The organism is Poseidonocella sedimentorum, from assembly GCF_900116005.1.
Taxonomy (GTDB): domain Bacteria; phylum Pseudomonadota; class Alphaproteobacteria; order Rhodobacterales; family Rhodobacteraceae; genus Poseidonocella; species Poseidonocella sedimentorum.
Genome location: NZ_FOYI01000018.1, coordinates 1 through 48,662 on the forward strand (window position 1 = coordinate 1; position 48,662 = coordinate 48,662).

General features: G+C 64.4%; 44 protein-coding genes, 1 tRNA gene and 1 other RNA gene. 26 read left to right on the plus strand and 20 right to left on the minus strand.

Going from position 1 to position 48,662, the window contains the following annotated elements; genetic code table 11:
- Positions 1-202: 202 nt before the first annotated feature.
- The gene (locus BM353_RS15835; RefSeq protein WP_092082059.1) at positions 203-760 is read left to right on the plus strand and encodes a hypothetical protein; all 558 of its coding nucleotides are present in this window, start codon (positions 203-205) and stop codon (positions 758-760) included.
- Entirely contained in the window at positions 757-1,206 is a 450-nt protein-coding gene (locus BM353_RS15840) for a hypothetical protein (RefSeq protein ID WP_092082057.1), read from the plus strand. The genes BM353_RS15835 and BM353_RS15840 overlap by 4 nt, the downstream gene beginning before the upstream one ends.
- Before the next feature lie 449 nt (positions 1,207-1,655).
- Here BM353_RS15840 and BM353_RS15845 read toward each other — a convergent pair.
- From BM353_RS15845 to BM353_RS15855, 3 genes are all read right to left on the minus strand, one after another.
- A tRNA-Ser gene (locus tag BM353_RS15845) sits at positions 1,656-1,745 on the minus strand.
- Between the two features lie 137 nt (positions 1,746-1,882).
- Positions 1,883-2,233, minus strand: a complete 351-nt coding sequence (locus tag BM353_RS15850) for a VOC family protein (RefSeq protein ID WP_245759680.1) — start codon at positions 2,231-2,233, stop codon at positions 1,883-1,885.
- Between the two features lie 56 nt (positions 2,234-2,289).
- Positions 2,290-3,282, minus strand: a complete 993-nt coding sequence (locus tag BM353_RS15855; protein ID WP_245759681.1) for an NAD(P)-dependent alcohol dehydrogenase — start codon at positions 3,280-3,282, stop codon at positions 2,290-2,292.
- Positions 3,283-3,391: 109 nt separating this feature from the next.
- Between BM353_RS15855 and BM353_RS15860 the strand changes: the two genes are divergently transcribed.
- Positions 3,392-4,273 carry a LysR family transcriptional regulator gene (locus BM353_RS15860; protein ID WP_245759682.1) on the plus strand — a complete coding sequence of 294 codons (882 nt, stop codon included), beginning with the start codon at positions 3,392-3,394 and terminating at the stop codon, positions 4,271-4,273.
- Between the two features lie 21 nt (positions 4,274-4,294).
- Here BM353_RS15860 and BM353_RS15865 read toward each other — a convergent pair whose 3' ends face one another.
- Positions 4,295-4,846 carry a DUF305 domain-containing protein gene (locus BM353_RS15865; RefSeq protein ID WP_245759683.1) on the minus strand — a complete coding sequence of 184 codons (552 nt, stop codon included), beginning with the start codon at positions 4,844-4,846 and terminating at the stop codon, positions 4,295-4,297.
- Between the two features lie 100 nt (positions 4,847-4,946).
- Positions 4,947-5,192 (minus strand): hypothetical protein, encoded by a 246-nt coding sequence (locus BM353_RS15870; protein ID WP_092082620.1) that lies wholly within the window; start codon positions 5,190-5,192, stop codon positions 4,947-4,949.
- A 109-nt stretch (positions 5,193-5,301) separates the two neighbouring features.
- Here BM353_RS15870 and BM353_RS15875 point away from each other — a divergent pair, with 109 nt between their 5' ends.
- From BM353_RS15875 to BM353_RS15905, 7 genes are all read left to right on the plus strand, one after another.
- A complete protein-coding gene (locus BM353_RS15875) occupies positions 5,302-6,021 on the plus strand; it encodes a M48 family metallopeptidase (RefSeq protein WP_092082622.1) in 720 nt (239 codons plus the stop codon).
- 189 nt (positions 6,022-6,210) lie between these two features.
- The gene (locus BM353_RS15880) at positions 6,211-7,242 is read left to right on the plus strand and encodes a LacI family DNA-binding transcriptional regulator (RefSeq protein WP_092082624.1); all 1,032 of its coding nucleotides are present in this window, start codon (positions 6,211-6,213) and stop codon (positions 7,240-7,242) included.
- Positions 7,243-7,358: 116 nt separating this feature from the next.
- Complete coding sequence (locus tag BM353_RS15885) at positions 7,359-8,663, plus strand: ABC transporter substrate-binding protein (protein WP_092082626.1); 1,305 nt, start codon at positions 7,359-7,361, stop codon at positions 8,661-8,663.
- Positions 8,664-8,898: 235 nt separating this feature from the next.
- Entirely contained in the window at positions 8,899-9,765 is an 867-nt protein-coding gene (locus tag BM353_RS15890) for a carbohydrate ABC transporter permease (protein ID WP_092082628.1), read from the plus strand.
- A 12-nt stretch (positions 9,766-9,777) separates the two neighbouring features.
- Positions 9,778-10,608: a carbohydrate ABC transporter permease gene (locus BM353_RS15895; protein ID WP_092082630.1), complete on the plus strand. Its 831-nt coding sequence runs from the start codon at positions 9,778-9,780 to the stop codon at positions 10,606-10,608.
- A 12-nt stretch (positions 10,609-10,620) separates the two neighbouring features.
- Positions 10,621-11,625, plus strand: a complete 1,005-nt coding sequence (locus BM353_RS15900; protein WP_092082632.1) for an ABC transporter ATP-binding protein — start codon at positions 10,621-10,623, stop codon at positions 11,623-11,625.
- Between the two features lie 125 nt (positions 11,626-11,750).
- Positions 11,751-13,226 (plus strand): mannitol dehydrogenase family protein, encoded by a 1,476-nt coding sequence (locus BM353_RS15905; RefSeq protein ID WP_092082634.1) that lies wholly within the window; start codon positions 11,751-11,753, stop codon positions 13,224-13,226.
- Between the two features lie 7 nt (positions 13,227-13,233).
- Here the strand turns inward: BM353_RS15905 and truA are convergent, their stop codons facing one another.
- Entirely contained in the window at positions 13,234-14,028 is a 795-nt protein-coding gene (truA, locus tag BM353_RS15910; protein ID WP_092082636.1) for a tRNA pseudouridine(38-40) synthase TruA, read from the minus strand.
- Positions 14,029-14,171: 143 nt separating this feature from the next.
- Here truA and BM353_RS15915 point away from each other — a divergent pair, with 143 nt between their 5' ends.
- Together BM353_RS15915 and BM353_RS15920 are read left to right on the plus strand one after the other, a co-directional pair.
- On the plus strand, positions 14,172-15,587 hold the full coding sequence (locus BM353_RS15915) for a YcjX family GTP-binding protein (protein WP_092082638.1): 1,416 nt from the start codon (positions 14,172-14,174) through the stop codon (positions 15,585-15,587).
- On the plus strand, positions 15,584-16,597 hold the full coding sequence (locus BM353_RS15920) for a YcjF family protein (protein WP_092082640.1): 1,014 nt from the start codon (positions 15,584-15,586) through the stop codon (positions 16,595-16,597). Before BM353_RS15915 ends, BM353_RS15920 begins: the two co-directional genes overlap by 4 nt.
- 32 nt (positions 16,598-16,629) lie before the next feature.
- Here the strand turns inward: BM353_RS15920 and BM353_RS15925 are convergent, their stop codons facing one another.
- From BM353_RS15925 to pepN, 3 genes are all read right to left on the minus strand, one after another.
- Positions 16,630-19,128, minus strand: coding sequence for a penicillin-binding protein 1A (locus BM353_RS15925; RefSeq protein WP_092082642.1), 2,499 nt, complete (start codon positions 19,126-19,128; stop codon positions 16,630-16,632).
- Positions 19,129-19,238: 110 nt separating this feature from the next.
- Positions 19,239-20,105 carry a 1-acyl-sn-glycerol-3-phosphate acyltransferase gene (locus tag BM353_RS15930; RefSeq protein ID WP_092082644.1) on the minus strand — a complete coding sequence of 289 codons (867 nt, stop codon included), beginning with the start codon at positions 20,103-20,105 and terminating at the stop codon, positions 19,239-19,241.
- A 135-nt stretch (positions 20,106-20,240) separates the two neighbouring features.
- Positions 20,241-22,826: an aminopeptidase N gene (pepN, locus tag BM353_RS15935; RefSeq protein WP_092082646.1), complete on the minus strand. Its 2,586-nt coding sequence runs from the start codon at positions 22,824-22,826 to the stop codon at positions 20,241-20,243.
- A gap of 262 nt (positions 22,827-23,088) precedes the next feature.
- On the opposite strand from pepN, the gene BM353_RS15940 reads away from it, so the two are divergent.
- From BM353_RS15940 to BM353_RS15965, 6 genes are all read left to right on the plus strand, one after another.
- On the plus strand, positions 23,089-24,258 hold the full coding sequence (locus BM353_RS15940; RefSeq protein WP_092082648.1) for an ABC transporter substrate-binding protein: 1,170 nt from the start codon (positions 23,089-23,091) through the stop codon (positions 24,256-24,258).
- A gap of 88 nt (positions 24,259-24,346) precedes the next feature.
- Positions 24,347-27,130, plus strand: a complete 2,784-nt coding sequence (locus BM353_RS15945; RefSeq protein ID WP_177220577.1) for a methyl-accepting chemotaxis protein — start codon at positions 24,347-24,349, stop codon at positions 27,128-27,130.
- Positions 27,131-27,272: 142 nt separating this feature from the next.
- Positions 27,273-27,530: a hypothetical protein gene (locus tag BM353_RS17005; protein ID WP_092082652.1), complete on the plus strand. Its 258-nt coding sequence runs from the start codon at positions 27,273-27,275 to the stop codon at positions 27,528-27,530.
- 201 nt (positions 27,531-27,731) lie between these two features.
- Entirely contained in the window at positions 27,732-29,876 is a 2,145-nt protein-coding gene (locus tag BM353_RS15955; RefSeq protein ID WP_092082654.1) for a malate synthase G, read from the plus strand.
- A 68-nt stretch (positions 29,877-29,944) separates the two neighbouring features.
- A complete protein-coding gene (locus BM353_RS15960; RefSeq protein WP_092082656.1) occupies positions 29,945-30,373 on the plus strand; it encodes a GlcG/HbpS family heme-binding protein in 429 nt (142 codons plus the stop codon).
- Between the two features lie 67 nt (positions 30,374-30,440).
- Entirely contained in the window at positions 30,441-31,220 is a 780-nt protein-coding gene (locus BM353_RS15965) for a gamma-glutamyl-gamma-aminobutyrate hydrolase family protein (RefSeq protein ID WP_092082658.1), read from the plus strand.
- 263 nt (positions 31,221-31,483) lie between these two features.
- Here BM353_RS15965 and yghX read toward each other — a convergent pair whose 3' ends face one another.
- A complete protein-coding gene (yghX, locus tag BM353_RS15970) occupies positions 31,484-32,395 on the minus strand; it encodes a YghX family hydrolase (RefSeq protein ID WP_092082660.1) in 912 nt (303 codons plus the stop codon).
- 101 nt (positions 32,396-32,496) lie between these two features.
- Between yghX and BM353_RS15975 the strand changes: the two genes are divergently transcribed.
- Entirely contained in the window at positions 32,497-32,916 is a 420-nt protein-coding gene (locus BM353_RS15975; RefSeq protein ID WP_092082662.1) for a secondary thiamine-phosphate synthase enzyme YjbQ, read from the plus strand.
- On the opposite strand, the gene rnpB is transcribed toward BM353_RS15975, so the two are convergent.
- Both rnpB and trpA read right to left on the minus strand, forming a co-directional pair.
- Positions 32,916-33,312: RNase P RNA component class A (gene rnpB / locus BM353_RS15980), an RNA gene on the minus strand. The genes BM353_RS15975 and rnpB overlap by 1 nt on opposite strands.
- A gap of 120 nt (positions 33,313-33,432) precedes the next feature.
- Positions 33,433-34,224, minus strand: a complete 792-nt coding sequence (gene trpA / locus BM353_RS15985; protein ID WP_092082664.1) for a tryptophan synthase subunit alpha — start codon at positions 34,222-34,224, stop codon at positions 33,433-33,435.
- Positions 34,225-34,440: 216 nt separating this feature from the next.
- Here trpA and rpsF point away from each other — a divergent pair, with 216 nt between their 5' ends.
- The 4 genes from rpsF (at position 34,441) to ychF (ending at position 36,929) form a co-directional block, all read left to right on the plus strand.
- The gene (gene rpsF, locus BM353_RS15990) at positions 34,441-34,794 is read left to right on the plus strand and encodes a 30S ribosomal protein S6 (protein ID WP_092082666.1); all 354 of its coding nucleotides are present in this window, start codon (positions 34,441-34,443) and stop codon (positions 34,792-34,794) included.
- Positions 34,795-34,823: 29 nt separating this feature from the next.
- Positions 34,824-35,051, plus strand: a complete 228-nt coding sequence (rpsR, locus tag BM353_RS15995) for a 30S ribosomal protein S18 (RefSeq protein WP_005608650.1) — start codon at positions 34,824-34,826, stop codon at positions 35,049-35,051.
- 12 nt (positions 35,052-35,063) lie between these two features.
- Positions 35,064-35,696: a 50S ribosomal protein L9 gene (gene rplI, locus BM353_RS16000; RefSeq protein WP_092082667.1), complete on the plus strand. Its 633-nt coding sequence runs from the start codon at positions 35,064-35,066 to the stop codon at positions 35,694-35,696.
- Positions 35,697-35,831: 135 nt separating this feature from the next.
- On the plus strand, positions 35,832-36,929 hold the full coding sequence (gene ychF, locus BM353_RS16005; RefSeq protein ID WP_092082669.1) for a redox-regulated ATPase YchF: 1,098 nt from the start codon (positions 35,832-35,834) through the stop codon (positions 36,927-36,929).
- A 307-nt stretch (positions 36,930-37,236) separates the two neighbouring features.
- Here the strand turns inward: ychF and BM353_RS16010 are convergent, their stop codons facing one another.
- Positions 37,237-38,133, minus strand: coding sequence for a LysR family transcriptional regulator (locus tag BM353_RS16010; protein ID WP_092082671.1), 897 nt, complete (start codon positions 38,131-38,133; stop codon positions 37,237-37,239).
- Between the two features lie 82 nt (positions 38,134-38,215).
- Between BM353_RS16010 and BM353_RS16015 the strand changes: the two genes are divergently transcribed.
- On the plus strand, positions 38,216-39,397 hold the full coding sequence (locus BM353_RS16015) for an MFS transporter (RefSeq protein WP_092082673.1): 1,182 nt from the start codon (positions 38,216-38,218) through the stop codon (positions 39,395-39,397).
- A 94-nt stretch (positions 39,398-39,491) separates the two neighbouring features.
- On the opposite strand, the gene BM353_RS16020 is transcribed toward BM353_RS16015, so the two are convergent.
- From BM353_RS16020 to BM353_RS16050, 7 genes are all read right to left on the minus strand, one after another.
- On the minus strand, positions 39,492-40,562 hold the full coding sequence (locus BM353_RS16020; RefSeq protein ID WP_092082675.1) for an ABC transporter ATP-binding protein: 1,071 nt from the start codon (positions 40,560-40,562) through the stop codon (positions 39,492-39,494).
- Between the two features lie 3 nt (positions 40,563-40,565).
- On the minus strand, positions 40,566-41,552 hold the full coding sequence (locus BM353_RS16025) for a glycoside hydrolase family protein (RefSeq protein ID WP_092082677.1): 987 nt from the start codon (positions 41,550-41,552) through the stop codon (positions 40,566-40,568).
- 3 nt (positions 41,553-41,555) lie between these two features.
- Entirely contained in the window at positions 41,556-42,434 is an 879-nt protein-coding gene (locus tag BM353_RS16030; protein WP_092082679.1) for a carbohydrate ABC transporter permease, read from the minus strand.
- A 1-nt stretch (position 42,435) separates the two neighbouring features.
- Positions 42,436-43,503, minus strand: coding sequence for a carbohydrate ABC transporter permease (locus BM353_RS16035; RefSeq protein WP_092082681.1), 1,068 nt, complete (start codon positions 43,501-43,503; stop codon positions 42,436-42,438).
- Between the two features lie 66 nt (positions 43,504-43,569).
- Positions 43,570-44,829 carry a sugar ABC transporter substrate-binding protein gene (locus BM353_RS16040; protein ID WP_092082683.1) on the minus strand — a complete coding sequence of 420 codons (1,260 nt, stop codon included), beginning with the start codon at positions 44,827-44,829 and terminating at the stop codon, positions 43,570-43,572.
- Positions 44,826-45,917: a LacI family DNA-binding transcriptional regulator gene (locus BM353_RS16045; protein WP_092082685.1), complete on the minus strand. Its 1,092-nt coding sequence runs from the start codon at positions 45,915-45,917 to the stop codon at positions 44,826-44,828. The genes BM353_RS16040 and BM353_RS16045 overlap by 4 nt, the downstream gene beginning before the upstream one ends.
- Positions 45,918-46,285: 368 nt before the next feature.
- Positions 46,286-47,302, minus strand: coding sequence for an NAD-dependent epimerase/dehydratase family protein (locus BM353_RS16050; protein ID WP_218155493.1), 1,017 nt, complete (start codon positions 47,300-47,302; stop codon positions 46,286-46,288).
- Positions 47,303-47,416: 114 nt separating this feature from the next.
- Here BM353_RS16050 and BM353_RS16055 point away from each other — a divergent pair, with 114 nt between their 5' ends.
- Positions 47,417-47,962 (plus strand): TetR/AcrR family transcriptional regulator, encoded by a 546-nt coding sequence (locus BM353_RS16055; RefSeq protein WP_092082689.1) that lies wholly within the window; start codon positions 47,417-47,419, stop codon positions 47,960-47,962.
- Between the two features lie 261 nt (positions 47,963-48,223).
- Positions 48,224-48,529, plus strand: coding sequence for a transposase (locus BM353_RS16060; RefSeq protein WP_092082691.1), 306 nt, complete (start codon positions 48,224-48,226; stop codon positions 48,527-48,529).
- Positions 48,530-48,662 lie beyond the last annotated feature (133 nt).

The window sequence follows — 48,662 nt, forward strand, 5'->3', positions numbered from 1 at the left end:
CCGTGCCCCTTCCGAAGTCGAGAGGGGACACTCCTCTCGACGCTCCCCCCCCCCAACCCAACAAGAATGACCGGACCGGGAAGCAGGGCCTGGCCCTTTCCGCCGTGCGCGCGCCTTGTGACGCGCACGACGGAAGGTCCCGGCCGATAGAATAGAGGGAAGATCGGGCGCGTCGGACATCCACAATTCAAGGACACCGACAATGCTCGACAGCACCCAGACCACCTTCGCGATGACCCCGGCCTGGCAGGACCACATCTCGCCCGGCGACATCGTCTCGTTTCGCTTTCCGCTCGCCGAGGAGGGCCATACCGGGCGTCCGAAGGCGCGGCCCTGCCTCATCCTCGACATCGAGGAGCATGGCGGCAAGCACTATGCGCTGCTTGCCTACGGCACCACCTCCCGCCGGCGTTCCAATGTTGGCTACGAGGTTCATGTCCGCCGCCGGACAGACTTCCTCTCGGCGGGACTGAACGAGCCGACGCGATTCGTAGGCGCGCGCCGGTTGCTTGTGCCGTTGAACCACAGCGGCTTCTCCGTGTGCCGGGCCACCGGCTCCGCCGTCCTCGGACGCCTCAGCGGCGCCCCGTTCAGGGCGATGAATGCCCTGCGCGGTCGCATCCACGCGGAACGCGATATCGCCGCCAGCTATCGGTCCCGGCAGCGCCGGCGGTCCGGTGGAATGCGAGGCCGGGAGGTCGTGGTGGAGCGGCTCACGCGACGACGTGCTGCTCCCATCGGAAAGGTGGTGCAGGGATGACCGGGTTTTTGCCGTTGAGCCTCTTGGAGCAGCAGGTCGGGCTCGTCCGCGGCGTCCTCGAGCGGCGATCCGGAATGGGTCGGCACCTGAGCGACCGGGTGATCCCTCATCTCAGCCCCGGTGCGCAGGATGCGGTGAGGAAGGCCGCCGAGCTCCTCGAAAAGGAAAGCGGCGTCGACGAGACCCTCGCGCATGTCCTCGCTACAGCGATCTCGGAGATCCGCGACGGGATCAAGGCCGGGACATTCGAAGAGAAAACCGCCATCCCGCAGGAGCGCCTGATCGGCTGCGCCGAGGCATTCGATACCCAGCGGCGGCTCACGCCGGAGGCAGAGGCGCTCCAAGCTGCCCTCCCGCCGCTCGAGGTGCTGTGTCGTGCCGTCCGGACGGCCATCGACTTCGCTGACGCCGTGAAGCTGAGCTTGCGGATGCTCGACCAAAAATGATCCGACGGCGCCCACCGGGCGCCGTCCCTTGAGGGGCCGGGAGGCCCCGGCGCCGGGACTGGATCCCCCGGCATTCGGCGCGCCGGTGATGATCAACACTCCTTCGCTGCTACGAAGCTGCCGGCGCGCCACCAACCTCACAGGACAAACCGATGAAATACTGCACCCGCGCCCATGTCTGGCTGCGCCGAAACATCGTGCGCGTCGCGATTGTCGTGCTGTTGATCGTCCACGGCGCTCTGCTGTTCTATCCGGGCCCGTAGGCGAGGTGGGGTGCGCGCTTTTTGGGTCATCGGGATGCGCGGGAAGACCTCGCTACCGACGAAATACCGGCGCGGGCGCAAGAGAATGTGGAGCAAAAAGTGGAGCAAATTTTTCGGGAAATGATCACACTATGCAACCAAATACCTTGTTTTTCTGGCCTTGCGTCGCGCGCAAGGGGCAGAAAGTGGCGGAGACGAAGGGATTCGAACCCTCGAGACGGTTTCCCGCCTACTCCCTTAGCAGGGGAGCGCCTTCGACCACTCGGCCACGTCTCCGACGACGCGTATATCCAAGCCAACTTGGGGATTACAAGGCCATTCTGCATGGCGCGGCAAAAACCTCGGTGGAGCCCTGAGCCGGTTCGGATCGGGGTGGTTGGGACGGACACGCGGCGTCAGGCGCGTCTCTGCGCTCAGTCAGACAGGCACAGTTTGTTGCCGTCCAGATCCCTCACATAGGCGGAGAATTTCGGGCCTCGCTGGTTGGGCGCGCCCTCGCTGGTTCCGCCGAGCTCGAGAGCCAGGGCGTGCATTCGATCGACGTCGTCGCGGGTGCCGACGCAGAAGCCGACCATGGTGCCGTTGCCGTTGGTGGCCGGTTTTTCGTCGAAGGGTTTCGCGACTGCGAAGGCGAAATCCTCGCCGAGCCAGTAGGTCATGCGGTCCGACGGGGACATGGTCTGCAGGCCGGCATTGGCGAAAAGCGCATCGTAGAAGGCTTTGGCGGCGGCCATGTCGTTGGTGCCGACGACGACGTAGTTCATTTTCATAGCAAGGTCTCCGATGGAAACAGGATCTCGGTCGCGAGTGTACCGCAGGGTCAGACGACGACAACATTGCCCCGTTTGTGTCCGGTTTCGACAAAGGTATGCGCCTCCACGAGCTCGGTCAGGGGGTAGATCCGGTCCATGACGGGGGCGAGGCGGTCTTCTTCGATCAGCGTCAGGATCTCCGACAGCATGGCCCGCAGGCGCGAGGGTTTTTCCAGACCGGCGGCGGCAAAGACGGATTTCTTCGTGCCGAAAAGACCGGTCAGCAGGACGGCGGGCAGGCGGCTCAGCGTCAGGACCGGGCAGAGGTAGGCCCCCGTGTTCGCGAGTGCGGGTTTGGCCGCCGAGAAGGTCGCGACGCCAACCGTGTCGAAGATCACGTCGTATCCGGCGCCGGGGCGGAGGGCCTCTTCGCTGGTGTAGTCGATCACGTGGCTGGCCCCGAGCGAGGCGACAAGGCTTGCGTTGCGCGGGCTGGTGGTGGCGCTCACCTCAGCCCCGAGATGGGCGGCGATCTGCACGGCGGCGGTGCCGAGGCTGCCGGATCCGCCGAGGATCAGGACGCGGTCGCCGCGTTTGACGCGGGCGAGGGTCCGCAGGAAATGCCAGGAGGTCAGCACGCCGTCACACAGGACCGCCGCGTCCTCATGGGACAGCGCGTCCGGTTTGGGCATCAAGACGCCGTTTTCATCAAGGCAGATGTGGCTCGCATTGGCGCCGAATTGCAGTCCGGCCTCGCCGAACACCCTGTCGCCTGGCGCGAAGCGGCGGACATTGGCGCCGACCGCGATCACCTCGCCGGACAGGCCCGTGCCGGAGAGCCCGTTGCGCGGGCGGCGCAGGCCAAGGAACGGGCGCGCGAAGAGCGGCTCGCCCCTGCGCATCATCCCGTCGGCGCGCGTCACGGCGGAGGCATCGATGCGGATCAGGATCTCGGTCGGGCCCGGCTCCGGCATCGGCAGCGTGACCGGGGTCAGGATTTCGGGGCGGCCGTAGCGCGGTATGTGCCAGGCCGTACGTGTCGCAGTCATGGTCGCAGTCATCGGGGGACCTCCTTTGGCTTTTGGGCTCGCCGAAGGACGTAACGGTTTTGTTTTGATCCGGGGAGTGACTATAATAGACCGTAGTGGTTCACAAGCGATCCGGGATATCATGGATTGGAAATCTCTTCCCGCCTTTCTGGCGGTTTCGCGCGCGGGCTCGCTTCGGGCGGCGGCCGAGCAACTCGGCGGCACCCATGCGACCTTGCGCCGGCAGGTCGAGGCGCTGGAGGCGCAGCTCGGCACGCAGCTGTTTCGGCGGGGTGCGGACGGGCTGACGCTGACCGCCGCCGGGCGAAGGCTCCTGCCGCAGGCGCTCGAAGCGGAGGCGGCGCTTCTCAAGGGGTTCAACGCGGTTCAGGGGCTTGACCGTGAGGCCGCGGGGCGCATTCGTCTTTCTGCCGATCCGATGACGGCGCATTACCTGCTCGCTCCGGTTCTGGCCGATTTCGCCGCGCTCTACCCCGAGATCGAGATCGAACTGCGCCTTGGCTACGCGCTCGATTCCATCGCGCGCAACGAGACGGATGTCTCGATCCGCCATGTCACCGCGATTGACGACGACGCCGTGGGGCGCAAGCTGTTCCCGCTGTCTATCAGTGTGATGGCCTCGCGCGCCTATATCGACCGCGCCCTGCCATCGGCGGGCCGCAAGGGGCAGGGGCTGAGCTGGATCGGGTATGGCGATGTGCCCGAGTTGGCCGAGATGATCGCGGCCTCGGCCTTTCCCGAGGCGCGGATACGACACTCTGTGCCCGATCCCGAAATGCATCTGCACCTCGCGCGGGCCGGGGCGGGGATGAGCTTCCTCGCGTCCTGGGTCAGCTCGGTCTTCCCCGAGCTGCAACGCGTCCCGGGCACTGAACCAGACCAGCGCCGCGCCACCTGGGTGCTGCTGCACGGTGAGCTGCGCCGGGTCCGCCGGGTGCGGCTCTTCGTGGATTATCTGTGTGATGCGCTCATGGAGCGCCGGGCGGCGTTCGTCGGCGCATAGCGCCCGCGCCTTGCTCGCCGCTCAGTCCCGCTTGTCGCGCTCTGTCCCCGGTGCCGCGTCGCCGTTCTGCTCGATATCGGCGATGTACCGCTTCATCTCGGCGATTTCGCTGCGCTGTGTCTCCGCGATCGCCTCGGACAGGGCCCGAACCCGCGGGTCCGACAGGTTGGCGCGCTCGCTGGTCAGGATCGCGATGGAGTGGTGCGGGATCATCGCCTTCATCCAGGCGATGTCGCCGACCGTATCCTGCGACCGGACGAAATAGACCCCCGCCGCAAAGGCGATCCCCGCGCCGGCAAAGATCGCGATGTTCGCATTCCGGTTCGAATACATGCCGAGCATGAAGGCGAGCATGACCACCGCCATCATCCCGCCCATATAGAGCGCCATCCACATGCGCGTCTGCGAGAGGAAGACGTGATCAAGCGCATAGGTGTTGAGGTACATCAGCCCGTACATCACCACCGTCGATGTGGCGATCATCGCGAAGAACCGCCCGTATTTGCCGCCCTTGCCTTGGCGATCGTGGTGCGCCGGGCGCGATGCCCCCGTGCAATCATCCGGCTGTGCCATTTCCGTATCTCTTCGATCTGTTCACGCAAGACCAACGGGAGGACGGACCACGGGTTCCGCAAAGCGCCGGAAAATATCCGGTCGGCGACAGGGCTGGCGTTCAGCCGGCGGAGGTCGGCGGGGCGAGCTTGTAGACCCCTTCGGGCAGATCGAGCGCCGCGCCGAGGTCACGCAGCTGGGCCATCGACAGGGTGATCTTCTGGACGGTGTCGGTGCGCGGATCATATTGCTCGATCGTGACGCATTCCTCGAACGCGTTGATCGAGATATCTTCCTGAAGCGTCGGCGGGCCTTCGTCGACGAGGGTGATGACGGTTGAGTCGAATTCGTGCTCGATGCTGAACATGGGGTCAGAGTAGGGCATGGCGCCGGGGATGCAATGGGCGATGCGGGGGCACTTGGCGCGGGGGCGGGGACTGCGCTATGTCTGGCGGAGACATTCGAAAGGACGATCCATGCGCATCACTTCCATCTTGCTGGCCGGCGCGCTTCTCTTGTCGGGCTGCGGAGCGGTTACAGTGTCGACACCCTCTGGCGGGACGGGCGGCGGAGAGGCCCCGTCGAGCCCCGTCCGCGCGGTCTCCGCCGAGACCGCGACGCGTAATTTCAGCGCGGTGGTGCGCAGTGTGGAGCCGGTGGCCGAGAGCGAATGCCGCCGCCGCACCAGCGGGGTGAACTGCGATTTCCGCATCCTCGTCGATGACCGCGCCGGGGTGCAGGCCAATGCGTTCCAGACACTGGACGAAAACGGCCGGCCGATCGTCGTCTTTACCGTGCCGCTGATCCTCGCGGCGGAGAACCGCGACGAACTGGCCTTTGTCCTCGGCCATGAGACGGCGCATCACATCGCGGGCCATATCCGCCGCCAGCAGGGCGTGGCAACGCTTGGCGCGGCGGCGCTCGGCGGGATTGCGGCCATGACCGGCGCAAGCTCCAGCGGGGTCGAGGCGGCGCAGCGGCTGGGTGCGCAGGTCGGCGGCCGGATCTACTCCAAGGACTTCGAGCTGGAGGCCGACGCGCTCGGCACGGTCATCACCGATGCCGCGGGCTACGATCCGGTGCGCGGCGCGCTGTTCTTCAACCGTATCCCCGATCCCGGCGATCGGTTCCTCGGCACCCACCCGCCCAACGCGCAGCGCATGGAGATCGTCCGGCGCACGGCCGCGGCGCTCTGAGAGAGGGCGATCCGGGCGCGCGGGGGGCCATCCGCGGCCATGGCCAAATGGGCGGAATAGAAGCAATTTTTCCGGCTCGGTGAAAATTCAGCGCCGTTTTTAGGGTTTGAAAATTGCCGCGCGTCAAACTCTCGTCTAAGATCGCGCTGGTCGCATAAGACGGCGGGGGGAGGGAGCGCTGGCAATCCGATGAGCAATACGAAGATCAGAAACATGGATGAGTTTGCCGCGATGAGCGGCATCTCACGCCCGACGCTTTCGAAGTATTTCAACGACCCGACAAGCGTCCGATCCTCGACGCGCCAGCGGATTGAGAGCGCGCTCGCCGATGTCGATTATCGCCCCAACATGTATGCGATCAACCAGAACCGCCGGATGACCAACAACATCGGCATCGTGGTGCCCTATCTTGCCGACCCGTTCTTCGCCGAGATCGCCCGCGTCATGGAGCAGCACGTGATCGACGCCGGGTTCCGCCCGGTCCTGCTCGGCTCGCACGGGCTGCCAAGCCAGGAGATCGAGAACCTCGACAACCTGCGCCTTGTCAAACCCGCCGGGGTTTTGCTTGCGCCCCTGGGGCGGACCTCCGAACTGGACCGGATCGCGGATTTCTGCGCCGATGTGCCCACCGTGTTCTTCGATGCCAACATCGAGCCGCTGGGCGAGGCGTTTTCCGGCTCCGACAACATGCAGAGCATCGGGCTCATCGTCGATTATCTTTGCCGGACGGGCGAGCCGCCGGTGTTCTTCGAAATGAAGACCCCCTCCAACCCCAACGCCTACAAACGGCGCAATGCCTATGTGGCGGCGATGGAGCGACTGGGGCAGGAGCCCCATCTGGTGCAGGTCGAGGGCGAGGGCTGGGACTTCGAGAATATCGGCTTCACCGGCGCGCAGGCGGTCTTGTCCAGCCGGGGGCTGCCCAGCAACACGCTTTTGTGCAGCAATGATCGGCTTGCGATCGGGTTGCTCGCGGCGGCCTACCAGCTCGGGTTCCGGGTGGGGCAGGGGGAGGGCTGCGCGCTGCGCGTCGCGGGGCACGACGATCATCCCTTCTCGCGCTACACCTGTCCGGCGCTGACCACCGTGTCTCAGGATTACAGCGCAATCGCGACCCGTGCCGCCGAGGTTCTGTTCGGCATTATCGAGTCGGGGCACCGCCCTGATCAGAAGCTGGAAAGCCATTTCGAAGGCCGACTTATCATGCGGGGCTCCGCTTAAGTCACTGACTTAAATCCGAAAAATTAAAAAAATTAACGCGCGTAAAAAATAAATTGACGCACGGCAAGGGCGTGCGCTAGGTTTACCGGGCAACATCCAAATACGGGAGGATACGGATGTACTTTACGCACGCATGTCGCGCAGCGACGGCGCTTACGCTGTTGGCAACAACCGCAGCTTACGCAGACACCATCACCATCGCGACGGTCAACAACGGTGACATGATCCGCATGCAGGGTCTCACCGATGACTTCACCGTCAAGACCGGTCATGAGGTCGAGTGGGTCACGCTTGAAGAGAACGTTCTTCGCCAGCGTGTCACCCAGGATATCGCCACCAAGGGCGGCCAGTTCGACATCATGACCATCGGCATGTACGAGGCGCCGATCTGGGGTGCCAACGGCTGGCTCGTGCCGCTGGATGATCTCAGCGCGGAATACAACGCCGACGACATCCTGCCGGCCATGCGCAACGGCTTGTCGCATGACGGCACCATGTACGCCGCGCCGTTCTATGGCGAATCCTCGATGGTCTTCTATCGCACCGATCTCATGGAGCAGGCCGGGCTGGAAATGCCCGAAGCGCCCACGTGGGAATTCATCCGCGAAGCCGCTCTGGCGATGACCGACAAGGAAAACGAGATCTACGGCGCCTGCCTGCGCGGCAAGGCCGGATGGGGCGACAACATGGCCTTCATCACCTCGATGGCCAACTCCTTCGGCGCGCGCTGGTTCGACGAGGACTGGCAGCCCCAGTTCGACTCGGCCGAATGGCAGGAGGCTCTGACCTTCTACCTCGAGCTCATGGAAGAAGCGGGCCCTCCGGGCGCCTCCGGCAACAGCTTCAACGAGAACCTCACGCTCTTCAACCAGGGCAAGTGCGGCATGTGGATCGACGCGACTGTCGCGGCCTCCAAGCTGACTGACCCGAGCGAATCCGTTGTGGCCGACAAGGTCGGCTTTGCCCTCGCCCCCAATAAGGACGGTGTGGACAAGCGCGGCAACTGGCTCTGGGCCTGGGCCCTCGCAGTGCCCGCCGGCACGCAGAACGAAGGCGCGGCCAAGGCCTTCATCGAATGGGCGACCTCGAACCAGTACATCGAGCTCGTGGCATCCAAGGAAGGCTGGGCGAATGTGCCCCCGGGTGCGCGCGTCTCGCTCTATGAGAACGAGGAATACTCCAAGATCCCCTTCGCGGACATGACCCTCAAGTCGATCCTCTCGGCCGATCCCAACAACCCGACCGTCGAACCCGTGCCCTATACCGGCGTGCAGTTCGCGGCGATCCCGGAATTTGCGGGTATCGCGGGCCAGGTTGGTCAGGAGTTTGCCGCGGCCGTCGCAGGCCAGCAATCTGCTGAAGCGGCGCTCGAGAAGGCTCAGGCCATCACCGCCGAGGAAATGGAAGCCGCCGGGTACTGAGTACCCGCCACGAAAGTCCGGGGGGCGGGCGTCCGCGCCCCTCTCCCGGCAAATTGTGAACGTAACGAGTTCCAATCGTCTGGTCGCACCCAAGATCGCCCCGCTCCGCGCCGGGCCAGTATTGCACCCGGCCAGACGATCTTTTCCTTTCATTCGCGATGTGTTGGGCGCAAGCTGCGTGCCACCACAGATTTATCGCAGACGCATTTCGCAACGAGCCACCGGGAGATAAGCCATGGCGACACAGCATTCGCGATCAGCGGCCCGTTTCATGATGGCACCGGCGGTGATCCTCCTTCTTGGATGGATGCTCGTCCCCCTGATCATGACGCTCTACTTTTCGTTCAAGCGCTACCTGCCTCTTCGGGGCGGTGACCTGGGCTGGACGGGCTTCGACAACTACGTTCGTTTCGTGACCTCTTCAGCCTTCTGGCCCAGCGTACAGGCCACGCTGATCATCGTCGGGGGCACGCTGCTCATCACCGTCATCTTCGGCGTGCTGCTGGGCATCCTGCTCAACCAGCCGATGTGGGGGCAGGGGGTCGTTCGGATCCTCGTGATCGCGCCCTTCTTCGTGATGCCCACGGTATCGGCGCTGGTGTGGAAGAACATGTTCATGGACCCGGTCAACGGCCTCTTTGCGCATCTGTGGAAGGCCGTCGGGGCGCAGCCGATCGAATGGCTCAGCGACATATCGCTCTTTTCCATCGTGCTGATCGTGAGCTGGCAATGGCTGCCCTTCGCCACGCTCATCCTTCTGACCGCGATCCAGTCGCTCGACAGCGAGCAGCTCGAAGCCGCCGAAATGGATGGCGCGCCGGTGCTCAAGCGCTTCGCCTACATCACCCTGCCGCACCTGAGCCGCGCGATCACCATCGTGATCCTGATCGAGACGATCTTCCTGCTGTCGATCTTCGCGGAGATCTTCGTGACGACAGGGGGCGCCTTCGGGTCGCGAACGCTGACCTACCTCATCTTCCAGCGCGTGCTGGAAAGCCAGAACGTCGGGCTCGGCTCTGCCGGTGGGGTCTATGCCATCATTCTGGCCAATATCGTTGCCATCTTCCTGATGCGCATCGTCGGCAAGAACCTGGACGCGTGAGGAGCTGAAATCATGGCACGAACCGTCACGACCAATCGCAAGATCATCAACACCGCCGCCGCATGGGCCGTCGGGCTGCTGATCTTCTTCCCGATCCTCTGGACGATCCTCACCAGCTTCAAGACCGAAGCTGTGGCGGTCGCCGACCCGCCGGTGTTCCTCGCCTTCGACTGGACACTGGACAACTATCGCACCGTGCTGGAGCGATCCAACTACGCCCGCTTCCTGATGAACTCGATCATCATCGCAGGGGGCGCCACGCTGCTGGGCCTGCTGATCGCGATCCCCGCCGCATGGTCCATGGCCTTCGTGCCCTCGCGCAAGACCAAGGACATCCTGCTGTGGATGCTCTCGACCAAGATGCTTCCGGCGGTCGGTGTGCTCTATCCGATCTACCTGATCTTCATCCGGTTGGGTCTTCTGGATACGCGCACCGGGCTCATCATCGTGCTGATGCTGATGAACCTGCCGATCATCGTCTGGATGCTCTACACCTATTTCAAGGAAATCCCCGGCGAGATCCTGGAGGCCGCCCGGATGGACGGGGCGAGCCTGAAGGATGAAATCCTCTATGTGCTCACGCCGATGGCGATCCCCGGCATCGCGTCGACCATGCTGCTCAATTTCATTCTCGCCTGGAACGAAGCCTTCTGGACACTCAACCTCACCGCCGCCAAGGCAGCCCCGTTGACGGCGTTCATCGCCAGCTACTCAAGCCCCGAGGGTCTGTTCTTCGCAAAACTCAGCGCGGCCTCCACCATGGCCATCGCGCCGATCCTCATCCTTGGCTGGTTCAGCCAGAAACAGCTGGTCAGCGGCCTGACCTTTGGCGCAGTGAAGTAAGGATTTACGAACATGGGACAGATCAAACTCGAACAAGTCACCAAGAGCTTCGGTCCGGTCGAAGTCATTCCGCCGCTGGACCTGACCATCGGGGACGGGGAATTCACCGTCTTCGTCGGCCCCTCGGGCTGCGGCAAGTCCACGCTCTTGCGCCTCATCGCGGGGCTGGAGGACATCACCTCCGGCACGATCCGCATCGACGGGCAGGACGCGACCAACGTGCCGCCCGCCAAGCGCGGCCTTGCGATGGTGTTTCAATCCTACGCGCTTTATCCGCATATGTCGGTGCGCAAGAACATCGCCTTCCCGATGAGAATGGCGGGCATCCCCGAGGACGAGCAGAACCGGCGCATCGAGGCGGCCGCCACCGCGCTCAACCTCACCGACTATCTCGAACGGCGCCCCGGCCAGCTTTCGGGCGGGCAGCGCCAGCGGGTGGCCATCGGGCGCGCCATCGTGCGCGAACCGGCGGCCTTCCTCTTTGACGAGCCGCTCTCGAACCTCGATGCGGCGCTGCGCGTCGGGATGCGGCTGGAAATCTCAGAGCTGCACAAACGCCTTGCCACCACCATGATCTACGTCACCCACGACCAGGTCGAGGCCATGACCATGGCCGACAAGATCGTCGTGCTGCAGGCCGGGGTGATCGAGCAGGTGGGCAGCCCGCTGGAGCTTTACCGCGCGCCGCGCAACGTCTTTGTCGCGGGGTTCATCGGCTCGCCGAAAATGAACCTGCTGTCGGGCCCCGAGGCTGAGAAACACGGCGTGCACACCATCGGCATCCGGCCCGAGCACACCGCGATCTCCACCGAGTCCGGCACATGGGAAGGCACCGTCGGCGTCGCCGAACACCTCGGCTCCGATACGTTCCTGCACGTCCAGTGCCCGCAATTCGCGGAGCCGCTCACGGTGCGTGCCAGTGGCGAATTCCCGGTCCAGTACGGCGACCGGATTTTCCTCACGCCCGATCCTGCGCATCTGCACCGCTTCGACGCAGCGGGCTTGCGCATCGCCTGATCGGCCCGGCCCGCCCCCCGCAGGAGCGCCCCGCAAGGGCATCCCGCGGGGGGCGGGGCAGGTGCACGGCAGATTGGTCACTTGGTTAGCAGGCACTGGTTGAGCCGGCGCCCTGGAGTTTGGCAATGAAACTATCGAATGACACGCTCGCGGAGCTTCCCGAGGCGATCATCCGCCCCAGCTACGACCGCGCCGCCCTGCGCCCCGGAATCGTGCATATCGGGGTGGGCAATTTCCACCGCGCGCACCAGGCCTGGTATCTGCATCGGCTGATGCAGGAGGGGCTGGCGCAGGACTGGGCGATCATTGGCGCGGGCGTGCGGTCTTATGACGCCGCGATGCGCTCCAAACTGCTGGCGCAGGATTGCCTGACGAGCCTCATCGAACTCGATCCGTCCGGCATGTCCGCCGAGGTGGTGGGATCGATGATCGATTACCTGCCCATCGAGGAGGGCAACGGCCCGCTCATTCGCGCCATGTCCGATCCCGCGATCCGCATCGTCGCCATGACCGTGACCGAGGGCGGCTACTACATCGATCCCGCGACGGATGCCTTCGACGCGAGTCACCCCGACATTCGCAACGATCTGGCAAATCCCGCCGCCCCGGTGACGTGGATCGGCGCTGTGCTCGCCGCGCTCAGCGCCCGGCGCGACGCGGGCCACGGGCCCTTCACCGTCCAGAGTTGCGACAACCTGCGCGGCAACGGCGACATCTCCCGCGCCGCCGTCACGACCATGGCGCGGCTCTCCGATCCGGCGCTCGCCGACTGGATCGAGGCCGAGGTCACTTTCCCCAACTCCATGGTCGATTGCATCGTCCCGGCCACGGGCGAGGCGGAGCTGGCGCTGGCGCGCAAGATCGGGCTCGACGACGCCGCGCCGGTCACCCATGAGAACTATCGCCAGTGGGTGCTCGAAGACGCGTTCTGCGCCGGTCGGCCCGCCTGGGAAAAGGCCGGCGCGACGCTGACCCCCAATGTCCATGACTACGAGGCGATGAAGATCCGCATCCTCAACGGCGGACACCAGGTTCTGGCCAACGCCGGCGAGCTTCTGGCCGCCGGGACGATCCACGGCTGCATGACCGATCCCGATATCTTCTCCTTCTTCATGCGGGTGCAGGAGGAGGAAATCGTCCCCCACGTGGCGCCCGTCCCGGGGATGACGCCGAGCGCCTATCTCGACCTCATCCGCCGCCGGTTTTCCAACCCCGAGATCGCCGACACCACGCGGCGCGTGGCCTTCGACGGCTCCTCGCGCCATCCCGGTTTCGTGCTGCCGATCCTGCGCGATGCGCTTGGTGCGGGCGGCCCGGTGGATGGGCTCTGTCTTGTGGAGGCGCTTTGGGCGCGGATGTGCGCCGCGACGCGCGATGACGGCAGCCCGATCGAGGCCAATGACCCGGACTGGGACGCGCTGCACACCGTCGCGCTCGCCGCGCGGCAAGAGCCCGCGGCCTGGCTGGCGCAGAGCCATATCTATGGCGATCTGGCCGCCGAGCCGCAGGTAGCTGACCGGTTCGGCGCCTGGCTTGATGCGCTCTGGAGGGACGGCACGCGCGCCACGCTCGCGCGCTACGCGGCCGGGCGAAAGGGCTGAGACCGGATCAGCGCGCGGTGGGGCCCTCGGGCGCCCCCGCGAAGGGATCCTCCGGATAGCCCACCCCGGAGAGGTAGAGCCCGCCGGGCGGGCAGACCGGTCCGCAAGCCGCGCGATCCGCCGCAGCCAGGGCCTCGGCCACGCGCCCCGGCGTCCAGGCGCCCGCGCCGACCCGTTCCAGCGTCCCGACGATGCTGCGCACCTGATTGTGCAGGAAGGACCGCGCGGCGAGGTGGAAGTGAAACTCGACCCCGCCGTTGACCGCCACCTTGTCGATCGTGAGCCGATCCAGCGTCTTCACCGGGCTCTCGGCCTGACACATCGTGCTGCGGAAGGTGGTGAAATCATGCCGCCCGAGGAGATGCTGCGCGCCGGCGCGCATGGCCTCGAGATCGAGCGGTTGCGCAACCCGCCAGACATGCGCCCCCTCCAGCGCCGCCGGCGCGCGCCGCACCATGAGCCGGAAGAGGTACCGCCGCTCGCGGGCGGAAAACCGGGCGTGCCAATCCTCCGCCACCCGCGCGCAGCCAAGGATCGCCACGGGCGCGGGTTTCAGATGGTGGTTGAGCGCCTCTGAAAGCCGGAATGGAGTCCAGTCCTTGTCCATGTCGCAATGGGCCACCTGCGCCAGCGCATGGACGCCCGCGTCGGTCCGCCCCGCTGCGGCGATGGCATGGGTGCGCGGCTCCAGCCGGGCGAGCGCGGCCTCGATTGCCCCCTGCACCGAGGGCTGTTCTTTCTGGCGCTGCCAGCCGGCAAACGGCGCGCCATCGTATTCGATCAGGAGAGCATAGCGGGGCATGGGCGCGCAGATAGCGCGGGCAGGGCGGGCCCGCAATCCCCGAGCCGCAATCCCGACGGGTCGCGCGCGCAGCCGCGCCCGCACTGGTATCCGGACCGCCTCGCCTCTATCTTGAGGGAAAGGCAGGCAAAGGGGCAGCAGGTTTGGTTATTTCCTCCATCGCCGACGGGATCACCCGCAGCATCGAAACGGTCGGTGATACCGTCTCGGGCGCGTTGTTCGAACCGGTTATCCGGCTGGGCGTTACCGGGCTCGCGCGGGCGGGCAAGACGGTGTTCATCACTTCGCTCGTCGCCAACCTGCTCGACCGGGGGCGCATGCCCGGGCTCGCAGCGGCGGCGAATGGCGCGATCCGCTCGGCCTATCTCCAGCCCCAGCCCGACGATACCGTCGCCCGGTTCGATTTCGAAAGCCACCTCGGTGCGCTCACCTCCGCCGCGCCCCACTGGCCGGACAGCACGCGCTCGGTCTCCGAGCTGCGGCTCTCGCTCCGGGTCCAGCCGTCGGGGCTGCTCGGTGCGGTATCCGGCCCGCGAACGGTGCATCTCGATATCGTGGACTATCCCGGCGAGTGGCTGCTCGATCTGTCGCTGCTCGATCAGGGCTATTCGGAGTGGTCGCGCGCGGCGCTTGCGCGGCTGGAGACGCGGGACTGCGGGGCGGGCTACCGCGCCGCGCTCGCCGCCGCCGATCCCGACGCGCGGCTCGATGAGCCCGCCGCCAAGGCGCTCGCCGCCGCCTACACCGACTACCTCACCACCGCGCGCGCGGCGGGGTTTTCCGATTGCACGCCGGGCCGGTTCCTGTTGCCGGGCGATCTCGCCGGCTCGCCGGTCCTGACCTTCGCGCCGCTTCCGCCCGATGGCGCATCGCGGCGCGGCTCGCTCCGGCGCGAGTTCGAGCGGCGGTTCGAGGCCTACAAGCGCGAGGTCGTCAAACCCTTCTTCCGCGATCACTTCGCCCGGATCGATCGCCAGGTCGTCCTCGTGGACGTGCTCGGTGCAATCCATTCCGGCCCGCCCGCGCTGGAGGATCTGCGCCGGGCGATGAGCGATATCCTCGGCGCCTTCCGCCCGGGCCGCAACGCCTTTCTCGCGCAGCTTTTCCTCGGCCGGCGCGTCGAGAAGATCCTCTTTGCCGCCACCAAGGCCGACCATCTGCATCACAGTCAGCACGCCCAGCTCACCGGGATCATGCAAGCCCTCACACGCGACGCCAGGGACCGCGCCGATTTTGCCGGGGCAAAGACCGAGGCCATGTCGATCGCCGCGCTGCGCGCCACCACCGAGACCACGCTTGATCATCAGGGGCGGCGGCTCGATTGCGTGCAGGGGCGGCTGCTCGATGGCGGGCGGCAGGCGGCGTTTTACCCCGGCGAATTGCCGCAAAACCCCAAGGCCCTGCTGCAGCCCGCGCGGCAAGGGGAGCAGGCCTGGCTCGACGCCGACTATGAGATCATGCGGTTCGCGCCCGCCGCGCTCACGCTCAAACCCGGCGAGGGCCCGCCGCATATCCGGCTGGACCGCGCGGCCCAGTTCCTGATCGGAGACCGGCTATGACCGAACGCAAGGGGCCTGTGTTGATCGACCTTGAGAGTGGTGAGGACCGCCCGGCGCCAAGCCCCGCCGATGCCCCGCCCGTGCCCGATCCGCTGGAGGCCCCGCGCCCCGAGGGGCAGGCGATGCAGGTGCTTGCCACGCTCGGCGCGCGGCGCCGCTCGCGCCTGGTGACGTGGTTCTGGGGGCTTGCGGCGGCGCTTCTGTCGGCCTGGATCTCCGTCGCGGCCTGGGATTTTATCACCGAACTGCTTACGCGCAACGAGGTGCTCGGGATCGGCGTCGGCGTCCTTGCGCTGGCGCTGCTCCTGGTCTGCCTGATGATCATCGGGCGCGAGCTTGCGGCCTTTGCGCGGCTCGGCCGGGTCGATGCGCTCCACCGCGAGGCCGAGGCCGTGCTGGCCGAAGAGGATCTCGGCCGGGCGCGCGATCTTGGGCGCAAGTTGGTGGGGTTCTATGCCCACCGCGACGATCTCGCCTGGGGTCGGCGCGCATTTTCCGAGCGGGTGGACGAGCAGTTCGACGTCGCCGCCGTGATCGGGCTGGCCGAGCAGGACCTGCTCTCGACGCTCGATGCCGGGGCGGAGGCCGAAATCCGCGCCGCCGCGCGTCAGGTCGCGACCGTGACCGCGCTGGTGCCGCTCGCCTTCGCCGATGTGGCCGCCGCCGCCACCGCCAACATGCGCATGATCCGCCGCATCGCCGAGATCTACGGCGGCCGGTCCGGCGGGCTCTCCACATGGCGGCTGACCCGCTCCGTCCTGACCCATCTCGTGGCCACCGGCGCGGTCGCGGTGGGGGACGATCTGCTGGAGCCGGTGCTCGGCGGCTCGCTTCTGGGCAAGGTGTCGCGCCGGTTTGGCGAGGGGCTGGTGAACGGCGCGCTGACCGTGCGCGTCGGGATTGCGGCGATGGAGGTCTGCCGGCCGCTCCCCTTCGTGACCACCAAGCGCCCCTCGGTGCGCCAACTGGTGCGCAGCGCGCTCACCGGGATCGTGACGGAGCGGAGCTAGGGGCCGCCTGAGAACTGCGGGCCGGGCGCGGCCTAGTAGAGCCCGCCGGAGCTCAGCGTTCCGATGCTTGCGTTGGGCCGTTCGACCACGGTCTTGCCGGTCGAGGTGGTGACCTGTTTCAAGCTCGGCTTCACCTCTTCGAACAGCGGCAGGTTCGCGCCCATGGCAAAGCCGCCGTCGAAGGCGATGCCGAAAATCGGCTCCTCGCCGTCGCGGAAGAATTCCGCCACCACATTCTCGCCCGTTGCGTCATCCGGCAGGCGCGCGCCGGTGAAGCGGTCGATCTTGATGAAGCGCCCGCCTTCGGGGATCTCGAATTCGTGGCCGCCGTATTTCTTCACCGCCTCGGTCATGAAGCGCTGAAACACCGGGCCGCAAAAGCCCCCGCCGGAGGCGCCGCGCCCGAGCGAGCGGGGCTGGTCATAGCCGATGTAGCAGCCCGCCACGGTGTTGGACGTGAAACCGATGAACCAGACGTCCTTGGCGTCGTTCGTCGTCCCGGTTTTGCCCGCGGTGGGGACGGGGAGGCTGACCGTGCGGCTCGCCGTGCCGCGCTCGACCACGCCTTGCATCATCGAGGTGAGCTGATAGGCCGTCACCGGATCCATGATCCGGTCGCGCGTGGAGATGATCCGCGGGCCCAGCCCCGGCTCCAGCATGGCCACATCGCAATCGACGCAGGCGCGCTGATCATGGCGATAGACCGTGCGGCCGTAGCGATCCTGCACCCGGTCCACCAGCGTCGGCTCGACCCGCTCCCCGCCATTGGCGAACATCGCGTAGGCGGCGACCATCTTGTAGAGCGTGGTCTCCTCGGAGCCGAGCGAGTTGGCGAGCACGCGGCTCATGTTGTCATAGACCCCGAAACGCTCGGCGTAGCGGCCGATCGTGTCCATGCCGACCTCCTGCGCGAGGCGGATGGTCATCAGGTTCCGAGAGCGTTCGATCCCGGTCCGCAGCGGGGTGGGGCCGTAGTATTCGCGCGAGGCGTTCTGCGGGCGCCACAGGCCCTGGGGCGTGTTGATCTCGATCGGAGCGTCAACGATGATCGTCGCGGGGGTGTAGCCGCTGTCGAGCGCCGAGGCGTAGACGAAGGGCTTGAAGCTGGAGCCGGGCTGGCGCTGCGCCTGGGTTGCGCGGTTGAAGACCGAATGCTGGTAGGAGAACCCGCCCTGCATCGCGAGAACGCGGCCGGTGTTCACATCCATCGCGACAAACGCGCCCTCGACCTCGGGGATCTGCCGCAGCGACCAGCGGATCAGATCGCCGCTGTCGTCGGCGGTGATGGCGCGGACATAGACAACATCGCCACGGGTGAAATTTTCGAAGAAATTGCCCTTGAGCCAGCGGATATCCTCGCGCGGGACGCCCTGTTCGCCCTCGATCCCCTCGATGCCGACGGTGAGCGTCTGATCGGCGATATCGAGCACGACCGCGGGGCGCCAGAGCCCGTCCAGCTCGATGCCCCGGTCCAGATCCACGGCCGCCAGCGCCGCGCGCCAGTCGCCGAGCGCTTCTTCCGAGAGGGTCTCGCCCGTGCCGCGCCAGATGCCGGTGCTTCGGTCGAACTCCTCAAGTTGAAGCCGCAGGGATTCCGCCGCCGCGGCCTGCATCTCCGCATCGATCGTGGCGCGGACGCTCATCCCGCCGGTGAAGAATTCGCCCTCGCCGAAATCCTTGGTGAGCTGGCGTCGGATCTCATCGGTGAAATAGTCGCGCGGGGGCAGTGTGCTCTTGAAGCTCGGAAAATCGCCGTTCTGGACCGAGCGCAGCGGCTGCTGCCGTTCGGCCTCGTAGACGGCATCGGTGATGTAGCCGTTTTCCTTCATCTCGCGCAGCACGTAGTTGCGCCGCTCCGTCACCCGCTCCTTGCGCCGCACCGGGTGGTAATCGGAGGGTGCCTGCGGCATCGCCGCCAGCATCGCGGCCTCGTGCGGGGCAAGCTCGGCAAGCCCCTTGTTGAAATAGGTCTGGGCCGCGGCGGTGACGCCATAGGCGTTCTGGCCAAGGAAGATCTCGTTGAGGTAGAGCTCGAGGATCTTGTCCTTGCTCAGCGTCTCTTCGAGCCGCGTGGCGAGGATGATCTCCTTGACCTTGCGCTCGATCCGCCGCTCGCCGCCGAGCAGGAAGTTCTTCACCACCTGTTGCGGGATGGTGGAGGCGCCGCGCACACTCTCGCCGCGGGTCTTGACAGCCTCGAAGATCGCCGCCGCGATGCCGCGCGTATCATAGCCGTTGTGGACGTAGAAGTTCTTGTCCTCGGCGGAGATGAAGGCCTGTTTCACCAGGTCCGGGATCTCCGAGGACGGGGTGAAGAGCCGCCGCTCCTGGGCGAATTCGTCGATGATCCGGCCCTCGCCCGAGTAGATCCGGCTGATCGTCTTGGGGGCGTATTGCGCGAGCTGCTCGTGGCTCGGCAGATCGCGCCCGTAGATCCAGAGCACAGCCCCGATGGAGAGAGCGACGGCGATGACGCCGAGGGTCACGAGCGAGAAAATTGCCCCGAAAAAAGACAGTACAAAACGCAGCACGGACGAGGCCTCATTGGGTGAAAGGTCGGCGGACGGTTGACGGGCAGTCTATAGCCGGGACCGGGGCAGGGGTCAAAACACGAATGCCGTGAGGCGCCGCGCGTCGGCGCTCAGCCGCTCGCGGGGGCCGGGCGGTGGCTGGGCCGGCGCGGGGGCGGCGGGGTGCCGTGGCTCGCGCCGAGCGCCAGCGTGACCCGGCGCAGCTCTTCGATCGCCTCGCCGGAGCGCTGCGGCAGAGAGGCCGGATCGATCGGCTCGCCAAAGGTCATCTCGAAGCCGAAGCGCCATTTGTTCTGGGTTTCGTGAAACAGCGTGATGTCGCGCAAGGTGGGGTGCAGCGCGTCGCCGAGGTAGAACATGAGCGAGTTGCGCGCGCGGATGTTGAGTGGGATCACCGGGATATCGAACTTGCGCGAGATCATCGCCGCCGAGGCCATCCATGGCCGCTCGTGCAGGGTGAGCCCGATGCGCTTGGAGATCCGGCCCGCGGGAAAGATCACGCCGAGCCGCCCGGCCTTGACCGCGGCCTCGGTGTCGAGAAGCGTCTGGCGCGTCTTGGCGTGGCTGCGCTGATCGATACGCCATTCGACCGGGAGGATCATCGGCGCGAGTTGCGGCAGCACGCGCAGGATGTCCTTGTTGGCATAGTAGAACGCATCGCGCCGGACCTGGCTCACCACGTGATGGAGCACGATCCCGTCGGCGATGCCGGTGGGATGGTTGGCGACCAGAAGCGCGGGCCCATGCTTGGGCAGGTGATGCAGCCCGCTGACCTTGAGGCGCTTGACGATGAGCGAGGCGACGTAATCCATGATCTCGTCATGGCTCTGCATCACATCGGCCCGGCGGGCGATGCGCAGGGTCTTGTTGTACCCAAGGATCGCCTTGAGTGCGCGTTGAGCAATCAGCCGGCCGGGCTTGCGTTCGAAAGCCCAGGGCGCGCGTTCGGCGATCAGCGGATCGATGCGATCCTGCATGGGAACAGACACAGACATGGTCGCGGTAGAGCAGTGTTCCATGACGCCATTGTGACAAAAAATCGACGAGATCGCAATTTCCTCGGCGGTCTTCTGCCACCCGGGGCGCGGGCGGCAGAAGCATCAAAGCGCTTGTTAAGCCCCGAGAATTCGGCTCACCATCTCTGTCGTATCGCGCGAAAGCCCGTCTGTATTGAGGATTCGGCGCAGCTCCCCTTCGATCAGCGCCTGCCGGTCCGCATCATAGCGTTTCCACGTCTCGAAAGAGGTGGTCATTCGCGCGGTGGTTTGCGGGTTGAGCGGATCGAGGCGAATCAACCAGTCCGCGAGCAGCCGGTATCCGGCCCCGTCGGCGGCGTGGAATCCGGCGGCATTGGCGGCGAAACTGCCCAAGGTGGCGCGGAAGCGGTTGGGGTTGCGGAAGTCGAAATCGGGGTGGCGGGTGAGCGCGTCCGTCACGGCGGCGGCGCGCGCGGGCGGCGCCTGCAGGGCCTGCATCCCGAACCACTTGTCGATCACCAGCCGGTCGTCCTTCCACTGTTCATAGAACCGCGCGAGTTCAGGCTCGCCCTTGTCGATCATCAGCAGGCAGGAGAGCGCCGCGAGCTGTTGGGTCATGTTGCCGGCGGCATCGTACTGCGCGGCGGCCTGCGCCCCGCCGTCGATCCGCGACAGCAGGCCCAGAACGGTGCCCTGGAGATCGCGCTTGCCCGCATCCTCCGCCTCCGGGCGATAGGGCCCCTCGACCGTCATGGCCGCATAGATCCGGGGCAGGGTATCGGCCGCGTGCTGCGCCAGCGCCTGGCTGAGCGTCTCGCGCGCGGTGTGGATCTCCACCGGGTCCGGCGTGATGCCGGCGCCGAAGAGGGTCTGGGCAATGTCATCCTCCGACGGGAGCCGCAGAGCCAGCGCGCGGAACGCCGGATCGAGCCCGTCATCGCGCAGAACCGCAAGCGCCGCATCGAGATAGGCGCCGTCCGGCGTCGCCCCCTCGCTCACCATCCGGCACAGCACATCCTTGGCCAGCGCGCGCCCCGCCTCCCACTTGTTGAAGGGATCGGTGTCATGGGCCAGCAGGAAGGCGCGCTCGGTGTTGTCGCTCGCCCGCTCAAGGATCACCGGGGCGGAGAAATCGCGCAGGATCGAGGGCACGGGTTTCGAGGGCAGCCCATCGAAGCTGAAACTCTGCTCGGCTTGCGTCATCTCCAGAACCCGCGTGGGGACGACCTCGTCTCCGTTGGGATTGAGCAGCCCGACCGCGATGGGGATGACGAAAGGCGCCTTGTGCGGCTGACCCGGAGTTGGCGGCGTTTCCTGTTTGAAATGAAGCGTATAGGTGCCGTCCTTAAAGTCTTCCGTGACCGAAAGGCGCGGCGTGCCGGCTTGCGCGTACCAGCGCTTGAATTGCGCCAGATCCCGGCCCGTCACATCCTCGAAGACCTTGAGCCAATCCTCGATGGTCGCCGCGTCGCCATCGTGCCGCTCGAAATAGAGATCGAGCGCCTTGGCATAGGCCGCGTCCCCAACCAGCGTCTTGAGCATCCCGATGAGCTCGGCGCCTTTTTCATAGACCGTCGCGGTGTAGAAATTGTTGATCTCGACAAAGCTCTCGGGCCGGACGGGATGGGCCAGCGGGCCGTTGTCCTCGCGGAACTGGCGCGCGCGCAGGGCGATGACGTCGGAGATCCGCTTGACCGGCGCCGAGCGCATGTCGGCGGTGAACTGCGCGTCGCGGAAGACCGTGAGCCCTTCTTTGAGGCAAAGCTGGAACCAGTCGCGACAGGTGATGCGGTTGCCGGTCCAGTTGTGGAAATACTCATGGGCGATGATCGCCTCGATCCGCTCGAAATTCATGTCGGTCGAGGTCTCGGGGGAGGCAAGCACGCAGGAGGAGTTGAAAACGTTCAACCCCTTGTTCTCCATTGCGCCCATGTTGAAATCATCCACCGCGACGATGTTGAAGACATCGAGATCGTATTCGCGCCCATAGACCTCCTCGTCCCATGTCATCGACCGCTTGAGCGCCTCCATCCCGAAGGCGCATTTGTCCTCGTCCGGCCCGGGGCGGACCCAGATGTTGAGCGCAACCTCCTTGCCTGACATGGTCGTGAAGCTGCCGGGATGCGCGCGAAGATCGCCCGCCACCAGCGCAAAGAGATAGGCCGGCTTGCGCCAGGGATCGTGCCAGACGGCAAAGCCATCGCCGCGCTCGACCGGGTTGCCATTGGAGAGCATCACCGGCGCGTCGCCCTCGATCCGCACGGTAAAGACCGACATGACATCGGGACGATCGGGGTAGAAGGTGATCTTGCGGAACCCCTCGGCCTCGCATTGGGTGCAATACATCGCTCCCGGGCCCGGCGCTTCCCCCTCCCGCGCGAGGGGCGACATGTAGAGCCCTTCGAGCGCGGTGTTCGTGGCCGGGCTGATCTCCACCTCGGCCTCCCAGATGAAGGGCTCGGCAGGCACCTGTGCCTCCAGCCCGCCCTCGACCAGCCGCGGCGTGACCGGCGCGCCGTCGATCCGCGCGGAGATGAGGGTCAGGTCCTCGCCATGCAGGAAAAAGCGCCCGTCGCCGCCCTCTTTCGGGAGGAACCGGATTTTCGAGAGCACCCGCGTCGCCGTGGGCGCGAGGCGGAACGTCAACTCGACGCTCTCGGCCTCGAAGCCGAAGGGGGTGTAGTCCTTGAGATGGATCGTCTGGGGGGATGCGTCTTTCATCGGGGCCTCGCTCTGGTTGCCGCCAAGGGTAGGCGCTTGGTGGGCGGCTTCAAGCGCGAAACGCGATGGATCCGGGCGACAGCGCTGTGCGCGGCGACACCTCCCCGGGGGCGGGCCGTCTGATTTTGCCCAATTGGCGGGCAGACATAGCCCGGCTTTACCCGATGATAAGGACGTTTTCGAGAAATCGGCCGCGTCAAGTCTTGGTTTACCCGCGTCCTCCAAGTTGGCGGGAGAACGAATCAGCGCTTGGAGTAAATGTATGACCTTTTTCAGAAGCCTTACCGCACCGATCGCCGCTCTGGCGATGGCCATGCCGGCCTTTGCCGCAGACGGGGTGACCGGCTCGGCGGTGACCTTCGCGCAGGTGGCTGCGCTCAACGGTCCGGCCGGTGCGCTCGGCTCGGGGATGCGCGATGGCATCATGGCCGCATTCGCAGAGGCCAATAGCGCCGGCGGCATTCATGGCCGCACTGTTTCGCTGGAAAGCTTCGACGACGGCTACGAGCCGGACCGCTCGGTCGCCGCCGTGCGCTCCGTGATCGTAGGCGGCGCGCATCTGGGCTTCATTGGCCCCGTCGGCACGCCCACCAGCGCCGCGACCCAGCCGGTCGCGACCGAGTCCAACATGCCCTTCATCGGCCCCTTCACCGGCGCGGGCTTCCTGCGTGATCCGGCGCTCTCCAACGTGGTCAACGTGCGCGCGACCTATGCCGCCGAGACCGAGGCCTGGATTGCTCATCTCGTGGACGAGCTCGGTATGGAGTCCATCGCCATCCTCTATCAGGATGACGGTTTTGGCCGCGTCGGCCTTGCCGGTGTGACCGATGCGCTCGACCGCCGCGGCATGACCCTCGCCGCCGAAGGCACCTACACCCGCAACACCACCGCGGTGAAATCGGCGTTGCTCGACATCCGCAAGGCCAAGCCCGACGCGGTCGTGATGGTCGGCGCCTACAAGCCGATCGCCGAATTCGTCAAGCTTTCCAAGAAGCTGAAGTTCGAGCCGACCTTCGTGAACATCTCTTTCGTGGGCTCGCGCGCGCTGGCTGACGAGCTTGGCCCCGATGGCGAGGGCGTGATCATCAGCCAGGTCGTCCCCTTCCCGTGGGATGCGAGCCTGCCGGTCGTCGATGCCTACCAGAAAGCGCTCGCCGCCTATGACGCATCGGCCAGCCCGGGCTTCGTCACGCTCGAGGGCTACCTCGTCGGCCGTGTCGCCCTGCGCGCACTGGATGCCGCCGGCCCGGACGTGACCCGTGCCAGCTTCCTCGACGCCCTCGGCAACCTCGGCAGCTTTGACATCGGCGGTCTGGCCTTCGGCTACGGCGCTGGCGACAACCAGGGCCTCGACTCGGTCTTCCTGACCCGGATCACCGCCGACGGAACCTTCGAGACCGTCGCGGCAGGCGAGCAACACGCCAGCCGGTAATACCGCAGCGCGGCGCATCGGACAGAAACCCCCGGTGCGCCGCGCTCGATCGTAGCAAGTTTCCATGCCCAGCGAACGGATTGATCTAATGAGCAAGGCGAAAATACGTGACTTTACGGGCAGCATCGCCCTCAAGATTTCCGGGGTGATCCTGGCAATGGGCGCCATGACGGCTGCTGCTGTCGGCGTCGCACTGATTGTCTTCGGCTCGCTGGCTGGATCGGTCAACAATCTGCTGGACGATGCGCTGCCCGACATGGCCGCAAGCGTCGAGGTGATCGAACGCAGCGCCGTCGTACGCGACGCCGTTGAAACCATGGGGCTGGCCGGTGGAGAGGCCGAGCTTGCCGAGCATTCGACCGCAGTCGAAGCCGCGGCAAACGAGCTCTCCCTTGCCATCGCGCAGCTTCCCCCGGCCTCCGCGGCCCGGATCGAGCAGCTGCTCGAAGAGGCCCGTCTTTCAGCCGACAAGATGCGCCAATCGCTCTCTGAGCGGTTCGCCGCCTCCGACAGCATGGCCAGCCAGATCGGCGCCTTCGCGGAGATCGCAGAGGCGACCCGGGGCCAATTGACCGAGATGTCCGATGACGCCTATTTCGAGCTCAACATGGGCGGCGAAACCACGGTCGAGGCCGTGAGCGGAACCTTGCAAACCCTAACCGACGAAGAGTTTTCCACGATTCAAGCCGTGCTGGATACACGCGCTGAGATCAACCTCATCACCGGCACCGCGCTCGGGCTTGTCAACGCCACCGACCCCGCGTTCAGCTCCATCCTGCGCGATATCGCGACAAGCTCGCTGCAGCGCCTTGGCCGTCTGCTCGACACGCTCAGCACGAACGAGGATTACGCCACCGACATCGCTGCAATCGGCAACATCCGCGACGAGCTCGCCGAGTTCACCAACCGCAGCTTCACCGTGGGCCGCGGGGCGCAAGACACGCTCCTGTCGCTGCGGCAGGAGGGCGATGCGATCCTGAGCGAGATGATCGACACCCTGAGCTTTGATCTGGTGATCATGGCCGATGACGCATCGAGCCAGAACGAGGACGCGATCCGCAATCTTCTCGAGGTCGAAGTCGGCCGCATCCGCGCCGCCGCAGAGCTCGAGGCCGGGGTCAGCTCGACCTTCGTTACGGCGCTGCTCGGCGAGGTCATCAACGATGTCACGAACCTCGAGGCCGCGCAGACGCGGCTCGGCGAGGAGGCGCGCAAACTGGGTGAGCTTGCCGGTATGGTCGAGGTGAGCCCTGAATTCGAAGGCCTTCTGGCCAAGATCATGGCCATGTCGCACCCCGAAACCGGTCTGCTGAAGGCGCGCAAGGATTACCTGATTGCCTCCGGAAATGCCACCGACCGGTCGCGGGTTGCGAGCGAGGCCCTGATGCAGATCGCCCGTGCTGCGCGCGAGGAAGGCGCAAGCGCGCTTACCACCATCTCCGACGCCGGCGGCTCGATTCTCACCGAGACGGACACCGCGCGCTCCTACATGGTCATCATCGCGGGGATCAGCGTCGTGATCCTGCTGCTTGCACCGGTCATGAGCTGGCTTCTGATCCTGCGCCCGATGGGCAAGGTGACCCGCGTCACCGAACGGCTCGCTTCGGGCGATCTGGCCCCGGTCGACGGGTTCGAGCGAACAGGCGGCGAGATCGGCCGCATGGCCGCCGCGCTCAAGGTCTTCCGCGACGGAATGATCGAACGCGAAGAAATGCAGGTGCTTGAAAAGCAGCGTGAAGCCGAACTGGCCGAACAGCAGCGCCGCGCCGAGCAAGAGAAGCGCGAGGCCGAGGAGCGCTCGCGCGAAGAGGCCCGGCTCCGCGAGGAGCGCGAACGGGCGCGTGAGGCCGAGGAAGCCGAAATGCGCGCCGATTTGGAGCGCAAGGCCCAGGCCGAACGCGACGAGCGCGCTGCCGAGCTTGCGCTTGTGGTGGACAATCTCGCGGGGGCGCTCAAGCGTCTGTCCTCGGGCGATCTGACCGCTACGATCGACACCCAGTTCGCCGGGGATTACGAAGGGCTCCGGGTCAATTTCAACTCCGCGGTCACCTCGATCGCGACCCTGATCCGGAAGCTGGTCGACAGCGCCAACTCGGTGACCGACTCCTCGGGCGAGATCGCGGCCAACGCAGGCGAGATGGCCAACCGTGCCAAGCAAAACGCGGCCAAGCTCGAAGAGACTGCGGCGGCTCTCGAAGAGCTCGACGCCTCGGCGCGCAACAACTCCACCAGCGCCCAGACCGCCGACCGGGTGATGGTCGACGCACGCAAGGAGGCCGAGGTCACCAAGACCAGCGTCGAGGATGCGGTGGCGACCATGGCGGAAATCGAGGTCTCCTCCGAGGCGGTTTCCAAGATCATCGACCTGATCGAGAACATCGCCTTCCAGACCAACCTTCTCGCGCTGAACGCAGGCGTCGAGGCGGCGCGGGCGGGCGAGCAGGGGCGCGGCTTTGCCGTCGTCGCCACCGAGGTCCGCGATCTTGCGCAGCGCTCGTCGGAAGCGGCCAACGAGATCAACGGCCTGATCTCCTCGACGAGGGATCATATCTCGAAGGGCGCGTCGCAGGTCAAAGCCGCAGGCGCGGCGCTGACCGGTATCGTCGCTTTCATCAACGAGATTTCGACCCACATCGGCTCGATTTCCAGCGCGGCGCGCGAACAGGCCCTGACCGTCTCGGAGATCAACACCACGGTGAGCAGTATCGACGCGGTGATGCAGAAGAACGCGGCCCTGTTCCAGGATTCGCTCCAGACCAGCGAAACTTTGCGCAGCGAATCGCAAGATCTTCTGGGCCTCGCGATGGAATTCCGGGTCTCGGATGCGACATCGACGGGCGATCACATGGAGCATATGCGCTCGGTCGCGTGACCGCCGCGCCGCTTGGGCGCATCGAACCTCTATTGTCCCGCGCCGGATCCCGGCGCGGGATTTCTGTTTGGGCGGGAACAAAATGCGGGTCTTGAGCGCTGTTGAAGGAAACCCCATCCATCCAAAGGATCAAGGAGGTCCCATGTCTGCGCCCGACACCAACATCCACAAGCAGGAAAAACGCCACAGCCCGGCATTGATCGGCATTCTCATCGCCGCAGGGTTTGGCCTGCTCATGCTTCTTCTCATGCTCTTTGGCGCGTTTTCCGAAGAGGCCACCAACGAGATCTCGGAACCAGCCGCCCAAAGCGCGCCCGCACAGGAGACGACACCCACGCCGGAGACCGCGCCCGAGGTGGAGGGCGGCACGACGATCCTGCCCGAAAATACCGCGGATTAACCGCCCGAGACTGGCTCCCGGCTGACGAGGCCGGGGGCGCAATTCTCTATCGCCCGTGCGCGTTCACCTGCGCGTCACAAAGGTCTATTCTGTCCGCAGCCCAACAATTTGCGCAATTTTCGACAAGCCCTGTTTACTATCGGAAACACGCGTTCTAAGCACGACGTACGCAGTGGTATACCAGCCGGGAGGATAGCAGGCATGACGACGCGGGTTGACAAGCATGGGCTTCAGGTGGACCGCCAGCTCGCTGATTTTATCGACAATCGCGCGCTTCCGGGCACCGGTGTCGACGCGGAGGCGTTCTGGAAAGGCTTTTCCGAGCTGGCCCATGATTTCGCACCAAAAAACCGCGAACTTCTGGAGACCCGCGCGCGGCTTCAAAGCGAGATCGACGCCTGGCACATCGCCCACCGTGACGACGCGCATGATCACGAGGCCTACAAGGCGTTTCTGACCGATATCGGATACCTCGTCCCCGAAGGCCCCGACTTCGAGATTGAGACAACAAATGTCGATCCCGAAATCGCGTCGATCCCCGGCCCGCAGCTTGTCGTCCCGGTGACCAACGCGCGCTATTCGCTGAACGCGGCCAATGCCCGATGGGGCAGCCTCTATGATTGCCTTTATGGAACCGACGCGATGGGCTCGCCCGCGCCCTCTGGCGGGTACGAGAAGGGTCGCGGTGCGCGCGTGGTGACGCGGGCGCGCGTTTTCCTGGACGATGCCTTCCCGGTCAAGGGCGTCTCTCATGGCGATGCGACGCACTACACGATCGAAAACGGCGCCCTTCTGGTCGATGGCGCGCCGCTTGAGAGCCCCGAGAAATTCAAGGGCTATCGCGGGGATGCGGCAAGCCCCGAGGCGATCTTGCTTTGCAACAATCACCTCCATGTCGAGCTGGTTTTTGACCGCAGCCACCCAATCGGGAGCAAGGATCAGGCCGGGCTCGCCGATGTGCGGCTCGAGAGCGCGATCACCTCGATCATGGATTGCGAGGACTCGGTCGCCTGCGTGGACGCCGAGGACAAGGTGCTCGCCTATGAGAACTGGCTCGGGCTGATGAACGGCACGCTCGAAGACACCTTTGAGAAGGGCGGCAAAACCGTCACCCGCAAGCTCAATCCGGACCTTGAATACACCGCGCCGGACGGCAGCAGCGTCACCATGAAGGGCAGGGCGCTCATGTGGGTCCGCAACGTTGGCCTGCTGATGACGAATCCCGCGATCTTGACCCGCGATGGCGCGGAGATCTTTGAGAACCTCATGGACGCCGCGGTGACCGCACTGATCGGGATGCATGACCTCAAGCGCGAGGGCGGCAACTCGGTCCATGGTTCGATCTACGTGGTGAAGCCCAAACTGCACGGGCCCGAAGAGACGGCCTTTGCCGGGGACGTCTTTACCAAGGTGGAAGAGTTCCTCGGCCTGCCGCAGGATACCGTCAAGCTCGGGATCATGGACGAGGAGCGCCGCACCTCGGTCAACCTCAAGGAGTGCATCCGCGCCGCCAAGAGCCGCACGGCCTTCATCAATACCGGCTTCCTCGACCGCACCGGCGATGAGATCCACACCTCGATGGAGGCGGGGCCGTTTTCCCGCAAGGCCTTCATCAAGCGCAAGGGCTGGATCATCGCCTATGAAAATTACAACGTCGATATCGGGCTGGAATGCGGGCTCTCCGGCAAGGCGCAGATCGGCAAGGGCATGTGGGCGATGCCCGACCTGATGGGCGACATGCTCCAGCAGAAGATCGAACATCCGCAGGCCGGCGCCAACACCGCCTGGGTCCCGAGCCCGACGGCCGCGACGCTGCACGCGCTCCACTACCACAAGATCGATGTCTTTGCCGTTCAGGCCAAGCTCAAGGCGGGTGGGCGGCGTGCCCATGTGGACGGGATCCTCGATATCCCGCTGGCCGCCTTCCGCAAGTGGACCGAGGAGCAGGTCCGGCGCGAGGTGGAGAACAACGCGCAGGGCATCCTCGGCTATGTGGTCCGCTGGATCAATCAGGGCGTAGGCTGCTCCAAGGTGCCGGACATCAACAACGTGGGGCTGATGGAAGACCGCGCCACCTGCCGCATTTCGGCGCAACACGTGGCCAACTGGCTCCACCATGGGGTCGTGAGCCGCGAACAGGTGGAGACCGCGCTGAAGAAGATGGCGGCGGTGGTCGACGAACAGAACGCGGGCGATCCGTCCTACACGCCCATGGCGCCAGGGTTCGACAGCATCGCCTTCAACGCGGCGCGCGATCTTATCTACAAGGGCCGGACCGATCCCTCGGGCTACACCGAGCCGACGCTGCACGCACGGCGACTTGAACTCAAGGCCGCAAAAGGCTGATTTCGTGCGTTAAACCAGGGTCCATGGATCCTTGTTTCGCACCCGCAAGACGATGAAGGAGGAGGCCCATGGCCGCAATCACCCTGAACAAAGCGCGGACAATCATCCGCAAAACGCTCGCCAAATCGCGGGAGATGGAGCTCAAGCCCATGTCCGTCGTCGTGCTCGACGCAGGCGGCCACGTGTTGGCCTTCGAGCGCGAAGATGGCGCGAGCCCGGGCCGCTTCGGCATCGCGCAGGGCAAGGCCTATGGCGCGGTCATGCTTGGCATGGCGGGCAAGGCCCAGATGGCACGGGCCGAGCAACAGGCCTACTTCATGGCGGCAGTCAACGGCGTCTATGGCGGACAGGTGGTGCCGGTCCCGGGCGGGCTGCTCGTGCGCGACAAGCGCGGCGCCGTGATTGGCGCGGTGGGCGCGACGGGCGACACCTCCGACAACGACGCGACTGCCGCGATGGTGGGCATCGAAGCCGCGGGACTCGCCGGCGAAGCGTAACGGCTCTTTTGCCTTTCCGCGCGATGCTCTAACCTGAGCGCCGAATATCGGTATGGAAAGGTCGCACATGTCTCGCCCGGTCGTCGGCATCATCGGTAACCACCACATCCTGCATGACGAGTATCCCGCCCACGCGGGCGGGACGATGAATTCCGAAGCCGTCGCGCGCGTCGCCGATTGTGTGCCCATGCTCATCCCCGCCGACCCGCGGTTTCTCTCGGTCGAAGAATTGCTGGAAAGCTGCCACGGATTTCTGCTGACGGGCGGGCGGCCCAACGTCCACCCGGAGGAATACGGCGAAGCGGCGACGGAGGCCCACGGAGCCTTTGATCGCGCGCGCGATGCAATCACTTTGCCGCTCATTCGCGCCTGCGTCGAACGGGGCCAGCCCTTTCTCGGGATCTGCCGGGGCTTCCAGGAAGTGAACGTCGCCATGGGCGGCTCGCTCTACCCGGAGATCCGGGACCTGCCCGGCCGAATGAACCACCGCATGCCCCCTGACGGGACGCTGGAAGAGAAATTCGCGCTCCGGCACACCGTGACTTTCACCGAAGGCGGCCCGTTTCACCACCTGATGGGCGCAAAACAAGTCATGACCAACACGCTCCACGGACAAGGCATCAACCGTCCCGGCGCTAGGATCGTCATCGACGGAACGGCCCCCGACGGAACTCCCGAAGCCATCTACGTCGATGGCGCGCCGGGGTTCACAATGTCGGTCCAATGGCACCCGGAGTGGGACGCGGCAAACGATCCGGTCTCACGGCCCCTGTTCAAAGCGTTTGGTCAAGCGGTGCACGCCTGGTACTTTGGCGCCAAACCGCAAAATCACCGCCAATCCGCCTGACCCGTCAATCCTGTCAAACGGAAGCGCGCGGGAAATCCCGCGCGCTACGCCTTTGAGTTGCGCCGCCTCCGGCGTCGCGCTGGCGCCTGTGACGATGTGAGCCCGCGCCCCCAAAGACAGGTCATATGGAGCCAATATCTCTGACCGAATACACCTCAGTAATCCGCCCCCGAGGCAAGCGCCGCCCTTTCCTTCTTCTCTTCCAAAATACTCCCGCCGGAGGCAAGCCGGCAACGCCGGCTCACATTTCACGCTCGCTGCGGCTAGTCGCCGCGCAGATGCTCTTCGAAGAATGCGATCGTTCGCTCCCACGCCAATTCGGCCGCCGCGGCGTCGTAGCGCGGCGTTGTGTCATTGTGAAAGCCATGGTTGACGCCGGGATAGATGTGGGCGGTATACGTCTTGTCTTCTGCCTTTAACGCGGCCTCATAGGCGGGCCACCCTGCATTGATACGCTCGTCCAGCTCCGCGTATTGCAAGAGTAGAGGCGCTTCGATGCGAGGGACATCTTCGGCCGAGGCTTGCCGGCCGTAGAATGGCACGCTTGCCGCAAGTTCAGGGTAGGCCACAGCCAGCGCGTTACATACCCCGCCACCGTAGCAAAAGCCGACACAACCGACCCGTCCATTGACGGAGTTGTGGTCCTTAAGAAACTCGAAGGCGGCAAAGAAATCGTTCATCAGCTTTTCGCCATCCACCGTGCGCTGCAGTTCACGTCCTTTTTCGTCATTGCCTGGATAACCGCCGACGCTCGTCAGCCCGTCCGGTGCAAGGGCAATAAACCCGGCCTTGGCGACCCGGCGTGCGACGTCTTCGATATAGGGGTTCAGGCCGCGGTTTTCGTGCACGACAATCACCGCCCCCACCGGCACGGTGGCTGCTGTCGGGGTCACGAGATAGCCGCGCACCGTGCCGTGGCCATTGGGCGACGGGTAGGTGATGTACTCCGGAACGATGTCGGGGTCCGTGAACTCGACTTGATGCGCAAAGGCGTAGTTTGGTTGGAGCAGTTCGAGCAGCGCCGCCGAAGTGAGCCCGCCGACGGCGAATTTCGCCGCGCGGTCGAGGAACTGGCGCTTCGTGATCTTGCCATGTGCGTAGTAATCGTAAAGATCGAGAAGGTCCTGATCGAAATCCGCGGCGGTGAGGCGGCGGCCGGGTGTCTGGTCGTTCATCGCGTGTCTCCTTGTGTTGGCCTGGCCCTGCGGAGGCGATGGCAGGCAGCTGAGCTTGCTTTACCTAAGGGAAGTATTTTGCGAAAGGGAAGGATTTCGACATGCAGACCACGTTCACGATCACGACATCCGGCCTCGGGCTTTACGAGATTACGCAGGAGGTCTCATCCTGGGTGCGTGGAAGCGGGGTCCTGACGCTTTTTCTGTGCCATACCTCGGCGTCGCTCCTGATACAGGAAAACGCCGATCCGGATGTGCAGACCGACCTCATGGCCTTCTTCTCTCGGCTTGTGCCTTCGGCGGACAATCCGACTATGCAGTTCCTGACCCATACGCTCGAAGGCCCCGATGACATGCCCGCGCATATCAAGGCAGCACTGCTGCCTGTTAGCCTGCAGATCCCGGTCCTTGGGGGGCGGATGCGCCTCGGGAGGTGGCAGGGGATTTACCTGATGGAGCACCGCAACAGCTCTCATCGCCGCGAGATCGCAGCGCATCTGAGCGTCGACGGGACATCCTGAGGCGCGGAGAAGCTGTAAGCCGGATTCTGTCCCGGGGACCGAAGCCCCCATGGATGACCATTCCTCTTGCCGCGATGTTGCCACCGCGGCTCTAGCTGCCAACCCGGATCGTCGGGGCCAAGGCCGGCCCTGCGGCGGTTTCGGGTCTCCCCGACCGGCCCGCGCGCGATCCCTATTCGGCATTGCTCCCGGTGGGGCTTGCCGTGCCGGTCCGGTTGCCCGTCCCGCGGTGGGCTCTTACCCCACCGTTTCACCCTTACCGCGCAAAGCGCGGCGGTCTCATTCTCTGTGGCGCTTTCCCTGGGGTTGCCCCCGCCGGGCGTTACCCGGCACCGTTTCCTTGTGGAGTCCGGACTTTCCTCGGAGCTGTCGCCCCGCGGCCATCCACCTCTCCGCGCGACACGGGCTCTACCGCTCATTCAATCTGCCGTCAACGTCGACAGGGGCGCGGAAAATGATCGATCATTTTCCGGCCCGTTTTCCGATTGATCGGAAAACGGCGCCCGTCCCGGTCGGCTAGCCTTTGTGAGCGCCGTCGGCGAGAGCGGCGACGAAGCTCAGGATATCGCCCTTGGATTTGCCAGCGCCGATTTCGGCAACGATCGCCGAACCGACGACGCAGCCGTCCGCCACACCGGCGATCGCTTTGGCTGTGTCCGGGGTCCGGATGCCGAAGCCCACGATGACCGGCAGGTTGGTCGTGGATTTGATGCGGGCGACTTCGGGCGCCACGTCCGCGGCGTCCGCGGCGGCGGCGCCGGTGATCCCGGTGATCGAAACGTAGTAGACGAACCCTGATGTGTTCTGCATCACCTTCGGCAAGCGCGTGTCGTCGGTGGTCGGCGTTGCGAGGCGGATGAAGTTCATCCCTGCTGCCTGAGCCGGAAGGCAAAGTTCGTCGTCTTCCTCCGGCGGAAGGTCGACGATGATGAGCCCGTCGATCCCCGCCTCGACCGCCTCCTCGAGGAAGCGCGCCACGCCGCGGCTATAGATCGGGTTGTAGTATCCCATCAGCACGATGGGCGTGGTGTCATCCTCCTCGCGGAAGCTGCGCACCATCTGGAGCGTTTTCTCCAGGGTCTGCCCGGCCTCCAGCGCGCGCTGGCCGGCGAGCTGGATCGTGTGGCCGTCGGCCATCGGATCGGTGAAGGGCAGGCCGAGCTCGATGATGTCGACCCCCGCGCCGGGCATGCCGCGCAGCACCTCCATTGAGCGGTCATAGTCCGGGTCGCCGGCCATGATGTAGGCCACGAAAGCCTTGCGCCCCTCGGCTTTGAGCTCGGCGAATTTGGCGTCGATACGGGTCATGCGGCCTCCGGTATTTGCTTCCCGTTCTCTTGCAGAATGTGGCGGCGGAAATCAACGCGCAAAGCGCCCGGAGCCCGCCACTCTTGCCAAACCCGCCGGGGCGTGGTTAGAGGGCGCTTCTTCCGCAAACGAAAGTAACCGCGCGGTCTCTCGTGGGTGGGCGCGGAAGAGCAGGGCCCACTCTTTGAAACGCGCCAGTACATGATAGGAGTGCACATGCCGCTTTACGAGCATGTCTTCATCTCGCGCCAGGATCTCTCCAGCGCCCAGGCCGAGGGCCTCGTCGAACACTTCTCCACGGTTCTCGCAGACAACGGCGGCAAGGTCGTTGAAAACGAGTACTGGGGCGTGAAGACCATGGCCTACAAGATCAACAAGAACCGCAAGGGCCACTACGCCTTCCTCAAGACCGATGCGCCCGCACCGGCCGTGCAGGAAATGGAACGCCTGATGCGCCTGCATGACGACGTGATGCGCGTTCTCACCATCAAGGTGGACGAGCACGGCGAAGGCCCGTCGATCCAGATGCAGAAACGCGACGAGCGCGACAGCCGTCGCGACCGCCGTTGATCCATCGCTTGAAGAAAGGACGCTAAACCATGGCCGCAAAACCATTTTTCCGCCGTCGTAAGGTCTGCCCGTTCTCCGGCGAGAACGCACCCAAGATCGACTACAAGGACACCCGTCTGCTGCAGCGCTACATCTCCGAGCGTGGCAAGATCGTGCCCTCCCGCATCACCGCCGTCTCGGCCAAGAAGCAGCGTGAACTGGCCCGTGCCATCAAACGCGCCCGCTTCCTCGCCCTGCTGCCCTATGCCGTGAAGTAAGGAGCGACTGACATGCAAGTTATCCTTCTCGAACGCGTCGCCAAGCTTGGCCAGATGGGCGAAGTGGTTGACGTCAAATCCGGCTACGCGCGCAATTTCCTGCTGCCGCAAGGCAAGGCTCTGACCGCGAGCGACGCCAACATCGCGCAGTTTGAATCGCAAAAGGCTCAGCTCGAAGCGACCAACCTGGAAACCAGGGCCGAAGCCGAGAAACTCGGCGCTGAGCTCGACGGCAAGCAGTTCATCGTGATTCGCCAAGCGTCCGACGCGGGCTATCTCTACGGCTCCGTGACCACGCGGGACGCCGCCGATGCGGCCACCGCCGACGGCTTCACCGTTGATCGCAAGCAGGTCGTCCTGTCCCGCCCGATCAAGGAACTCGGCCTGCATGACGTGAGCGTCACGCTGCACCCCGAGGTCGAGGTCACGATCCAGCTCAACGTCGCGCGCTCCCCTGAGGAAGCCGAGTTGCAAGCCTCCGGCAAGTCCATCCAGGAGCTCGCTGCCGAAGAGGAAGCCGCTGCGGATTACGAGATCGCCGAGCTTTTCGACGATATCGGCGCAGCCGCCTCCGACGACGACGATCTGGCCGAAGTGGTCGAGACGCCCGAAGACAAGGCCGCCGAGGACGAAACCCACGGCTGAGCCGGTCTGGCATTGCGAAAATCGGGGCCGCGCGGGAAACTCGCGCGGCCCTTTTCATTGAGGGAACCCCGCCCGCTTGCGCGCCCCGGATGCGCGGATTAGAAGCGGCGCGAGCAGGCATCAAGGAGAGCGGACATGGGTTTCAGGATGGGCATCGTCGGGCTTCCCAACGTGGGCAAGTCGACCCTTTTCAACGCGCTGACCCGCACCGCCGCGGCTCAGGCCGCGAACTTTCCGTTCTGCACGATCGAGCCCAACGTGGGCGAGGTGGCTGTCCCGGATCCCCGGTTGGACCGGCTGGCGGAGATCGCCAAATCCAAGCAGGTCATCCCGACGCGGATGACCTTCGTTGACATCGCCGGGCTCGTGAAAGGGGCCTCCAAGGGCGAAGGGCTCGGCAACCAGTTTCTGGCCAATATCCGCGAGGTCGACGCGATTGCCCATGTGCTGCGCTGTTTCGAGGACGGCGATATTACCCATGTTGAAGGGCGCGTGGATCCAGTGGCCGATGCCGAGACCATCGAGACCGAACTCATGCTGGCCGATATCGAGAGCATCGAAAAGCGGCTTCAGAACATCGTGCGCAAGGTGCGCGGCGGCGACAAGGAGGCGGTCCAGCAGGAGCGGCTATTGCGGGCGGCGCTTGCCAAGCTCGAAGAGGGCGAGCCTGCGCGGATGGTCGAGGTTGATGAAGACGATGCCAAGGCCTGGAAGATGCTCCAGCTGCTGACAACGAAACCGGTGCTTTATGTGTGCAACGTGGCCGAGGAAGACGCGGCCCAAGGCAACGCGCATGCGGCCAAGGTGGCGGAGATGGCGGCGGCGCAGGGCAATGCGCATGTCATCATTTCGGCCCGGATCGAGGAGGAAATCAGCCAGCTCGACGCCGAGGAGGCCGCGATGTTCCTCGATGAGATGGGGCTGGAGGAGGCCGGTCTGGACCGTCTGATCAAGGCGGGCTACGGGCTCCTGAACCTCCAGACTTATTTCACCGTCGGCCCCAAGGAGGCGCGCGCCTGGACGATCCGCGAGGGCACGATGGCGCCCCAGGCCGCCGGCGTGATCCATGGGGATTTCGAGAAGGGGTTCATCCGCGCCGAGACCATCGCCTATGATGATTTCGTCGCGTCCGGGGGCGAGCAGGGGGCCAAGGAAGCGGGCAAGATGCGCGCCGAAGGCAAGAGCTACACCGTCGCCGACGGCGATGTGATGCATTTCCTGTTCAACACCTGATCAGCAGCTCGCTGTCCACGCCCAACGTCTCGGAGTCGGGGCCGACCCCCAATGATAGACCGGCGCGTAGCCGTCCTCCGTCAATTCGACATGGCCGCCGCAGACTTCCTGCGCGCGAGCACCGGGGGCGCATCGCCGAAGATCGGCACGCCATCGAGTTTGTCGCGTAAAGTCACAGGCTCCGAGACGGCCCTGGGCGGACGGGCCCCGATGACCGGTGGCGCGCCACCCAAGCGCTTTCGATCTGGAAAGTGAGGCGTCTTCTTGGGGGGGGATTCTCACTGCTGCCAAAGCGTGCGCGTCTCGCTCAGCCGATGCTGATGGTCCCCAGCCAATCCAGAAAGACACCCAACCGCCGGAGGCCCGAAACGCGCGTGAGGTAAAGCGCCGAGATGTCCAGCGGCTCCGCGTCGAGCTGACCGGCGAACAGCTCGACCAGACGCCCCGCTCGGAGATCCTCGGCGATCATGAAATCGGAAAAGCGGGCGATGCCGAGACCGCCCAGGACCATCTGGCGCACGGCCTCTCCGTTGCCCGCGGTCACGGCGGGCGGCACGGGGACGGGATCTGCCAGACCGGCGAAGCGCAGTGTGTTTATGTGGTCGGGCGCCGCAAAGCGCACTTGTTTCAGCTCAGCGAGATCGGCGGGCGTTTCTGGCCAGCCGGTGCGATCAAGGTAGGCCGGTGTGGCCACCAGTTTCCACGCGGTGCGCCCCAGCGGTCGGCGCAGCATCTCGCTGTCGGGAACGCGGCCCAGCCGAATGGCGACGTCGGCGTGACTGCCGATCAGGTCCACCAGCGCGTCGGTCATGTCGATGGACAACTGGATGTCGGGGTATTGCGCGTGGAACTCGGCCAGACGCGGGGCGAGCACATGCAGCACGTAAGGAACCGGTGCGTTGACCCGCAACGGACCGGCAGGGGCCTGTCCGCTGGTTGCAATTTCTTGCAGGGTTTCGCTGCGGTCCAGGATTTCGCGCGCTTCGGCCAGAACGGCGGCGCCCTCGGGGGTGATTTCGATGGACCGGGTGGTGCGGCGCAGCAGTGTGACCTTCAACTGCGCCTCCAGCCGCGTGACCGACCGGCTGAGCGTTGAAGCAGACACCCCCCTGCGCCGCGCGGATTCAGCAAAGCCGCCGTCATCGACGATCCCGACAAAGGCGGCCAGATCCCCCATGCGCAGCAATTCGTGCAGTTTTTGCAATGATCCATTCCGATATTGCCTGTTCTAGCAATAGATAGCGGCTGGCATATACGGCGTCGACATCAAATCATGGAGAGACCCGATGCCACTTGCCCTATGGGCGCTGACCATCAGCGCTTTCGCCGTCGGAACGACCGAGTTCGTCATCGTCGGCCTGCTACCCACCATCGCCGCCGATCTTGGTGTGTCCATCCCCTCCGCTGGCCTTCTGGTCAGCCTCTATGCGCTTGGCGTGACCATCGGCGCGCCGGTGCTGACGGCCATGGCCGATCGGGTGCCGCGCAAGACGCTGCTGCTGCTCTTGCTGGCACTGTTCACGCTCGGGAATGCTTATGCCGCCTTCGCGCCGGACTACGGCAGCCTTGTCGCGGCGCGCTTCATCACCGGCCTGGCGCATGGCGTGTTCTTCGCCATCGCCTCGACCATCGCCACCGATCTGGTGGAGCCCGAAAAGGAAAGCTCGGCCATCGCGCTGGTGTTCCTTGGTTTGACTGTCGCGCTGGTGACGGGTGTGCCCTTGGGGACGTTCATCGGCCAAAACTTTGGCTGGCAGTCAACTTTCCTTGGCGTTGTCGTGCTGGGTGTGATCGGCTTCATCGCTTCTGCCGTACTGGTGCCTGCCAATCTGACCAAGACCGCGTCAGCGGGGATCAAGGCGCAGTTGCAGGTGCTGACCTCGCCGCGCCTTTTGCTGGTCTATCTGATCACCGCTGTCGGCTATGGCGGCAACTTCATCGCCTTCACCTTCCTCGCGCCGATGCTGAACGAAGTCACGGGTCTGTCCGCAGGCGCGGTCAGCCTTGTGCTGTTGCTCTACGGGGCATCTGTCGCCGTGGGCAACATCGCGGGCGGCAAGCTGGCTGACCGGATCGGGGCTGTGGCGTCCCTGACGGTGATCTTTGCCGGCCTTGCGATATCACTGGTCGCCCTCGGCGCGTTCCTCACCAGCCCGATTGCAGCCATTGCGGTTGCGGCCTTCTGGGGCGGCTTTGCCTTCGCCAACGTGCCGCCGCTGCAATCCTACGTCGTGCAAATCGCGCGCGAAGTTTCGCCCGGTGCGGTGGATGTGGCGTCGGGCCTGAACATCGGGGCGTTCAACCTCGGCATCGCCGGTGGCGCTTGGGCCGGGGGGCTTGTGGTGGAGGGCATCGGCCTTGCCGCTGCGCCCTACATCGCTGCCGGAGTGGTCGGTGTCGGGATCGTTCTGGTGCGCCTGTCAGGCCGGCTGAACGGGGCAGTGCCCCAAGCCGTCGCGGCCGAATAACCTTGCTTGCCGCGCTGCATCCCGTGTGCGGCGCGGCAACCGTCGGTCCATCAGTGCGCAAGCAACGCGGCGCCCGAGCTCAGGACGGGCTTGTTCATCTGGTTTCGGGAAAGATGTGGGCCTGATTTGGATCGAAATCGAAATTGGTCGCGGCGCCCGGTGTCAGAATGCTGTCTTCGGCCAGGGCGGCGATGATCTTGCTGCCGTCGGCCAATGCCAAATCAATCACCGTCTCGCTCCCCAACCGTTCGCTCAGGATCACCGTGCCGTGCAGTTTTCCCGCGCCGCCCATTGCGGGATGCAGGTATTGCGGGCGCAGGCCCAGGGTGGCGGTTTGCCCCGCGGTGAAGGTGCGGCCTTTGTGGGGCACGTCGATCTGATCGAGCGAGGCGTTGCTGATCGTGACGGTCTCGTCGTTGACCGCATGCACGGTCACATCAAGGAAGTTCATCGACGGCGCGCCGAGAAAGCCGGCCACGAAGATATTGGCGGGTTCGTGATAGAGATCCATCGGCGCGCCGGCCTGCATGACCATGCCGTCTTTCAGCACCACGATCTTGTCGGCCAACGTCATGGCTTCGACCTGATCATGTGTGACGTAAATCATCGAGGCGCCCAGATCCTGATGCAGCTTGCCGATCTCCATGCGCATATCCATGCGAAGGGCGGCATCGAGGTTGGAGAGGGGCTCGTCAAACAAGAAGACCTTGGGGTCGCGTACAATGGCGCGGCCGATGGCAACCCGCTGACGCTGGCCGCCTGAAAGCTCGGAGGGCCGACGGTCAAGCAGGTGCTCCATCTGCAGGATGCGCGCGGCTTTGGCGACCGCTTCCTCCTTCTCCGCCTTGCTCGCCTTGTTGATGGTCAGCCCGAAGGCGACGTTTTCGCGAACGGTCATGTGCGGGAAGATGGCGTAGGACTGGAACACCATCGCGATGCCCCGCTTGGAGGGTTCGAGGTCATTGACCCGGACCCCGTCGATTTCGAGCGTGCCGGAGGTGACATCCTCCAGCCCGGCGATCATGCGCAGAAGGGTGGATTTTCCGCAGCCCGAGGGGCCCACGAAGACAACGAACTCGCCATCCGCGATCTCGATGTCGACGCCCTTGATGACGTCAACATTGCCATAGCTCTTGCGAATGTCGCGCAGTTTTACGGTCGCCATGATCTATTCCGCCGCTTTGAGGTAAGGGGTGATTTTGAGCAGCCGGTCGGAGGTGATTTCGACCGGTTGCGGGTCCATCACGTGGCCGACAAAGTCCGAGCCGTCGGGCCGATCGGCAAAGCCGAGGATGACCAGCCCGTCGCCGGTATCCACGATCCGGGCGGCGTAGCGGCGGCACGGCAGGTCGCCATCCAGAAAACCCGGCGCGATGCGCCATGGGCCACGGGGGCTGTCGCCGATCAGGTAGTGGTTGCCGGTCACGGGCTTGGTTTTCTCGGCCTGCTCTTTCGAGAAGTGTTCGGCGGCGGTGCAGAACAGGCAATACCACTGACCGCCGGCCGCGAACACCTGTGGCACTTCGAGCTGGCCAAAGCCGCCGGTGAACACCGGGGGCTCGAGGGTCCAGTCGTATCCGTCAGGCGAGGTGGCGAAGCCGATGTTGCCGCCTGCGTTGGGTTCCGCGATGCCGCTGGAGCGGGCCGTGAAAAACATCAGCCAACCCTCTCCCTCGGGGTCTTTCATCACCCAAGGGTCGCGCATGGCGCGGTCGTGCCATTGGCCGGTGTGGTCGGCTTCGTAGTGGTGGGCGTTCGGGCCCTCGAGGTCGAGGATCAGGCCATCTTCGCCCACCCGCGTCCAGTTGTGCATATCGGTCGAGGTGGCGTGGCCGATGCGCTGTTTCATGCCCTGTTCGGCCTTGCAACTGCCCGTGTAGTAGAGATGCCACAGCCCATCGTCGCCGCGCACGGTCGATCCTGTCCAGGTGGTGTAGTCGTCCCACGCAGGCCCGGCGGAGGGTTTGAACGTGGTGCCCAGATCGGTCCAGTTGGTCAAATCCGTGCTTATGGCGTGGCCGTAGCTGACATTGAAGTGGCGCAACTCGGGGTCGCCGATCGAGCGGGGCGCCTTGAGGTAGTAGCCGTGCCAGACGTCGCCGTCGTGGACGTACCAGCTATCCCAGACAAAGTGATCTTGAAGAGCGAGGACCATGGATCAGCCTTTCACACCGGTTGAGGCAATCGACGCGATGAACGCGCGTTGCAAGGCAAGATAGAAGGCCAGGACCGGCACCGTGATGATGGTCAGATAGGCCATGACTTCGCCCCATGCCGTGTTGAGCTGAAAGAAATATTGCAGCCCGACCATGACAGGGCGGTAGGTTTCCTCCTGCACCACGATCAGTGGCCAGAGGTATTGGTTGTACATGACGAGGAACTTCAGGATCGCGGCCGTGGCGATCACAGGGCCGGACAGGGGCATGACCACGCGGCGATAGATCTGCCACCATGAGGCCCCTTCGACGCGGCTGGCCTCGATCAGATCGCGCGGCAGGTCCTTGAAGAACTGGACGAACAGGAAGATCGTGAGCCCATCGGCAATCCACGGAATGATCTGGACGCGGTAGGAATTCAGCCATCCGACCGAGAGACCTTCAAGCCCGATCCATGGCAGTTTCGACACCAGGAGCAGCAAGGGGATCGCGATGGTTTCGAACGGGATGATCAGCGTGGCGATGATGATCGACAACAGGGTGTTGCGCCCCTTCCATTCCAGGAACGCGAAGGAGAAGGCCGCCAGGGAACAGATCAGCAGCGAGAGCAGAACCGTGACGCCTGTCACCAGGACGGAATTGAACACGAACAGCCCGATTGGCGCGCGCTCGAACGCGGCGCTGTAGTTGTCGGTGCTGATATCTCCCACGGGCAGGAACGCCCGGATGCTCGAGGCGTCGCGCAGCAGTTGAAGGTCAGGCTTGAAGCTGGACACGACCATGAAGACGAGCGGAAAGACGAAGATCAACGCGATCAGCGTCAGCACGACATAGCGGGTCACAAGGCGCAGGCCATGGTTGTCCGATGAAATGGCGGCCATCTTATTTCTCCCGCGTGAGGTAGCGTTGGATCAGGCTGATGGTCAGCACGAGCAGAAACAGAATGACCGAAATGGCGGCGCCGCCCGAGATGTCCTGCTTGCCGTAGCCGCGCTCGACCGCCTGGAAGACGACCGTGGTGGTGCTGTCGAGCGGGCCGCCGTTGGTCATCACATCGATCTGCGCGAAAAGGGCGAAGGCCTGCATGGTGATGACGATCAAGACCAGAACGGCGGTGTTGCGCAGACCGGGCCAGGTAACATAGCGGAAGGTCTGCCATTTCGACGCGCCTTCGATCGCGGAGGCCTCGTAGAGGGTCGGCGAGATGGTTTGCAGGCCCGACAGCCAGATCACCATGTGAAAGCCAACCGCTTGCCAGATCGACATCGCCTTGATCGCGCCAAGGGCGGTGTCGGGGTCGCCCAACCAGTCGCGCCCTTCGAACATCCCGAAGCTGAGCCCATGTAGAATGCTGTTGAGGAGGCCTTCTTCCGCGTAGAGAAACCGCCACAACAGCGAGACGACGACAATGGAGACAACGACCGGCATGAAATAGATCGCGCGGTAGATATTGATCGCGCGCAGTCGCTGGTTGATGAGCAAGGCGAGCCCGAGGGCAAGCGCGCCTTGCACGGGGGCGACGACCAGCACGAACATCAGGGTGTTGCGCAGGGATTTCCAGAAGACGACATCCCTGGCCACGACAACCTTTGCCGTATCGCCGGAGTGCCATCGGAACCATTCGCGCATGCCCGCATATTGCGGATAGTCGGGGTTGTTGCGGGTAAAGGTGCGGACGCGGGGATATTCCGGTGCGCCGGTCTCATCGCGCACGATCTCGCCCGCCGCGTTCACCTCGGGCTCGATGGATAGAACGCGAATGCCGAGAAGGTTGCGGTAGTTGTCCAGGCCCACGAATTCAGTGGGATTGGGCGAGATCAGACGCTGGTTGGTGAGCGACAGAAAGAAGGCGAAAAAGAAGGGCACCACGATGAACATCGCCAGAAGGCCGAAACCCGGCAGGGCGAAGGCCCAGCCTGCGCGGTTTGATGTCGTGAGTTTGGATGCCATTGTCTTGCTCCTTCGGAGGGGCGTTCCGGGGGCGGCGCGAATGCCGCCCCCGGACGAGGGAGGTGCTTAGTGCCCGTAGCCGCCGTTGCGCTCGATGTCGGTGTTGATCTCGTCAACGGCCGCATCCAGCGTGTCAGCGACGTCTGCGCCATTGGCGATGTCGGCCAGCGCCTTTTCGAACACCTTGGCCGCAACCACGTAGCCGGGCGAAACCGGACGCACGAGGGCCTGAGCCTCCGAAAGGCCGAAGAAGGGCTCAAGCGCGCCGCCCGGGGCGTAGTTCGTGGTCATCGCGGCGGCTTCGGTGGTTGATGGGATCAGGCCGATGCCGTCGGAGAAGGCGGCGAGATATTCGTCCTGAAGGGCGTGTTCGACAAAGGCGGCTACGCCGTCGGGGTGCTCGCACGTGCCGGATGCGCCGAACTGCCAGGACCCTGCACCGATGACAGGGCCGTTGCCGAAGTCAGGGGCGGGTAGGAAGACCACGTCATCCACGCCGCCATCCAGCGTGGCGACACCCGCCCAGTTGCCATTCCAGGAGAAGGCATATTTGCCGTCGATGAACCCGGTGTCGCGTGTGGCGGGATCCTGGCTGACAGGCGCGTAGCCTTCGGTGAAGAGGGATTGCCACCAGTCGCCAAACGCAATCGCCGCATCGCCGTTGAGCGCGCCCTCGGCGGTCTGGTAGGTGGAGCGGTCCACGATGTCGCCGCCGAAGGATTGCAGGAACGGGCTGAAGGCATATGGATACCATTCGCCGGTCCATGCCATGCCGGGATCAAAGGCGAACTCGTAGTCACCCGACGCCTTGGCGGCCTCAAGCGCGCCCATGAATTCCTCCGTGTCCCAAGGCGCATCAAGCGTCGGTGTGCGCAGGCCGAGGGCGTCGAGCGTGGACTGGCGGGCATAGAGCGCGACAGCGGCTTCCCACAGACCGACAGAATAGACCTCGCCGGCCCAACGGCCGATGGTGCTGTCCAGATGGCCATCAAGCGCGGCGTCCGAGATCGGCAGTGGCTGCATGTAGCCCGCCCATGCCCAGTTCGGCATGACGGGGCCATCCACATCCAGGATACAGGGCAGGTTGCCGGCCAGAGCTGCGGCCACGACGGAGTCGTTGTAGCTGCCTTGCGGGAAGCTTTCGACCGAGACCATCCAATCGGACTGTGCCGCGTTGAAGTCCGTGACGATGCTGTCCAGAAGATCGCTTTCGACCTCGTTGCCGCCGCCGTGGTACCACATGGTCAATTCGGTCTGTGCCGCCGCCATGCCGACGATACTGGTCGATGCGACGAGCGCACCTGCAAGCGTTGTTGAAAGGTTCATTTGGTCGTCCTCCCTACTGACGAAAATTTGGTGATCGGAGTCGGCAAGTCCTTGACGGAATTGCCGTGGGTGACGGGCCCGCTGACCTGAATGGGGGCAGCAGGTGCGTCGGTCGTACCGTTGATCATGCCCAACAACAGATCCGTCGCGCGGATGCCGATCGCGGCATAGGGCAGTTCGGCGGATGTCAGTGTCGGGTAGAGCGTCTGGGTGATGAGTTTGTGGTTGTCATAGCCCGCGACGGACAGATCGTCGGGCAGCGACACGCCGCGACTGCGCAGGATGCCATAGGCGCGCAGGGCCATGCGATCATTGCCAAAACAGATCAAGCTGGGCGGCTCGGGCAGGGACAACACGCGGTCGATCGCATCCCACAGCAGTTGCACTTCGGCGTCGCTGTCGGGGGTGTCCACATCGGCGGGAATCAGCAGCGCGGGATCAAAATCGATCCCTGCACCAGCCAAGGCGTCGCGGTATCCCTGCGTGCGGTGCTTTGTCGCTTCGAGGCGCGCGCTCAGGGACAGGTAGGCGATGCGTCGGTGCCCCTTGGAGATCAGGCTGTTCACAAGGTCAAACTGCCCGCGATAGTCGTTTGGAATGACAGCGGGCGTGCCGATGTCGTCATAGCAGTTCGCCAGCACCAGCTTGGTGGAGTTGGAAACGGCGGGCAGGGACACTTTCCGGTGATGGTCGGCGACATAGATGATGCCTTCGACCCGGTGTTCTTCGAAAGTGCGGATAAGTTGCGCGACGCGGTCGGTTTGGCCGCCGGTGTCGGCGATCAGCAGCGTCTTGCCGCTGGCCTCCATCGCTTTCTGGATACCCTGCACGATGAACAGGTCCGGCAGGCCGGACACGTCCACGCGGCTGGGCGACAACGAGATCGCGCCGGTGATCAGCCCCACCAGCCCCGACTTGTTGGAGCGCATCGCGCGCGCCGCCGTCGAGGGCACATAGCCAAGTTCTGCGATGGCCTTGTCGACCGCGTCTTTGGTGGAGCTTTTGACTGCGCCGTCGCGGTTTATCACGCGGCTCACGGTTTTCGGAGACACGCCGGAGGCGCGCGCAACATCATAGATCGTCGCCATCCGAGAATCCTCCCAAACCTCCGAAGGCAGCCCCTTAGAATCGGTTTCGCCGCCAATGACACCGATGTCATGACACCGATGTCAACGCCGTGTCAACACCCAGATGGATAGGGCAGGGCACGTCGGGGGCGGTACTGCCCCCGAGCCGCTGTTGGGCGAGGCCGCATCAGGCCATTGGCCCTAGGTGTTCGTGCCGCGTTTCGGCAGTCTCTCCCTGCCTAATGCGCCCGGAGCTTGAGCCGTTCGCCGCAGGTGCATTGTCCAATTCCAGCCGAGCAGCAAAACCGCGGATTGAAGTGGCCGTTCGCGGAACCTGCGCCAATGGTCACTTCGTTCGTCAGACAACAAGTTTTCTTCGCGCAAGCGCTTCAAACCAAATTTCGCTCAATCAAGCTTTGCGCTGTTGCGATGTAACTGTCAGCGAGCCGGATGGGTGCGCGACCCAGCAAGGCGCGGCCGGGTGCTTCGTCCAAAATCGGATTGTAGCCCAGTTCTTTGACGCTTCCGCGCACGTCTGCATCTACCAGAGCGTAAAGCCGGATAAACCAGTCAGGCGCTTGAAATCTTGGCATCTTTTTGCTGTAGGCAGGGAAAGCCTTTTTCAAACATGTCGCTATCTGCATGATCGAATAGACTTCGAAGCTGGCAATCGTGCGTACGCCGGCTGCGGCGGGCGCGGTCAAGGCCGCAACATGCATACGCGCCAAGTCACGCACGTCGACCGAATGCATGTAAAGGTGCGGCGCGATTGGGACTTCACCGCGCAACAAGCGCTGAAACAACGCACCTGACGTTCCCGGATCAGAATCAAGGAGCGGCCCCACGATAAAGGCTGGATTGATCACCGCCAGCTCTGTCTTGGTTGTCCCCGGCTTGAGAATGTCCCAAGCTTTCTTTTCGGCACGTATTTTGCTTTCCACATAGGCATTCACATGCCCGTCGGGATCAGCCCAATCAGTTCCGTCCAAATGCGTTGGCCCAGCTCGGCCCCGCCCCGGTACAATTGCCGCAATCGATGACGTCAAGACAACCCGCGCCACGCCTGCGTCACGGGCGGCGGTCAAGGCCCGCCTCGTGCCATCCACAGCCGGATTGATCAACGCCGCTTTGTCCTTCGGCATCGATGTGACGAACGGGGACGCTGCGTGTACCAGATAATCTACTCCAGCGCAGGCCTCAGCCCAGCCCTCGTCCTTGGTCAGGTCAAGTTCGACAAATTCCAGGTTACTGACGTCGCCCCCAGCCTCTGCGATGGCTTTCGCGGTCTCCGCGCCGCGTGAAGGCGTCCGCAAACTTCCGCGTACCTTATATCCGGCGCGCAGCAACGCCACCGCCAGATGACCGCCAAGAAAACCTGTGACGCCTGTAAGCAAAACCGTCTTCATTGCCATCTCCAAAATATTACGTAACTTACATTAATCGTTCAGTTCGTAAAATCAAGCCTTCGAGCTTCACCTTTCAAGATTGACCTCAACACCGCGAAAAACGATGTTGAAGCCATGGACGATCAACGACAAAAACAGATACTGACCGCGGCAAGAGCACTCTTCTTCGAGCGCGGGCTCCGCGCGACCACGATGGAGGCAATCTCTGAGGCAGCAGGTATCGCCAAGCCGACCTTGTACGCTCGATACAAAGATAAAAATGCGGTATTTCAAGCTGTTGTGGTGTCTGTCCTGGACGAGCTACGCGCTTTGATGGACGCTGAATTTTCGAAACCAGGCAGCACCGAGGATCGGCTAACCGCAGCTTTGGTTGCCAAGTACAGCGCTGTATTCGATATGCTGCAATCGCCCCATGCCGCCCAGATGATGGAAGACAAGGGCATTTATGCGGGCCATGCTTTTGAAATGCTGAACACGGATGTCGCAAGGCGCATCGAGCGCATGACTGCCGAAGCAGATTACGACAACCCGAGCGCCCTTACGCGCCTCATTCTGTCATGCGCGTCCGGCATTCAAAAACATGCACGCACCCGGACTGACCTTGCCCACGACCTCAAAACCGTTGTGCATGCGCTCTTGACAACGTGGAAATACCACTAACGGTCCGTCAGTATCGACGTTACCACCGCATGAATACGACAGATAATTTGCGAAAACTTCCGTTGTTTGGTGAGCGCAGCATCGGTCACATCGGGCGCTCCCTCCTCCTTCGCCGCGCGGTTCAGGAGTGGCAGTTTCGGAAGCGCCGCCGTTCGTTGCGTAGCTCGCCAACCGGTAAGGTGAGCCACCCCCCGAAAATCGGACAGTGACGGAAGCTACAATCTGACGTCTGCTGGTCTCCAAGAACGAGGAGATCAGAACATGTCGAAACGCAGGAACCATGATGCGGGCTTTAAGGCTCGCGTGGCGCTGGAGGCCGTGAAGGGCGAGCGCACTGTGTCGGAACTGGCCGCAGAATTTGGCGTGCATTCGACGATGATCCACCAATGGAAGAAGGCGTTGCTTGAGGGGGCTTGGGACATCTTCGAGCGTGGCAGCAAGAAGAAGGCCGAGCTCGACGAGGAGACAGTGCGATCGCTGCACGCCAAGATCGGAGAGCTGGCCGTCGCCAACGATTTTTTGTCACGAAAGCTCAAGCCCTGGACCGGCAAGCGAGGCGCGGGATGATCGAACGCCACCACCCCACGCTGTCGATAGGGGTGCAATGCCGCCTGCTGTCGATCTCGCGGTCGTCGTTCTACTACGCGCCGCAGGGCGAGACCGAGATGAACCTCGCCCTGATGCGGTTGATCGACAAGCC

Coding starts and splice junctions, on each gene's coding strand:
- BM353_RS16045 (WP_092082685.1), bottom strand. CDS start 45,917: ATGGCGACGATCTATGATGTTGCGCGCGCCTCCGGCGTGTCTCCGAAA.
- BM353_RS15930 (WP_092082644.1), bottom strand. CDS start 20,105: ATGCAGGATCGCATCGATCCGCTGATCGCCGAACGCGCGCCCTGGGCT.
- pepN (WP_092082646.1), bottom strand. CDS start 22,826: ATGAAAGACGCATCCCCCCAGACGATCCATCTCAAGGACTACACCCCC.
- rpsF (WP_092082666.1), top strand. CDS start 34,441: ATGCCGCTTTACGAGCATGTCTTCATCTCGCGCCAGGATCTCTCCAGC.
- BM353_RS16015 (WP_092082673.1), top strand. CDS start 38,216: ATGCCACTTGCCCTATGGGCGCTGACCATCAGCGCTTTCGCCGTCGGA.
- BM353_RS15920 (WP_092082640.1), top strand. CDS start 15,584: ATGACCGAACGCAAGGGGCCTGTGTTGATCGACCTTGAGAGTGGTGAG.
- BM353_RS16060 (WP_092082691.1), top strand. CDS start 48,224: ATGTCGAAACGCAGGAACCATGATGCGGGCTTTAAGGCTCGCGTGGCG.
- BM353_RS16040 (WP_092082683.1), bottom strand. CDS start 44,829: ATGAACCTTTCAACAACGCTTGCAGGTGCGCTCGTCGCATCGACCAGT.
- BM353_RS15895 (WP_092082630.1), top strand. CDS start 9,778: ATGGCACGAACCGTCACGACCAATCGCAAGATCATCAACACCGCCGCC.
- BM353_RS15850 (WP_245759680.1), bottom strand. CDS start 2,233: ATGAACTACGTCGTCGTCGGCACCAACGACATGGCCGCCGCCAAAGCC.
- BM353_RS16020 (WP_092082675.1), bottom strand. CDS start 40,562: ATGGCGACCGTAAAACTGCGCGACATTCGCAAGAGCTATGGCAATGTT.
- BM353_RS15870 (WP_092082620.1), bottom strand. CDS start 5,192: ATGTTCAGCATCGAGCACGAATTCGACTCAACCGTCATCACCCTCGTC.
- BM353_RS16055 (WP_092082689.1), top strand. CDS start 47,417: ATGGACGATCAACGACAAAAACAGATACTGACCGCGGCAAGAGCACTC.
- BM353_RS16025 (WP_092082677.1), bottom strand. CDS start 41,552: ATGGTCCTCGCTCTTCAAGATCACTTTGTCTGGGATAGCTGGTACGTC.
- rpsR (WP_005608650.1), top strand. CDS start 34,824: ATGGCCGCAAAACCATTTTTCCGCCGTCGTAAGGTCTGCCCGTTCTCC.
- BM353_RS16030 (WP_092082679.1), bottom strand. CDS start 42,434: ATGGCCGCCATTTCATCGGACAACCATGGCCTGCGCCTTGTGACCCGC.
- trpA (WP_092082664.1), bottom strand. CDS start 34,224: ATGACCCGTATCGACGCCAAATTCGCCGAGCTCAAAGCCGAGGGGCGC.
- BM353_RS15840 (WP_092082057.1), top strand. CDS start 757: ATGACCGGGTTTTTGCCGTTGAGCCTCTTGGAGCAGCAGGTCGGGCTC.
- BM353_RS15975 (WP_092082662.1), top strand. CDS start 32,497: ATGCAGACCACGTTCACGATCACGACATCCGGCCTCGGGCTTTACGAG.
- BM353_RS15835 (WP_092082059.1), top strand. CDS start 203: ATGCTCGACAGCACCCAGACCACCTTCGCGATGACCCCGGCCTGGCAG.
- BM353_RS17005 (WP_092082652.1), top strand. CDS start 27,273: ATGTCTGCGCCCGACACCAACATCCACAAGCAGGAAAAACGCCACAGC.
- BM353_RS15890 (WP_092082628.1), top strand. CDS start 8,899: ATGGCGACACAGCATTCGCGATCAGCGGCCCGTTTCATGATGGCACCG.
- BM353_RS15880 (WP_092082624.1), top strand. CDS start 6,211: ATGAGCAATACGAAGATCAGAAACATGGATGAGTTTGCCGCGATGAGC.
- rplI (WP_092082667.1), top strand. CDS start 35,064: ATGCAAGTTATCCTTCTCGAACGCGTCGCCAAGCTTGGCCAGATGGGC.
- BM353_RS15945 (WP_177220577.1), top strand. CDS start 24,347: ATGAGCAAGGCGAAAATACGTGACTTTACGGGCAGCATCGCCCTCAAG.
- BM353_RS15875 (WP_092082622.1), top strand. CDS start 5,302: ATGCGCATCACTTCCATCTTGCTGGCCGGCGCGCTTCTCTTGTCGGGC.
- BM353_RS15865 (WP_245759683.1), bottom strand. CDS start 4,846: ATGGCACAGCCGGATGATTGCACGGGGGCATCGCGCCCGGCGCACCAC.
- BM353_RS15860 (WP_245759682.1), top strand. CDS start 3,392: ATGGATTGGAAATCTCTTCCCGCCTTTCTGGCGGTTTCGCGCGCGGGC.
- BM353_RS15900 (WP_092082632.1), top strand. CDS start 10,621: ATGGGACAGATCAAACTCGAACAAGTCACCAAGAGCTTCGGTCCGGTC.
- truA (WP_092082636.1), bottom strand. CDS start 14,028: ATGCCCCGCTATGCTCTCCTGATCGAATACGATGGCGCGCCGTTTGCC.
- BM353_RS16035 (WP_092082681.1), bottom strand. CDS start 43,503: ATGGCATCCAAACTCACGACATCAAACCGCGCAGGCTGGGCCTTCGCC.
- BM353_RS15955 (WP_092082654.1), top strand. CDS start 27,732: ATGACGACGCGGGTTGACAAGCATGGGCTTCAGGTGGACCGCCAGCTC.
- BM353_RS15855 (WP_245759681.1), bottom strand. CDS start 3,282: ATGACTGCGACCATGACTGCGACACGTACGGCCTGGCACATACCGCGC.
- ychF (WP_092082669.1), top strand. CDS start 35,832: ATGGGTTTCAGGATGGGCATCGTCGGGCTTCCCAACGTGGGCAAGTCG.
- BM353_RS15965 (WP_092082658.1), top strand. CDS start 30,441: ATGTCTCGCCCGGTCGTCGGCATCATCGGTAACCACCACATCCTGCAT.
- BM353_RS16050 (WP_218155493.1), bottom strand. CDS start 47,302: ATGAAGACGGTTTTGCTTACAGGCGTCACAGGTTTTCTTGGCGGTCAT.
- BM353_RS15885 (WP_092082626.1), top strand. CDS start 7,359: ATGTACTTTACGCACGCATGTCGCGCAGCGACGGCGCTTACGCTGTTG.
- BM353_RS15905 (WP_092082634.1), top strand. CDS start 11,751: ATGAAACTATCGAATGACACGCTCGCGGAGCTTCCCGAGGCGATCATC.
- BM353_RS15960 (WP_092082656.1), top strand. CDS start 29,945: ATGGCCGCAATCACCCTGAACAAAGCGCGGACAATCATCCGCAAAACG.
- BM353_RS15940 (WP_092082648.1), top strand. CDS start 23,089: ATGACCTTTTTCAGAAGCCTTACCGCACCGATCGCCGCTCTGGCGATG.
- yghX (WP_092082660.1), bottom strand. CDS start 32,395: ATGAACGACCAGACACCCGGCCGCCGCCTCACCGCCGCGGATTTCGAT.